This is a genomic window from Streptococcus sp. 2022WUSS037 (assembly GCF_044427225.1).
Classification (GTDB): domain Bacteria; phylum Bacillota; class Bacilli; order Lactobacillales; family Streptococcaceae; genus Streptococcus.
The window spans coordinates 1-57,671 of the sequence record NZ_JAOTGJ010000009.1; the positions used below are offsets into that span (position 1 = coordinate 1).

Sequence of the window (57,671 nt, forward strand, 5' to 3'; positions counted from 1 at the left end):
TCCGTTAGCTGCCGTAAAAAATGATTTTTGGGAACAACAATATCATACAGGGGAGAATAGGAACTAAGATCTAACTGAATTTGATTATCAAGCATAGGAATCACCTCGACTCTAGTATAGCAAAAAAAGCCATCAAGTTGATGACTTTTTCAGTGGGTTCGTATGTTTGCCAACTATTGGTTTGGGAATTTCTTTAGGAGGGCTTTTGATGGCGCGTGCAGTGTCTGCTAGACCGAAACTATTTGATAAGGTCGTTCTGTTTAATTATTTTCCAAGTCTGGTTGAATCGTTTAAGATTTCAATTCCGAAGTTTTTGCATTCTTATGTAGAGAAGGGCTTTCCGAACTTGTTGGAAAAGATAATAGAGAAATACATTTCAAGGCAATTCTTCCTAAACTGGCAAATTGAACATGCTAAATGGGTCTTCGGCGCGGATAACTTGAATGACTTGCTTAGGAAGGCGAGTGAATTTACAGAAGTGACGTTTACAACAGACGGGCTCATATTTTTGTCGGAAGGTGACAATTACTATGATTATCATATGGGGCTAGAATTTTTTAATCAACTACCGAGTAACAACAAGCAACTGGTCGTCTTTCATCGCGATAGTGTCTCCTCATGGCATTGTCAGAACGGAGCCTCCTTCGCGACGAATGACCACATGTTTGATTGGTTGATGAGTAGCAATTTTGATAGCCATGGATGAAAGATAAAGAGAATCAAATTACTAGCTATTTTATCGAGAAACGCTTACAATAGATATATTAAGTGCAAGGGAGATGTTTATGACAACCTTTATTGGAAAACCAGTGACCTTGGTAGGTCCACGATTGCAAGTGGGAGATACTGCCCCTGATTTTGTGCTCATGGCCAATGACTTGAGCCTGAAAAGCCTGAAAGACTTTGGCAAGCAGACCAAGGTCATCAGTGTGGTGCCTTCTATTGACACAGGGATTTGCGATACCCAAACCCGTCGCTTCAATCAGGAACTGGCTGACCGTGACAATACTGTTGTTGTGACTGTCTCAGCAGACCTGCCTTTTGCCCAAAAACGCTGGTGTGGTGCTGCAGGTTTGGAGGATGCCATCACCCTGTCTGATTACTATGACCATGCCTTTGGTAAATCCTACGGTCTGCTCATGCGAGAGTGGAATTTGCTGGCGCGTGCAGTCTTTGTCCTCAATGCCGACAATGAAATCACCTACGTAGAATACCTGGACAATGTCAACGAACATCCCGACTATGAAGCAGCTTTGGAAGCTGTCAAGTAAAAGAATACAAAACGGTGTCTGAACAGGCATCGTTTTTTTAACGCTTAAATTATCCTGCTAGAAATGTATTGTGAAGATAGGTTGTGAAAAGAGGGGATGTTCATGATTTAGGATGAAACGAAGAGATAACATACATATTCTGATATAGATTTTATAAATAATATGCAAATGGATATTTTTATTGTCTTTAAAATTCATAAGTGCTAGAATAGTTGTATAATACGAGTGAGGTAACAACAATGACTATACAACTAGGCTCTAGGTTAAAACAAAAAAGAAAAGAGATGAAATTATCTCAGAAAGAATTGGCAGAAGGTGTATGTAAACAAGGTCAAATTAGTAGAATTGAGAGTGGCGTTTATACTCCTGGCTCTGAATTGCTTTTTGAATTATCAAAAAAACTAAATGTTTCGATGAATTACTTTTTTGAAGACACTGTTTCTGAGCAGGAAGAGGAGTTAGTAGAATTCAAAACAGTTGTACGAAATTTCTTAGTCCATAGAGACTACCAAGGACTACGATATGTTTATGAATTGGAGTCTAATAATAAACATCGTTTATCGGTAGCAAATCAATTATACTTAGAGTGGATAGGTGGATTAGTCGATTTTTATTTTTATGATAAAAAGAAGGAAGCTATATCCAAAATGGAATATCTACTTGAACAATTGGAGAGTTCTAATTTATTTTTTTTACAAGTATCAAATACACTCCTAAATTTTTATTTTGATGTTAATGATGAAGAATTATTTGATGTACAATTTGAAAGACTGACAGAAAAAACGGATAATTTTCAACCGCTCACGATTGAAGAATTGGAATTAAAAATTAAACTTCAATATAACATTTCACGTTACCTATGGCTAAAGAAGGATTACATCCAAGCCATAGCTAGCATCACAAAGGCCATCGAATTTTGTAGGTCACATAGAAGCTATTATTCCTTACCCGATTTATTTTGTTTACTAGGTAATGTCCATGAAGAACTTGGAAATACAGAGAGTGCGAAACAACATTTTCGTCAGGCATATTTTTTATATAAATTGGATGCTAACCGTCAAATGGAATTGAATCTGGAGCGATATATAGAAGAAGACAAAATCTAGGAATCCCAATGACCTAAAGATTGGCAAGAGTTGATAGTAGATAAGTATATATTTAAACGCAGGGAATCAGCCAATTTGCTAACATGATTTTTGCGTTTTTAATTTGCAAAATTCTTTTAATTATATCACCAGAAATACATATTAGAATATAGTTTTAAAAAATACGAATTTTATATTTTATATATAGACAAGATAAGAGAGTTGTGATAAACTATAAATGAAAGGGGTTACAAAATCCTGCCATGAGAAAATTGAAAATGAGAGAAAAAACAAAAATAACAGCTGGTCAAATTTGTCTATACTATTGGTATGGAATCGGTTTCCTTTGCTGGGATTAGTTTACATGGTTCCGTTCACCAAATAATTTAATAACTTGACTGGTCGATAGTTTGTCACTTTTCTATCGACTTTTCTTTTTAGGAGGTTGCTATGGCAAATACATTATTAAATGTTACAGCAGTATCCAAAACTTACGGAAAGCAAAAAGTTCTAGATAATATTAGTTTTGATATTAACTGTGGAGAAATTTGTGGTCTAGTGGGAGAAAATGGTGCTGGCAAAACTACCTTAATCCGAATTCTTGCAGGATTGATTTCGAGTAATTCTGGTGAAATAAGCGGTTTAGAGAGTCAAGCTGTTTCCTGTATTGTAGAGTCACCTGCTCTGTATCCCCATTTATCTGCAGGCGACAATCTTCGTGTTCAAATGATAGGTTTAGGAATTGGGGCGGATATAGATAAAGTCAAAAATCTATTACGTATGGTTGGACTTGAGGGTGTAGATTCTAAGAAAAAAGTGAAAGATTTTTCTCTTGGAATGAAGCAACGTTTGGCAATAGCCTTGGCTATCTGTGATTGGCCCAAACTACTTATATTAGATGAGCCAATAAACGGTCTGGACCCTGTGGGTATTAAGGAAATTCGTGAGATTCTTCTGCTCTTGAAAAATGAATATCGTATGACCATTCTAGTTTCAAGCCATATCTTGTCTGAATTAGACTTAGTCGTTGACAAGTATATCATCATGAGCAAAGGAAAAGTGTTACAAATCATACAAAAAGATGCTCTGAAAAAACTACTTCAAACCAAACGGATTGTTAGAGTGGATAAGGAGCATGAAGCACTTGATGTGTTACTTTCCGAGGGAATTGAGGCGATAGTGACCGAAGAAGGAATTGAGCTTTCAGAAATTGGGAAATCAACTAGCTGGATTATTGATTGTTTACGGAAAAACGAGATTCAAATCGAGGAAATCATTAAATTTCAACCGAGTTTTGAATCCTATTATCTATCTTTGATTACAAGAGAGGAGGTTCCTCATGTTCCATAAAGTGAAATCAGACTTTTATAGGGTATGGAAAGAAAGTAGTTTATTTTTTCCAGTCTCTCTGGTGATTTTTTTAGGAGTACTCTTCGCTTATCTGATGAGAGAAACTGATGGACAAGGAGGTATTACGATTATTTTATCTTCAGTGGCAGGGTTTATCCCTCTATTCTTCTCAAGTGCTTGTAATCTAGTCTGGGGAGAAGAATTTACCAATCGCACCATTAACCATGCAATCATAAAAAGTTCCTCTCGTTTTTCAGTTTACCTTTATAAATTGTTTGAAACCTTGTCCCTGTGTTTTGCATATACGCTTTTACTATTTTTTACAGTAATTGTATGTAGAATTTTTTTGAATGGACAAGTAGATGTGGGTGAATCATTTGACCTGCTTATTAAACAATTGCCATTTCATCTCTGTTTTTCGCTACTGTGTCTGTATATTTTTCAGTATGTAGATAAGATTTATCAAGCCTACCTTATTTATACCATGATTGTCTTGATGTTTGATAATTTAGTTTCGTATGTTACAACAAGTCTTTTGGCAAATGATGTCTTTTCTCATTTCTTTCTATTTAATCAGGTAAAGTTAATCACTAAGCAAACAGAATTTTTTACTCCGTCTAGTCTCATTGCATTGATATTTAGTGTTGTCTATTTATTGAGTTCGTACTTACTTTTTTCTAGTAGGGAGTTTAAATAGTTTAAGGAGGGCACTTGTAATGAAAAAAATAATCCCATTTTTCATTTTAATCATTACTTTTTTAGGAGTTGCGATTTACCTAAGTTTAGAGAGTGACAAAACAGATGTAGAGATTGCTAAGTCTTGGACTGTAACGAGCAAAGAAATTAATACGATTGAAATCTATGGTAGCGAACAACCTTTCGAACTTGAAATTGTGGAGACTGACAATGAAGTGACGATGATTAGTTTGACAGGGAAAATTTCTGAAACAGCAATGTCAACACTTGAGAAGGCAGATATAGGTACAAATGATGCTTATATACCATTGGGTAAAAAGGGTTTTAAGTTAGTTACCGTCGCAAGTGGAAAGAGTAGTTTAAAAGCAAAAATTGAATTGGCAAAAGGTGCTACATTTAAAGAAGTTTATGTTGATACATGGAATGGTACTGTAGATATTACTCTGCCTCGAAGTTACGATGGAGGATATGATGTCAATTTGAATAGTGGGGCAAAGTTACTAGAAGTTCCTGAAGAAGGAGCTAATAAGGCAAGTATCCTCAAAATAGATGCCTATGCCGATGTTAGCATCAGAAAGGGTGATTAAGATGATTACTTATCATAAGGTATTCTAAGTCCTACATCAGGTGAATTATGTTTAAAAGAGAAAACGTTAGGGGCTTTAAAACATACAGATATAACACAATATGTTAGTAGTTACTCAAACGAATATAGATTGTTTGCTGGAACAGTGATGCATAATATGTACTTTGATTTATTTACAAATTCTCATATAAATAAATTTGATTTCAATAGATTTTTAGGATTACACCATAATTATCAAGTAAATTCTCAAGAGAAAAATTTATCTTTGGGTCAGCAACAACGATTATTGATACTGAGAGCCTTGGTCCAAAAAAATAAGCAGGTTTTTGTATTTGATGAGCCAACTAGTAATTTAGATGAGCAATCTAGAAAAGAATTCATACAGATGCTATTAGAATTAAAAGAATCAGGAAAAATAATTTGTATCGTTTCACATGACAAAAATTTACAGTCTATTGCAACAGATACTATATGTCTAAGTAGGTAGTATTTGATTGCATTTGTTCAAATTCATCCAGTTCGATGTAGAATACCTGGACAATGTCAATGAACATCCTGACTATGAAGCAGCTTTGGAGGCTGTTAAATAAAAGAATATTACGGTGCCTGAATAGGCATCGTTTTTTATTTTTTATATTGACTTATAGTGAACTACAAGTGTTATAATGGCATACAGGAGGTGCAGACCATGGACAAACTCGGCTACACGATTGCGGAAGTCAGTCAAAGATACCAGATCAATAGTAATACTCTACGTTATTATGAACGAATTGGCTTACTACCAGATGTTCCAAGAGCAAGCAATGGACATCGCTATTTTACAAAGGAAATCCTGGCTTGGCTGGAGATGATTATCTGTTTGCGTCACTCAGGTGTCAGTATTGAAACGCTGACAGAGTATGCTTCCTTGTTGAAGGAGGGAAATAGTACCGTTAAGGAACGGGAAAACTTGTTGCGGGAGCAGTTGGCAACTCTCTATCAAAAGCAGGCCAACCTCCAACGCTCCATTGACCGTTTGGAGAAAAAAATAGCTTTGTATGAATCAGGTGAAATTGGACAGGGGCTTTCCTACTTTGAGGACTATGCGATTTTATCCGATGAAAAGGACAGTTGGAAGGAGATAGATGTATGAAAATAGATGTATTTGCCCATGTATTGTTGCCCCAGTTTTATCAGAAAATGTTGGCCCTTGATCCAGCCTTGCCTCAAAAAATGCCTTTTTTACAGAATCCTATCCTACAAGATATGGAAAAAAGGCAGGCTCTGCAAGATTCAGCTGTCAAACAGATTATTTCATTTGTCAATGTCAATCCAGAAGATTATCTGGAAGCAGAGCCAGCCTTGGCTTTGGTTCAAGAAGCCAATCAAGAACTCTTGGAAACTGTTCAGACCTACCCAAATCAATTTTTTGCTGGTGTGGCCATGCTGGCCCTGAACAATATTGAGGGAAGTCTGGAAATTTTGGAAGACTTTGTCGCTAAAAATCCTGAAATTGTTGGTGTACAGCTGTTTTCAAGACACCTTGGCCTGTCCGTTGCGGACCAGAGTTTCAGACCAATCTTCGCTAAATGTGAAGAATTAGATATTCCTATCTGGTTGCACCCTGTATTTGACAATCGCAAACCAGATAATAACATTGTTTTTTCATGGGAATACGAGCAGAGTCAGGCCATGCTGCAATTGGTTCAGGCTGGTATCTTCCAAGATTATCCTAATCTGAAAATCATTGTTCACCATGCAGGAGCCTTAGTGCCTTTCTTTAGCGGACGGATACAGTACATTTTGCCAGAAAAACAGGTGGAGGACTTCCGCAAGTTCTATGTGGACACAGCTATTTTGGGCAATCCAAAGGCACTAGAATTGACCCTTGACTATTTCGGCGTGGACCATGTTCTCTTTGGAACAGATGCTCCTTTGGGTATTGCACCTGCAGGGGCTACGCAGGTCATCTCAGACGCTATTGACTCCCTGCCCTTATCTCAAGAGGACAAGCAGGCCATTTACTCTGAAAATATCAAACTATTACTGAAGGAGGCAAAATAGATGAGTACACCAGTTGTTCATTTATTTCAACTAGGAGTTGATGAGAAAAATCGTGATAGTTTTTATCAAGTGGGTGTGAAGAATTTCCAGACCTCCTATGAAGAGGAAGCTGGCACTCTTGCCATGTACGCCAGTTCTTTAAAGGGAAATTCGTTGGAGTACAAAGTTTTTGAGGTTTATGCAGATGAGGAGGCCTACCAAAAGCATCGGAATTCTCCGCACTTTAAAGCTTATGTAGAGCAGGTGGGCTCCAAACTCACCAAGCGGGAAGTCTTTGAAGTAGAAGCCTTGTTTTTGGAGGAAAAACTCCCATCTGGAGTGTGGCTAGGACCAGAACACCATTTCCTAAAATTTGCCCAGGTTCAAGTGGAAGCGGGGAGTGAAAAATCTTTTGAAAGAAGTGTCCTGCTGAATATGCAAACTTCTATAAAAGAAGAAGCAGGTGTTTTAGCCATGTATGCCGCCAAGGACAGCCAGCAATCAAATCGTTATTATTTCTACGAAGTGTATGCTAGTGCGAAAGCCTACGAAGACCACCGATTGACTCCGCATTTTCAACGCTATATTTCAGAAACGCAGGATATCGTGGAAGAAAAAATCTTACAGGACTTAGAAAACAGTATCGCCATCTCGAGAGGGCAACTAGCTTTTTCTAGCTAATTTGTATCCTCTAACTTTCTGTGCTATACTGGTGAAATGAAAAAATTTTAACAGGAGATTCTATGCCCTTTATCAAGCATAAAAAGGTCGAGTTGACCGAATTATTTTATGATTTAGTTTATGTCTATACAATCAGTCAGCTGACGTCGATAATCCACCATGCCCATCAGGGAGTTGTCAGTCCCCAATCCTTTTTTAACTTCTCAGTTGGACTGATTATTTTTATCAATTCTTGGATGGTGCAGACTGTCTTTACAAACCGTTTTGGAAGTAACAGCTTGAGAAATATCATTTTTATGTTTTTGCAGATGATTTGTCTTTTGGTGGCATCAAGTGCAGTTGCAGGAGATTGGCAGACTAGTTTTGTATGGATTTTTCTCCCCATGGCCATTATTTCCTTGCTGCTTCTGGTTCAGTACATTTTAGAATATTTCCAGACTTCAAACGATGCGGATCGGAGTCTGATGAAGCAGTTTTTCTATATCCTCGGTTTGCGGTCGGTCATGCTCTTTCTTTCTTTATTTTTCCCTTATGAGATAGGTATGTGGATTGCCTTGGTTGGTATTCTCTCGACCTGGTTGCTACCTGGATTGCTCAGCGATCCCAACCGTGGCTTTGTTTCGGCTGACTTGAATCCAGTAAATTTTCCACACTTGATGGAGCGCTTGTCGCTCTTAGTGATTATTACTTTTGGCGAGTCCTTGATTGGTATTTCAGAGCATTTCAGTCCAGAGAATTTTTCTTGGGAATCCATTGCGATTTTCATTACTCTGACAAATCTTTTCATGGTCTATATTGTAGAAGTGGACCACCTGCTTGATGTAGAACGGGAAGAAACTGGGATTCGTGCCATTTATAGTCACTACCCCATACTCTTTGGGCTCAGCTTGATAACCATTGCCCTCTCATTTTTTGGAAATGGTGACATGAATGTCCAATACACAGTCTTTTATTTTTACGGTGGCCTAGTCCTCTTTTTGCTCGGACTCCTCCAGCACAATGCCTACAACAAGCAAGGCAGAATCCTAACCAAGCAATTTCAATCTACCCAGCTCCTGCTCATCAGTATTGGCTTTGGAATTAGTCTGCTAATCTTTACTCAGTCATGGAGTTGGTTGATCGTGATCAGCTTGATCGTGACTAGTCTGATGATGATTGGTTTTGTTGGTATGAACCTTGGTCATTCGGCAGAATAAAGAATCCCGCTTCGATCGAAGTGGGATTTCTGTTTACTGACGCTCGATGGTCAGGCTGATTTTGACGATTGGTTTTCCTGGCGTCCGCTTGGTCCACCAGTCTTTGATGTGGAAATAGCTGAGCAGGGCAAGCAGGATTGGGTAGGCAGTTGACCAGACACTGATAAGTGTATGGAGTTTTGAGACCTGAAGTACCAGTGATTCCTTGGTTGCCAAAAGGATGCTCTTATCACGAATGTAGTCTTGGATGCTGTCAAACAAGACCTGCACATCACCAATTTTCGTCAGAGGAGCTTCAGCAACGATGGCCTGAATATCCGTCCCAATCGCCTGAATATCCAGTTCTTGTAGGGATAGGACATTTTTCATAAGTCCAGTCCAGTCGAGAGACTAGTCACCAAACCAAAGACAATCAAGCCGATTGAACTCCAGAACAAGAGACGGTAGCCCCAAAGAATGAGCTTGTTAATCTTGCCATCCATGAGCTTGAAGGCCCTGATGAGCTTGCCAGTCAAGAAGTAGAAGAGAATGATTTCGACTATGCAGATGAGGACCATGACAAGTAGGAGCAGGATTGCCCGTCACACCCATCCCTGGATCAGCTGGTCTTGAATCAGATCGCTGATGTTTTCTAGGTCAAGCTGAAAAAGGCCTTGGATTTACTTGTTAAAAATGGTACGTGAAAGAAGAAAATCAAACAAGAAAGTATTAGGTAGATTGCACTCCAAGTAAATGAAGATAGGGATAATTTTTTCACTCTTCATGCCTTTCTTATGCTAACGTTTGCACACCAAGGCATTGTAACATATGTTCAGTTTGAAGTCTAGTGACTGGCTTGCATTCGGCTTATTTTCGTTTATATCTCTGTAGGAGTTTAGCAGTTGCTAATCGGATAAAGACCAGATAGAAAACGGTCACACCAGCCATTTCTAGCAGGAGTTTCTGCAACTGCTTCCCTACTGTTATGGTAGACTGAGGATTTGTGCCAATCAGAATGGGATAGTGTTCTTGGAAGGTAAATTGGAACTGATGTGCCAATAGAAGCAGCATGAATAGGATGAGGGCATAGATAGCAACTTGTAGCAGAAGAGCAAGTTGGGTCAGGCTAGTGGCATATTGACCAGGGGATAGGCCGTTGATAAAGAGGAGACCACGATGTTTGGAAAGGTCAGACATCAGAAGCCAGACTAAGAGACAGCAGATGACGAGAGGAATCATATAGTTACTAGCTGGAAGAACTTGTAACAAGGTCAGATAAACATCCTTGGGAGCAGTAGGGTAGTGAAAGGTAAGAGTTTGCTCTAGAACTTTTTTATAGACTGTGATACGTTCTGCCAGTTCGCTGTTCGTAAAATGGTTGATATTGTGCCCGTTTGCCTCCCAGTTTTGCATGGTCTGGTAGAGTTCTAACTCCGTTTCCAAGACCTCCTGACTTTTTCCTTGGATATGTTCCTTTTCTAAGTAGGTGGTCGTCAGTTCCAAGAGTTTTTTATAATAATCCATGCTTTCCTGGTCTAAGGCTTGAGCTTCCTTATCGTCAGCATACAAGAAGGTTTCAGCTTCTTTTTTGACTTGTATGATACGGGTTCGATCTTCAAATCGCAGGTTTTCGGCCTCTAGGACATTCCGATAAGATAGTGCAAGTGGGATAAGAGCCACAGCGGTCATGAGGGCTAGAAAAATAGCATTACGTTTCAGTCGTAGAATGAAAAGAGTTAGGGTGTTCATAGTCAGACCTCCCTATTCAAATAGTTCTTTATAGATTTCTTCGGACTGGTGCTCCTGAATGCTAATATCCAAAATTTCCACCTGACAAGTCATGACTTGGTCAAGGTAGAAATGCAGACTGTGAACACTGGTGTCTACCTGAATGCTATCATTGGTCAAAGTCAGTCCCTTCACATGCCCAAGTTTCTGAAAAACTGTCTGATTGTCACTAGTCTGAACGGCATATTGTCGCCCAACCTGTTCCAGTTTCCACTCAATGATTTTTCCCTGTTTTAGAAAAAGCAGTTGGTCGGTTAGTTGGTCCACTTCATTTAATTGATGGGAAGACACGATAATGGTTGAACCATTTTTGGCTAGTTTCTGGAGCAATTTTCTGGTCTGGATGTAGCTAGTCGGGTCCAGTCCGTTCAAGGGTTCATCCAAGAGCATGACCTGGGGCTTGTTCATAATACCGATAGCCAGCAGGAGATGTTGCTTCATTCCCAGGGAATAATTTTTGACAGGGATCTTCACATAATCCCGGATGCCGATTTCTTCAATGACTTCCTCAATCCGCTCTTTGGGTAAACCTTGGATAGTTTGGACCAATCGCAAGTGTTCCAGCCCAGTCAATTCAGGGTAGAGGACACGGTTGTCCTGCAGGTAGGCAAAGGTTTGGTAGACAGTTGGATTATCGTGCTTTTTGCCATTTATTGAAATCTCTCCCGAATCAAAGGATTGCAGGTTGGCAATGCAGTCTAGGAGGGTTGTCTTTCCAGCTCCATTTGGTCCAATCAAGGCCCAGATTCCAGGCTCCACCAGTTCTAGGTTTAGCTGGTCTAGTATTTTCTTTTTCCCGTAGGATTTGCACAAATTGTGAATGGATAGTCGCATGGTTAGACCTCACTTTTTCTTGTCAGGAGATAGAATTGCAGGCAATAGATGAGCAGGTTACTGATGAGAAGAACCGTAAAGACTTTTGGAATGCTATATCCTGTTAATTGATGGTAGATGATAGCACTTCCGTCCGCCAGATTGCCTGCGTTCCATAGGCTAAATGGATTGAAGATATGGGGATAGAAGTTGGCAGAGATGACAAGTCCTAGTGTGACAACCAGTCCAGCCAGTCCATTTTTTAAGACTCTAGCCAAGGTCTGTGCCACTCCCAGCAAAAATAGAAGGTAGAGATAGTGCATGCCACAGGCTAGCAAGATGACCTGGTAAATAGGTTTGATGGTTGTGGTGATAAAACTGTAAGCCAGTCCCCTACTGGTATAGGTGGTGACGGGATAGATCCAGCTACTATTGCCATTTAGTAAAAATGCGATGAGCAAATGGCTCAGATAGAGGGTGAGAAAGAGGGCAGTATAGAGTGTTAGGAAGGCTAGGTATTTATTGGTTGTGATTCGGATTCTAGTCAGCCCTAGGGTCTGTAAAAGGCGAATCTGTCGGCTAGTTCCCTGCTGGTCTTTGATGAAAAAATTGGTGAAAGTTAAGAGAAAGAGAGGAAGGGTGATGACCAGGCCTAGCTGTTTTTGACCCTGCCAGATTTCATGACTGGTTCCTTTTAAGGCCTGCTGGCCCAGGCTCTTGACGATTTCTCTATCTGTTGGTGTTTGGGGATTCTCAAAGGCTGTTAGGTAAAGCTCAGTTGGAAAGGCAGAGGGTATCTCCTTTTCTAACAGATACTTGGACATCAAGAAGGTATTTTCGATGGTTTGTGGGGTAAATTCATAGCTTCGGTAGGAAAGGCTGATATACTGTCCATCCTTCTGATAGTGCTGGATATTTTTCTTATAAAAATAGGTCCAGTCCTCCTGTTTGACCGCCTCAATCTCCTTTTGGTGGTTGGCAATATAGTCTGTAAAGAATGTTTTTTCAGCCTGATAATCTTCTTCGCTGAGAGTTTGATTCTGATACTGTGTTTCCAAATCTTGTATGATATTTTCAAAATTTCGGATAGACTGTTCATAGTGTTGGATGACCTTTAATTTGGCTTGCCGATTGTGGTAGCCTGCTAGAAGGGAACTAGACAGGATAGCAATCAACAAGACCAAGATAGCGACCAAATTTTTCTTGCTACGGAAAAATAGCTTTCCTTCAATTTGAAACATAGATACCTCCAGGGGATAAATGGCGAACGGATAGATGTATAAATGTGTCATTTTCTATCATTATAATATCAATATAGCCATAAATCAAGAAATTACACAAACAACTTGAATATCTTTGTCTAATTTGATATACTAAATTCATCGAAGACAAGGAGGGTCTTTTATGGAAAAGACACAGATTATTCAAGACGTTTTGGCCCTCATTCAAGACTTGAATCGGGCCTTTCAAGCAGATAAAGTTGGAACAGCTGATGAACAACGGTTCCAGCATAATCTGACAGAGACGACACGCATCTTAACGGAGGCCAAGACGGTCACCAATACAGAACTGATTGCGATTGAGAAATTCTACCGTTCGACCAGCTTTTTGGTTGGACTGGGCAATCTGCGGTTGAGTGAGAAAAGCAGGCAGGCTTGGCAGGCCTTTGATCGCTACTACTACCACACTATCAGAGAAGAGTTGAAACTCTATGGTGGCTCTGCTATTGCCCAAGTATAATAGATGATCAGAGAGGGTGAGAATCCCTCTTTTGTGCTATAATAAGTAGTAAGAATACAGTTGTTAGGAAGAGAAGAAGCGAGGTGTGCCATGTCCTACATCCAAGTAAAGAATTCGTCAAAATACTATCAAATGGGGGATGCGACCATTGTGGCAAATGACGGTGTATCCTTTGAGATTGAGCAGGGTGAGCTGGTTATCATTCTTGGCTCATCTGGTGCGGGTAAGTCCACGCTTCTCAATATCCTAGGTGGTATGGACAGCAATGATGAGGGAGAGGTATGGATTGATGGTGTAGATATTGCCAAGCTGTCCAGTCATGAATTGACCAACTACCGACGAGATGATGTTGGCTTTGTCTTCCAGTTTTATAATTTAGTCGCCAACCTGACCGCCAAGGAAAATGTGGAGCTAGCAGCAGAAATTGTCAAGGATGCCTTGGATGCCGAGGAGGTCTTGGAACAGGTCGGACTCGGTCACCGTATCAATAATTTCCCCGCCCAGCTTTCAGGCGGCGAACAACAACGTGTGGCCATTGCCCGTGCCGTTGCCAAAAAGCCTAAAATCCTTCTCTGTGATGAACCGACAGGGGCTTTGGACTACCAAACTGGTAAGCAGGTCTTGCAAATCCTACAAGATATGTCCCGCAAGCAAGGTGCTACGGTGATTATCGTGACCCACAATAGCTCACTGGCTCCCATTGCGGACCGAGTGATTCGGATGCGGGATGCCCGTGTGCACTCTGTAGAGCTGAATGCAAATCCGCAAGATATAGCTAGTCTAGAATATTAGTGGGGGAGCCTATGAAAAAGAAAATCTACTGGAAGGATATGAGGCAATCCCTCCTTTCTTCTAAGGGACGTTTTCTGTCCCTATTTAGCCTGATGATGCTGGGAGCCCTAGCTCTGACAGGTCTAAAAGTGACAGCTCCCAATATGGAACAAACTGCCCAAGCCTATATAGCCAGTCATCGAACGATGGATTTGGCAGTCATTTCTGGTCTGGGTATCAGTCAAAAAGACCTTGATGAAATAGGTGCAATTGACGGAACGGCAGTTGAAGCTGGCTATTTTAAGGATGTGGTTGCTAAGGAAAATCAGACTGCGGTTCGTCTTTTTTCAGCTCCAAAGTCTATTTCCACCTATAAATTGCTAGAAGGGGAATTGCCTAGTCAAAAGGGGCAAATTGCTCTATCTACTTCCTTACAAGCTAGCTATCAAATAGGAGATACATTTCAAGTAACCGAGCCTGACAAGGACGGCACCATCCTGACCCAAACGTCCTTTACAGTTGTTGGTTTCGTAGCTTCGGCGGAAATTTGGGACAATGAAACCATGGGCATGGCCGCAAGTGGAGATGGTCAGTTGACAGGCTATGGAGTTGTTGCGGAGGAAGTTTTTCAATCTGAAGTTTTTACCATTGCCAGAATTGTCTATGATGATCTACAAAATCTGTCATACTACAGTCAGGCCTATCAGGAGAAATTGGACCAACACCAAGAAGATCTAGAAAAGTTATTGGCAGATAATGATGAACAGCGGTTGGAAACCATTCAGGTAGAAGGGCAGACGGAAATTTCCCAAGGAGAAAAAGAAATTGCCCAAGCTCAAAGCCAGCTGGACCAAGCAGCAGAAGACCTGGCGACTGGTCAGGAGCAAGCAGCAAGCGGTCGCAGTGACTTTGCGCGTGGACGGGCTAAGCTTGTTCAGTCGGAAATGGAATTGCGAGCAACTCTTGCCCAATTGTTGCAAACCAAGTTTCAATTGGATGAAAGTAAAAAAGAGCTGGATAGTCGCAAGGCCCAGCTAGACCAGACGGCTTCTTTTTTAGAAGGAAATCAAGAGTCTTTGGACCAAGCGGTTCAGCGTTTAGATGCGGCAAAAGTTGAATTGGATAGGCAAAATGCCCAGCTCAGTCAAACGGCTTCTCAAATTTCAACTGGTCGTGCCAACTGGTACCAAAACCAACAAAATTTAAATCAGCTGATTGCCAATCAAGTTCAAGCTGGCCAAACCTTATCTGACTATCCTGACTTATTGGCTAGACAGGAAGCCTTGGACGCAGAAAAAGCTCGCTTAGATCAACTTGAAGCTGACTATGAGCAAGCCAACCAAGCCTATATCAATAACTATGATTATTACCAATCAAAAGTTGCAGAATATGAAACAAGTCTAGCGGATTATCAGACCTGGGATCAGGAATACCAATCAGCTTTGGCCCGCTATCAAGCAGGTTTGGGTCAGTATGAGCAAGGTCTGGCAGCCTATCAAAAGGGCGTTTCAGATTATGAATGGGGTGTCAGTCAGTTGGAATCTTCTGACTTGAAACTTCAGCAAGAGGAACTCCGCTTGGAGCAGGCTGATGAAGAACTGAAACAGGCTCAAACTCAATTATCAGAAAAACAGGCGGAAGCCAATCAAGAAATTAGTCAGGCCCAAACAGAGATTGCCCAGGCCAAATCCGACTTGAGCAAATTAGAAAAATCTCCCTATCAGATTTACAGTCGGACCAGCCTTCCCGGTGGAGATGGCTACACCACCTATAGCAATGCGACCAAGTCCATTGCAGCAGTAGGCAATGTCTTTCCAGTAGTTCTCTATCTGGTCGCAGCTCTGGTTACCTTTACCACCATGGCCCGATTTGTCGATGAAGAGAGAACCCAGTCAGGACTCTTCAAGGCACTTGGCTATACCAATGGTCAGATTATGGGCAAGTTCATTCTTTATGGACTAGCTGCCGGTCTCCTTGGTACTCTTGTCGGCATACTGATGGGGAATCTTGTCCTATCGCCTATTATTTCAAGCATTATCACCCAGACGACAGTCATCGGGTCTGCCCAGCTTCATTTTTATCCACTTTGGACAGGTCTGGCCCTCTTGCTTTCTCTGATTTCATCCGTCCTCCCAGCTTATCTGGTAGCTCGCAGAGAATTGACAGAGAAGCCAGCCCAGCTCCTGCTTCCAAAACCTCCCGCTGCTGGCTCCAGCATTTGGCTAGAAAAATGGCCAGCCATCTGGTCCCGCTTGAGCTTTACCCACAAGGTGACTGCCCGCAATATCTTTCGTTACAAGCTCCGCATGCTCATGACCATCTTCGGTGTGGCAGGGACAGTCGCCCTCCTCTTTGGCGGTCTTGGCATTCGTTCCTCTATCTCAGGGGTTGTCCAACGGCAGTTTGGGGACTTGAACCATTATGATATGTTGGTAGTGGAAAATAGCAGAGCAGAGGTGAAGGACTTAGACAAATTAACAGACTTTCTTCATTCAAACCAAGTTCGGCAATCCTTGCCAGTGGCTTTTGAACAACTCCATCAAACAGTGGAGACAAATGGCCAAAGAAAGAATGTATCAATCAGCCTCTTTATTTCAGACCGTCAGGATCTAGGAAATCTAGTCAGTCTTGAAACATCAACTGGTCAGTCTATTCAACTGAGTGGCAGGGGGATTGTCCTAACGGAGAAACTCGCAGCAATCTACGGTGTGACAGTTGGAGACAAGCTATCGCTGACCTTGGAGGATAAGGAAGTTCAGGTCAGGGTTGCTGCTGTGGCGGATATGTATGCTGGACATTTTATCTATATGACCAGAGGCTACTATGAACAAGTGACGGGCAAGCAAAAGACTGCTAATGCCTATCTGATAGAGTTGAAAGATGACCAGACCAGCCATGTTCAAACGATTTCTAGCCAGCTGCTAGCCATGCCAGCGGTCAGAAGTCTGGTGCAAAATACCTCTCTCATGTCCATGCTCACAACCATTGCAGGCTCACTACAGACCATTATGACTATCTTGGTGGTCTTGTCCATCTTGCTTGGTCTAGTTATCCTCTACAACCTAACCATTATCAACATGTCAGAGCGGATTCGAGAACTATCGACCATAAAAGTTCTGGGCTTTCATAATAAGGAAGTGACCCTCTATATTTATCGGGAAACGATTGTCCTTTCCTTGATTGGTATGGGCGTTGGGCTGATTGGCGGAATCTACCTTCACAAGATTCTTCTTGCCATGATTGGTTCGGATAGTATTCGTTTCAATCCCGCAGTCGGTCTGGAAGTTTATGCCATTCCAATTCTAGCCATTATCGGAATTCTAGCCGCCCTCGGTATCTATGTAAATCATCACCTGAGAAAGGTGGATATGTTAGAAGCCCTCAAATCTGTTGAGTAGTGCTTGGTGCACAAAAATCCTAGTTTCGGCTAGGATTTTTTTCTCGGTACAGCTTCTGAAAAATATGCTATAATCTTGTCATGAAAAAAATAAGTGATTTAGGACTAACAGGTCGAAAATTAGTTGGAGAAGGTCTGATTTTAGTCTTCATCGGTCTTGGATTTTTAATTGCTGGTTGGCACTTTTCAGGACTGATTCTTCGATTTGTTCACGCAGGTTTATTCTTTTTGGCTTTATATGAATTAAGCATGATATTTTTCAGAAAGAAGAAATCGAGTGAAAGTGTGCTTGCCCTAGTGGGAAAAGCAGTATTATTTGGTATTTTGGCAAGTATTGATTTGGCTATTCAAATTCCTCTCTATTTTGCAGCTATTTTTATAGGGATTTACCAGCTTTTTACGGCAGTCATTAATTTCATTACTTTTTATCTATATAGAAAAGATGGGGTGCAGCCACGGATTCGTTTTTTGATTGACGGAGTTTGGCTATCCCTGTTAGGCATCGCCTCTCTCTTTGTATCAGGCACACAGCTAGTTGTTCAAACAATTGTCATCGGTGGGTATCTGGTCTTGTACGGACTAACTAATCTGCGTGATGGCTTCTTGTTTGAGGAGGCTATTGAGCAACAAAATCTTAAGCGCCATGTCCGTTTGCCCCTACCATTATTTTTAGCAGCTTTGATTCCTCGTATGACCCTGCAAAAAGTCAATGATTACTTGGCGGATAATAAGGGACAAACAGCTCAATCTATCTATAACCGCCACAAAGAAATTGCGGAGCTTCCAGCATTAGAAGTCTTTGTACACGTTGGAGAAGAAGGGGTCGGAGCAGTTGGGCATGTTGATTTGAGTTACAAAGGGCAGGTCTACGGTTTTGGTTCATACGATGTCCTGTCGGAGCGTTTGGGTGGTGCAATTGGTGACGGAGTTTTGTTTAAAGCTGAGCGTCAGGCCTACATTGATTTTTGTAACCAAGAAGGAATGACTATGTTGGGCTATCAATTGGCATTGAGTTCTGAGCAGGAAAAAGCGGTAGAAACTCGACTAGCTGAAATAGAAGGTTTACTGCTTCCATGGCAACCAAGTGCGGAAAAGGTCTCTAGACGGTCAGACGGCCAGCCGATTGAAATGTATGCCTATCGAATGAAAGAGGCAATTGGGGCAGCACTTTTCAAATTTAAAAAATCAAAATTCAAAACCTACTTTGTCCTCTCAACCAACTGCGTCCTTTTGGCTGATTCAGTAATCGGTCAAGCAGGAACAGATGTCCTAGGCTTGCGCGGTTTCATTGCTCCAGGAACCTACCAATCTTACCTAGATCAAGAATATGAAAAACCACATAGTTTAGTAGTTGCAAAGAACATTTATTATCGAAAAGAGAAATCCTAGTCACTGACTGGGGTTTTCTATTATTCCAGCCCTCCCTAGTCCACTAAAACATACGTTTCATGCTATAATAGAGACATGAAAAAAAATAAATTACTACTTATCGATGGCTCATCGGTAGCCTTCCGTGCCTTCTTTGCACTTTATAATCAAATTGATCGTTTTAAGAGTCCGACAGGTCTTCACACCAATGCTATCTACGGTTTCAATCTCATGTTGGACCACATGATGAAGCGGATTGAGCCGACCCACATTCTTGTGGCTTTTGATGCTGGAAAGACCACTTTCCGCACGGAGATGTATGCAGACTATAAGGCAGGTCGTGCCAAGACTCCAGACGAATTCCGTGAGCAGTTTCCTTTTATCCGTCAGATGTTGGATGCCATGGGAGTCAAGCATTACGAACTGGATCAGTATGAGGCAGATGACATTATCGGTACCTTGGACAAAATGGCAGAGCGGACAGAGATTCCTTTCGATGTAACCATTGTCAGCGGTGATAAGGATTTGATCCAGCTGACTGATGAGAACACCGTAGTCGAAATTTCCAAGAAAGGCGTTGCCGAATTCGAAGAATTTACCCCAGCCTACCTCATGGAAAAAATGGGGATTACCCCTACTCAGTTTATTGACCTCAAGGCCCTCATGGGCGATAAGTCCGATAACATCCCTGGGGTGACCAAAATCGGTGAAAAAACCGGTCTAAAACTCCTGACAGAATTTGGTTCTTTGGATGGTATCTACGAAAACATTGACAGCATGAAGGCTTCTAAGATGAAAGAAAACCTGATTGCTGATAAGGAACAAGCATTTCTTTCTCGAACCCTTGCCACCATTGATACTCAGGCACCAATCGAAATTGGTCTGGATGACATTGTTTATCAAGGTCCTAAGGTGGATGAACTGGGACAATTTTATGATGACATGGGCTTCAAGCAATTAAGGGCTCAGTTGGGAACCAGTGCTGAGGAAGAAGTTTCTGCAGTCGAGTTTCAAGTAGTTACCGACTTGACTGAGGACATGCTGCGCGCAGATCAATTTTTCTATTTTGAAATCTTGGGTGAAAACTACCACCGAGAAGACTTGGTAGGACTAGCTTGGGGAGACAAGGAGCAGATTTATGTCGGAGGGCCTGAGCTACTTGATAGTCCAGTCTTGCGTGACTTTTTAGAAAACCAAACCATAAAAACCTATGATTTTAAGCGTGGAAAAGTTCTTCTCGACCGAAAAGAGATTACGCTACCCCCAGTTACTTTCGATAGCCGTCTAGCCAAATACTTGCTTTCCACCGTTGAGGACAATTCCCTAACAACCATTGCCAACCTCTATGGTCAGACCAGTCTGGTTCCAGATGAGGCAGTTTATGGCAAAGGTGCTAAGTTAGACTTGCCAGAACGCGAGGTCTTTTTCCCACACTTGGCACGTAAGGTTCAGGTTTTGATTGAGACAGAAGAGCCGATGTTGACCAAATTAGAAGAAAATCAGCAATTAGATCTTTTGTTTGACATGGAGTTGCCACTGGCAAATGTTTTAGCCAAGATGGAAATTGCTGGTATTAAAGTGGAAGCTGAGACTCTCAAAACTATGCAATCTGAAAACGAAGTTTTGATTGACCAGTTGACCAAGGAAATCTATGAACTAGCTGGTCAGGAATTTAATATCAATTCGCCTAAGCAGCTTGGGACCATTCTCTTTGAAGATATGGGACTACCATTGGAATATACCAAGAAAACCAAGACAGGCTATTCAACAGCAGTGGATGTCTTAGAACGCTTAGCACCAATTGCACCAGTTGTTTCAAAAATCTTGGAATACCGTCAGATTACCAAGCTTCAATCAACTTATGTAGTCGGCTTGCAGGATGCCATTTTAGAAGATGGTAAGATCCATACCCGCTATGTACAGGATTTGACCCAGACAGGTCGCCTATCTTCGACCGACCCTAACTTGCAGAATATTCCTGTTCGTCTAGAACAAGGGCGCTTGATTCGTAAGGCATTTGTGCCATCGCTTGAAAATAGTGTCCTTTTGGCATCGGACTATTCACAGATTGAATTGCGCGTCTTGGCTCATATTTCTCAGGACCAGCATTTGATTGAGGCCTTCCAGCAAGGTGCAGATATTCACACTTCGACAGCTATGCGGGTCTTCGGTATCGAAAAAGCTGAGGATGTGACAGCAAATGACCGTCGGAATGCCAAGGCTGTAAACTTCGGTGTCGTCTATGGTATTTCAGATTTCGGTCTATCCAATAACTTGGGGATTACACGTAAGGAAGCTAAAGCCTATATCGATACCTATTTTGAACGCTTCCCAGGAATTAAGAATTACATGGAAACCATTGTTCGTGAGGCACGTGATAAGGGTTATGTAGAGACGATTTACAAACGCCGTCGTGAATTACCAGATATAAACTCTCGCAATTTCAATGTCCGTAATTTTGCGGAACGAACAGCCATCAACTCACCAATTCAAGGTTCGGCTGCAGATATTCTCAAAGTAGCCATGATTAATCTTGACAAGGCTTTGACTGAAGCAGGTCTTGCGACACGTATGTTATTGCAAGTACACGATGAGATTGTCTTGGAAGTACCGAAAGCAGAATTGGAAACGGTAAAAAAACTAGTAAAAGAAACCATGGAATCGGCGATTAGCCTGTCTGTACCATTGATTGCGGATGAAAATGATGGACAGACTTGGTATGAAGCCAAATAGAAAGGAATGACATGAAGAAAACCTTAGTATGTATTGGATTATGTAGCTTGCTATTAGCAGGATGTGGAGAAAAGACAGAAAATAAGGGAACTGACCCTTCTGGAGCTGATTTTTCAACACAATTGCCGATCTTAAAAGAAAAACAGGACACCACCAACGAAACCATGAATGTTCTTGCCAATGCACCTCTTGTGGTGGTTAATGCCAATCCACCAGCAGACGAGACGCAAAAAGGCCACAAGATTTATGCGGCCAATAATGGTGTTGCTGAAAAAGATGAAAATGGGAATATCAAGGAATATTTCCGTTATTATGATGTGCCATCTACTTGGACAATTAATGCAGAAAATACTCAGGATGAGACAGTCGCTGCAGTCTATGATGTTAAAGAAGGTTCCAGCAATTACATGGTCCAACTCTATAATATCAATGCTTTTAATCAGTCTCCATTGGAAGACGGTCGCAATATGACGCCGGAGGAATTAGAAGCACGGATGCTTGAAACAAATCATTCTTTCAGTGAAAAGACGGTTGTCACAATCAATGGTCAGGAATGGCAGGTTGGGCGACAGTTATTAACAGATCAAAAATTAGCTCGTCTGACTTTTTATCGGATGGAATCAACAGCTGCTTATGATGACTCCGTGGTTGTGGGTTCGATCTATTATTCCTTAGATCCAGGAACCGATAAAGATCGGACCAACCTTAAAAAGGTTATCGGGCAAGTTAAAGATGTCGTATACCAAATTGCTAAAAAATAATTAAGGTAGACAAGCTATAATCAGTAACGAGTTAAAATTGACAAGATTGTGTTATAGCACACCTTATTCATTAAACTTTTATTGATTCTAACATTTAATATACATTCAAGGAGGTCTCTATGTCTTATTCCTTCCAAAATCCTAGTCAGGACACTATCTTTGACTATTTGAAAAATGCTAAGACTATTGCGGTGGTCGGTTTGTCTAGTCGAGAAGAGACAGCAGCCTACCGTGTTTCCAAGCTCATGCAGGAAGCGGGCTATAAAATTATTCCAGTTAATCCCAAGGCTGCTGGTGGGACTATTTTAGGCGAGTTGGTCTATAGTAGTCTAGCAGAGATTGACCAACCTATTGATATTGTAGATGTTTTCCGTAGAAGTGAATTTTTACCAGAGGTAGCACAGGAATTTATCCAGTCGAACGCCAAAGTTTTCTGGGCTCAACTTGGTTTAGAAAGTCAAGAAGCAGAAAAACTGTTGCGTCAGGCAGGTCGTAACGATATTGTCATGAATAAATGTATCAAGATTGAATATCTTGAAATGAAAGAACAATACTAATAAGTCGGGTTATATTTATCCGACTTTTTTTTATCGAAAAAGCAGCTCAATGAACCATTGAACTGCTGGATGACTCTAAGTGAGGAACGCTTAGAATTGGAACAAATTACTACACATGGCGTAAAAATAGAAAGGAAGAAATCTGCTCCAATACCAAGCAGGCTAAAATAGTCCTTTGTCGCTCCTCAGTCATAGTATAACACAATCCAACTGTTTGTACCAATTATTACTATATTTTTTTCTTAAATATCAACATAAAAAGCGTGTATAAAAATAAGAGCATATATCGCTCTTATTTTTATACGTAACTCATTTTCTTAGCCTGATCATCTAAAATGTCTTCATGGAAGTGCATTTGGGCAGCATAGTGATACGGCCATACATATAAACCAGCCAGGCCAAATGTAATAATGACAAGAAGGAACCAGCCAATGAAGGATAAATCAAGTGTAAAGCGTTTAAACTTGTAACCTTTCATCAACTTTCGACTAGACCGAATGATTGAAAAGGCACTTGTATATTCTTCGCGTTCCAATTGTTCAAACAAGATATATTCTATCTGTGAGTAAGCATAGATTTGTGGAATATAGAGAGCCAACCCTAAAAGCATAAGTAGGATACCTCCCATGGCCATTAGCCCCAGTATGGCAAGGATTTCCATAGGAAGCGCATTAGGATCCAAGGTTTGACTGGATGCAGCTATAATCGTAATCATCGTTCCAGCACCGATAAGTAGACCGATACCAAGGTAAAACAGGAGTCCCCAAAGGAAGAGCAAGAAACTTTTTAAAATGTAGGTTCGAAAGATTTTCCAGAAATCTTTATGATTGAAAATCATCAACGCATCTTTAAATGATGTGGAAGTTTTTACCCCTTTGATAAGATGAAATATAGTGCATATAATGGATAAGTGCAGTAGTCCTAATAGCAATCCGTAAAATATTGGAAACAAGGAGGTAGAAATAAGGTAGCTAGGACTAGCAAGTTCCTCAGCCGACACTCCAGCAAGGCTATTGCGAGAGAAAGAAATTAACTGAACGATAACAGAAATAGTGACGGGGATGACGGCCACTTGATAGATATCAGGTGTCTCGTTTAGTGTTTGGCGAGCCCGCTCACGTATATTAGAAATTGTAAACATCTACATAACCTCCTTACCCAACATTGTAACATAATTCTAGATGACAAGCTAGGCTTTTTTTGATAGACTGGAAGGTGCTGTGGTAATTTGTCAGTTTGTTGTGATGTGCCTATCTATTTACTATTAAATAAGTAGAAGACAAGGTAAATATCGCTGAAATAAGCGAGAACATTTAAGACATTCTGATGGATTAGACCATGCAAGATTAAGAAAATGTATTCACAGTAAAGTGCTTTTATGTATGATATGAAAGAGCTGAACTGTGAATCCAGAACTAATATCCTAGGACTGTTTTTCCTAGCGGGAGGTAAATAAAACATGACAGATGTTCCAATCAAGTATCGCTTGATTAAGAAAGAAAAGCACACAGGTGCACGTTTGGGCGAAATCATTACCCCACACGGGACCTTTCCAACCCCCATGTTTATGCCAGTTGGAACTCAGGCAACGGTAAAAACCATGTCGCCTGAAGAATTGAAGGCGATGGGTTCAGGCATTATCCTATCTAATACCTATCATTTGTGGCTTCGTCCAGGTGACGAATTGGTGGCGCGTGCAGGTGGTTTGCACAAATTTATGAATTGGGATCAACCGATTCTGACTGACTCAGGTGGCTTTCAGGTTTATTCCTTGGCGGATAGTCGCAATATCTCAGAAGAAGGTGTTACATTTAAAAACCATCTCAATGGTAGTAAGATGTTCCTGTCACCTGAAAAAGCTATCTCTATTCAGAACAATCTTGGCTCGGACATTATGATGAGCTTTGATGAGTGTCCGCAGTTCTACCAGCCTTATGACTATGTAAAAAAATCCATCGAAAGAACAAGTCGTTGGGCAGAACGTGGTCTCAAGGCTCACCGCCGTCCGCATGACCAAGGTTTATTTGGTATTGTACAAGGTGCTGGTTTTGAAGATCTTCGTCGCCAATCAGCCCATGATTTGGTTAGCATGGATTTTCCAGGATACTCTATTGGAGGATTGGCTGTTGGTGAAACACACGATGAAATGAATGCTGTACTGGACTTCACGACCCCTCTTTTACCGGAGAATAAACCACGCTATCTCATGGGCGTTGGAGCACCAGATAGCTTGATTGATGGCGTAATTCGTGGGGTCGATATGTTTGACTGCGTACTGCCAACTCGTATCGCCCGTAACGGTACCTGCATGACCAGTCAAGGACGTCTTGTGGTGAAAAATGCTCAGTTCGCTGAGGACTTTACACCGTTAGATCCAGAGTGCGATTGCTACACATGTAAAAACTATACACGTGCGTATCTCCGCCATTTACTTAAGGCCGACGAGACGTTCGGTATTCGTTTGACAAGTTATCACAACCTCTACTTCTTGATTAATTTGATGAAAAATGTCCGTCAAGCAATCATGGATGACAACCTTTTGGAATTCCGTCAAGACTTTATGGAAAAATATGGTTACGGTAAAAACGGTAGAAATTTCTAAACAAAATGACCTCCTACAAAATCGTAGGAGGCTTGTTTTTTACCCTTCAAAATACAGTAATTCTTTTGGTGTTTTTGTAAAGACTTCAAAGCCATTTTTGGTAACGTAACCACAATCCTCGATACGAACACCAACTTTTCCAGGGATGTAAATACCTGGCTCTACCGAGAAACACATACCTTCTTCGATGACTAAATCATTGCCTTCCATAATCGATGGGAACTCGTGGACACTCATTCCCAAACCGTGACCGAGTCGGTGGTTGAAGTACTCGCCATAACCTGCTTTTGCAATCACAGAGCGAGCGGCATAGTCAATTTCACTAGCGGTCACACCAGGCTTGATCATATTAACTGCAGCCATATGAGCTTCCAAAGTCAGATTGTAAATATCTTTTTTAAACTGATCAGGTTTACCGACAGCGACAGTCCGTGTCATATCGGACGTGTAGCCCAGAGTTTCAACACCAAGGTCGAACAATAGCAGAGCGTTATTTTCGATTTTGTTTGTTCCGGGGATTCCGTGAGGGTTTGCGGCATTATCGCCTGTTAAGACCATAGTATCAAAGCTCATCTTGGAAATGCCTTGTTTTTTCATCTCAAATTCAATCTGAGCGATAATGTCTGTTTCTGTCACATCAAGAGAAATGTTGTCAAAGCCAACCTGCATAGCCTTGTCCGCAAACTCACCTGCCACCAACATCTTTTCAATCTCGTCACGGGACTTAATCAATTTCATGGTATTGATAAGCGGAGTGATGTCAGAAAAAGGCTGATTGAAGATTGATTGGAGTCCATGGTATCGAGTTAGATTGAGGTTATCAAATTCAGCTCCGATAGCAGAGAAAGTCTTCTGAGGTAATTTGTTTTTGATAATCTGCCATGGATTTTCTGAGTCCATATAGCCGGCTACAGGAAAGTCAACAGTCGCAACCGCACGCTCTACATCCAAGGCAGGGAGAAAGAGTAGTGAGTCGTGGTCAGGCATAACAAAGAGCATCATGTGGCGCTCATGAGGATCGCTATGATAGCCAGTCAGATAATAGATGCTAACTGGATCAGAGAAGATGGCCAGGTCCATTTTGTTGGCTTCTAAGTAGGATTTAACATGATGTAATTTTGACATAGTGGAGCCCTTTCTAGCTTGTAGTGGTAAAAAAAGTGAAAATTTCGTTTATTATATAGACTATTGTTTCAAAAAATGAAAAAAATTGCAAGTATTATCAAAAAAATGGCGTTTTTCTCTTGAAAGTGGTTTCAAAAAGTGATACACTATACTTGAGTGAAAGCGTAATTTTCATAGAAATAGAATAATATTGAAAGGGAGTACATAACGTATGTTAAACACTGACGATACGGTAACGATTTATGACGTTGCCCGTGAAGCTGGTGTCTCGATGGCAACTGTTTCGCGTGTTGTAAACGGAAATAAGAACGTAAAGGAAAATACTCGCAAAAAAGTATTAGAAGTTATTGATCGTTTGGATTATCGTCCGAATGCTGTTGCCCGAGGGTTAGCTAGCAAGAAGACGACTACTGTGGGGGTTGTGATTCCAAACATTGCTAATGCTTACTTTGCTACTTTAGCTAAAGGGATTGATGATATTGCCGATATGTATAAGTACAATATCGTCCTTGCCAACAGCGATGAAAATGATGAGAAGGAGATTAACGTAGTCAATACACTCTTCTCTAAGCAGGTAGATGGTATCATTTTCATGGGCTATCATTTGACAGACAAGATTCGTGCGGAGTTTTCACGCTCACGTACACCGATTGTTTTAGCTGGTACCGTGGATTTGGAGCACCAATTACCTAGTGTCAATATTGACTATGCTGCAGCTAGTGTTGATGCAGTCAATCTGTTAGCTAAGAACAACAAGAAAATTGCCTTTGTATCAGGGCCGCTTGTAGATGACATCAATGGTAAAGTTCGTTTTGCAGGCTACAAACAAGGCTTGAAGGACAACGGAATAGAGTTTAACGAAGGATTGGTTTTTGAATCTAAGTATAAATACGAGGAAGGATACGCTCTAGCAGAACGTATTTTGAATGCTGGAGCAACTGCAGCTTATGTTGCAGAAGATGAGATTGCTGCCGGTCTATTGAATGGTGTCAGTGATATGGGCATCAAGGTTCCAGAAGACTTTGAAATCATTACAAGTGATGATTCCCTAGTGACTAAGTTTACCCGTCCAAACCTGACCTCTATCAATCAGCCGCTGTACGATATTGGTGCAATTGCTATGCGCATGCTCACCAAAATCATGCATAAGGAAGAGTTGGAAAACCGTGAGGTAGTTCTTAACCACGGAATCAAAGTACGGAAATCAACTAAGTGATGAGTATAGAAGTAGCTTGATAAGATATCTTGTTACTCCGCACCCTCACTCTATCAAACACTTTAGTCATTTAGTTTGTCTTTTATTGCTTCGACGAGCGAGGAAACATTTCCAACCTAGAACAGCCTTGTAGCTATTGAGGCGAACTTGCTTCGCCCTATCTCCAGCCTTCAAAGGTTCCCTGAACCTTTGAAGCGAGTACTAAAAGCAAACTAAACGGCTATACTAACCGAAAACTAAAAGATTATAAGAAATAAATATAAGCCCTCGCTAGATTAAGCTTAGCGAGGGCTTTGTGGTTGAGTTTAAGCCTGTCACACTCTGTAAGTTGTGCGAGATGTTGGTGCGAATCTAGAGAAGCAGTACTGGGCTTGTTCTCATCCTTTAGAACTGTGTCAGTTAGGTGATTATTGTAATTTACGTTTACGTGTAAACAATGTAATTGCAAGCCCGATAATACCACTTGTCAATAACCATAAACTTCCTTTCTCACCAGTTACTGGTATGTTTTTTATGTAATCATATATTTAGGATTATCTTCTTTAGTATTGGCTTTAATTGATACAAAATTCGTGTAGAATACAGTTTAAAATATCAAAAAATGTAAAAAAGGGCTATAATGGTATTATGAAAGTACTATTGTATTTAGAAGGTAAAACTGTTTTAGAGAAATCAGGAATTGGCCGGGCACTTCAACACCAGATGGAAGCGCTAGATATGGCAGGCATTCCTTATACAACAGACCTGCTGGGAGATTATGATGTCATTCATATCAATACCTATGGTCCACGCTCCTGGTTATTGCTACATGCAGCCAAACGGAGTGGAAAAAAGGTAATCATGCATGGACATTCCACGAAGGAAGATTTTCAAAATTCCTTTATCGGTTCGAATACCCTAGCTCCTTTTGTAGGGAAATATCTAGCAAGCATGTACCAAAAGGCAGACTTTGTTATCACTCCTTCAGAGTATTCAAAAAAACTTATCCAGTCTTACGGTGTGACAACGCCGATTATAGCCGTTTCGAATGGTATTGATTTAGATAAATATAAGAAGGATGAACGTAAGGAAGCGATCTTTCGAGAGTATTTTAAAATTGAAGAAGGTCAGCCAGTTGTTGTCTGTGCAGGACTTTACTTCCGACGTAAAGGAATTGAAGACTTTGTCAAGGTAGCCGAAAAGATGCCACATGTCCGCTTCATTTGGCTCGGTTCCATCAATAAGTGGTTGATTCCTTCCTATATTCGTAAGATTGTAGAGGGAGACCATCCAGCGAATGTCGAGTTTCCAGGTTATTTTAAAGGTGCTGTTTTTCAAGGTGCAATGAGCGGAGCGGATGCCTTTTTCTTCCCATCGTATGAGGAAACAGAAGGGATTGTTGTTCTAGAGGCCTTAGCAAGTCATCAGCACGTTGTTTTAAGGGATATTCCAGTTTACGATGGTTGGATTGACGAAAACGTTGCCGAATTGGGACATACAGTGGATGATTTTGTCGATTCTATTCAGAAAATCTTAGACAAGCAGGTTGATAAACGTGAGGCGGGCTACCAGGTTGCGGTTAGTCGCTCGATTGACAATGTTTCCCACCAATTGGTGGATGCCTATCGACAAGTATTGGAGATGTAAATGCGGATTGGATTGTTTACGGATACCTATTTTCCACAGGTTTCAGGAGTCGCGACTTCGATTCGGACTCTTAAGACAGAGTTGGAGAAATTGGGACATACGGTATTTATTTTTACGACGACAGATGAGGATGTGAATCGCTACGAAGATTGGGACATTATCCGAATTCCTAGCGTACCTTTTTTTGCCTTTAAAGATCGTCGAGTGGCCTACGCAGGTTTTACAGATGCCTTAAAAATTGCAAGTCGCTATAAACTAGATATTATTCATACTCATACAGAATTTTCTTTGGGGATTTTGGGGAAAATGATTGCCAAGGAACTTGATATTCCGGTGGTACATACTTATCACACCCAGTATGAAGACTACGTACACTATATTGCCAAGGGGAGGATTATTCGTCCCGGGATGGTTAAATATTTAGTACGGGCATTTTTAAAAGATTTGGATGGGGTAATTTGCCCTAGTGAGATTGTTGAAGATCTTTTAATGAGTTACAACGTTCCGATTTCTAAACGAGTCATTCCAACAGGAATTGACTTGGCAAAGTTTGATAGACCAGAAATTGGCAAGGATGAAACAGATGAGTTGCGAGAACAACTAGGAATTGCTAGTGATGAAACGATGTTGTTAAGTCTGTCTAGGATTTCTCACGAGAAGAATATCCAAGCAATCGTTCAGGCAATGCCAAAAATTTTGCAGGAAAATCCAAAGGTGAAGCTGGTCATTGTCGGAGGTGGACCTTATACAGATGATCTTCAGGAAATGATAGCGGAGCTTAATCTAGATGAACACGTCCAGTTGACGGGAATGATTGCTCCAAGTGATACAGCGCTTTATTATAAAGCTGCGGATTTCTTTATTTCTGCTTCGACCAGTGAAACACAGGGACTAACTTTCTTAGAAAGCTTAGCTTCTGGAACTCCTATTTTGGCACATAGCAATCCCTACTTAAAAAACGTTATAACAGATAAGATGTTTGGGACACTCTTCATTCGAGAACAGGAGTTGGCAGATGCCGTCGTTGAGGCAATTATTGCTACACCACCAATGAATCCGTATGTGCTTGATAAGAAGCTCTATGAGATTTCTTCTACGAATTTTGGGCGCAAGGTTTTTGAATATTATCTAGATTTGAAGATTTCGTATGATTTTAGAAAAGAACATACTAATCAAGATAGCGTAGCAGAAGCTTTGATCAAAGAGGCTATTTACCTACCGCAAAAAGTAGTAGTTAAATCAACAGACACAACAGCAAAAATATTGAAAAAATCAGTCGAACAAGTAAAATCAATTCGGAATTTTTTTGACTGATTGGGTACAGGTTCTTAGGATGAGTGAAGAGATTACCTCAGTAGTTCCATCTTCCATTTGCTAGTCAACAGGAGGTTTCTTATGGATAAAAAGATGAAAATAGGCTTGGTCCAAGCTGTGATTGTCTTATTCTTTTACGTCGGTGTCTATGGTCTTGCTTCTTTTTTGGACCCTTATCTTGCTAAGACCTTGATTGTGAATAGCATTCTTTTTTATACTCCACTAGGATTATTTAGTTTAGGTTTGGTTGATGGTTATGGTCGTGGACTTTCAATAAGGGTTCCTGCCTTAGCTATTCTTCTCTTTCCTCTTACGATTTTTAGTTTTGGAGAGTGGATATGGCTCTATCAGGTCATCTATAGCCTAAGTGCAGTAGTAGGTATGCTCTTTGGCGCTCTGCTATGCCACAGAAAAAATAGGGTAAAGGCATGAAGAACTCCTGTTTTTAGAAAGCCTACCTTCATTTTAGAACCTCACTTCTCTTTCGAATTTCGAATGTATTCTATCTTCGAAAGCGAGCTACTATGCCTGTTTGGTTGTCATTTTTGTGAAAATATTTTGAAAAATGCATGTAACTGAAAAAAGACAAACATGCATTTTCTTTCTGTCTAGGTCGTGTGATTTTGCGACCATCTGTGTTGCAACATTCCTTAGATTCTAGTATAATGGTGCGTGAAACCAGAAGTCGACAGATAGCTATTCAGTCGGTCTTTTATTGCTTTGACGTGTGAAGATTTCCAGTGGAGTTTTCATTGAGTATCAGTTTACCAACGTCCAAGCTAAAAGACCAGGAACCGTTAGCTAATTGCGACTCTAACCAGTGAGATAGGTTTGCTGTACTTGTAAGAGGATTCTATATCATATCCCATGTATACCGTAGAGGGAACAACAAGATTTTTGAAACTGGGGAAGGGGGAATGCACAATCTAACAAAAAGGTGTGCGAATTGTCAGTCAGTAGTTGGTATTATTGCGATTCAATCGCTATACTGAGATTTGGCATAGATTTTGAGAATAGGTACTGGTGGTATAAAGGTAAAATTGAACTCTGTAATCTTTTTAATACTGGATTAGAGAGATTTTTTAATATGTGTATTATAGTCCTACAGTTTTACTTTAATAGTTTAACCAAGTGCTAGCTCAACTGCCAACCATCTTTCATCCAAGGTGGACTACTGAAACAAACTGACCACTTAATCAAAATCAGACTAGCTTTCGCAGAGGAAAGTTGGGATGGCTCGCACGCAATTCCTTTCTTTTCTCTAAATGCACGTGAGGTCGAAAATGTTTGCTTTTGATTTTTCTATAAAATATTAAGGAAGTATTATATGAAACAAAATTCTGGACAGACCGTCCATCGCTTTTCTTTGAGAAAAACATCGTTTGGACTAGTATCTGCTACCATTGCTAGTCTTTTCATGCTGTTTTCATTTTCTTTAGAAAGACAGGTATTTGCTGAAGATAGTGCCAAAACAGTGCATTATCGCTATGTTGCAGAAGATGAATTAACAGCGTCAGAAAAGCAATTAATCGTAAATGAATTACCGAAATTAGTAGAAGAAAGTGACAATACCTATTACTTGATTTATAAGCCAAAGCAGTCAGTATCGGGAGGAATTTTGCCCGCTACCGGTGATGAATGGTTGGGGCAAGTAACAGGAGCACTTGTTGGAGCCGGGTTGCTGATTTTGGCTATCCGTAAAGGTCGTAAGGGGAAAAAAGAGTTTGCGGGATTGTTCATTTTAGGGGCAACAGGCTCATTGTTCTTAGCACCCCCTGCCTTTTCTTTAACCAATCAAACCTTGGCTCGCTTTAATCAGGAATTATCTATCAGTGTAGGTGAACAATTGCCAGAACCGATTGCTATTGAGGGCTATAGATATATTGGTTACATAAAGGAAGGCAAGAGTGATGAAATAGCAAAACCGATTCATCCTAACTCTGAGTTACCGGGTACAGACAATGCTGTCAATCCGACTAAACCAAGTTTGGCAGTTGAGCATGTAGATAGTGTTCAAACTGAACCCGTCGCCTATGAGATCCAAGAGGTTCCCAATAGCGAACTCCTAGCAGGTGAGACCGTTGTCAGCCAAGAAGGCGTAGATGGCGTACGTACCATTGTCACCCGTAGCTATACTGTTGATGGTCAGGTTGTTAAGACTGAGGAAATTTCGAATGAAATTACTACGGATCCAAGACCAAAGATTGTCCAAGTCGGTACTAAGGTTGTAGAGGAAGTCGCAAAGGATGCCCCAAGTCACGAACTGCCAAGCCTAGATATTGTGGAAAGTGATACGACCCGTACCGAATCCGTCGCTTATGATACCCTTGAAATCCCTAATACCGAACTCTTAGCAGGTGAGACGGTTGTCAGCCAAGAAGGCGTTGAGGGCGAGCGTACCATTGTCACCCGTAGCTATACTGTCGATGGTCAGGTTATTAAGACCGAGGAAATTTCGAACACGATAACGACCCCAGCCACTCCAAAAATCGTTCAAGTCGGTACTAAGGTTGTAGAGGAAGTTCCCAAGGATGCCCCAAGCCATGAACTGCCAAGCCTAGATATTGTGGAAAGTGATACAAGCTATACTGAACCTGTCGCCTATGATACCCTTGAAATCCCTAATAACGAACTCCTAGCAGGTGAGACCGTTGTCAGCCAAGAAGGCGTAGAGGGCGAGCGTACCATTGTCACCCGTAGCTATACTGTCGATGGTCAGGTTGTTAAGACCGAGGAAATTTCGAACACGATAACGACCCCAGCTACTCCAAAAATCGTTCAAGTCGGTACTAAGGTTGTAGAGGAAGTTCCCAAGGATGCTCCAAGCCATGAACTGCCAAGCCTAGATATTGTAGAACGTGACACGACCCGTACCGAACCCGTCGCCTATGAAACCCAAGAAGTTCCGAACAGCGAACTCCTAGCAGGTGAGACGGTTGTCAGCCAAGAAGGCGTAGATGGCGTACGTACCATTGTCACCCGCAGCTATATTGTTGATGGTCAGGTTGTTAAGACCGAGGAAATTTCGAATGAAATTACTACGGATCCAAGACCAAAGATTGTCCAAGTCGGTACTAAGGTCGTAGAAGAAGTTCCCAAGGATGCCCCAAGTCTTGAACTGCCAAGTCTAGATATTGTAGAACGTGACACGACCCGTACCGAACCCGTCGCCTATGAAACCCAAGAAGTTCCGAATAGCGAACTCCTAGCAGGTGAGACGGTTGTCAGCCAAGAAGGCGTAGATGGCGTACGTACCATTGTCACCCGCAGCTATATTATTGATGGTAAGGTTGTTGAGACCAAAGAAATTTCGAATGAAATTACTACAGATCCAAGACCAAAGATTGTCCAAGTCGGTACTAAGGTAAAAGAAATACCAACAATTACAATCACTTCTATTACAAAAGATGAAAATGCAAAATCGGCAGAGGCTAGTTTTGAATTATCAGATAGGACTCAATCATACATTTCAGCGGTTGCTCAGCTCTATCAGGGAGACCAGCTTGTAAGAGAAATTCAAATTGCAGATGTGACTGCACCTCTCGCATTGACAGGTTTGGATTACTATACAGACTATACTCTAAAAACAATTGTTACCTATAACGTGGGCAAGGGTCCAGAGACAAAACTGCAAGAAAGTACACAAGATTTCCGCTTGGATTATAAGAAGATTGAAATTAAGGATATCGACCAAGTGGAGTTATATGGTCTTGACAATGGTCATTATCGTCGGCAATTGTCATTAACTAGCCAATCGGTCAATTTGGACAACTACTTTGTAAAAATCAAATCAGATCGTTTCAAAGAATTACTTCTTCCAATCTCTAAAATTGAAGAAGTAGAGATAGATGGTCAAACCAAGTTTAAATTGACTGTCGAAACTGATGAACTGGTTCAGGACACAGGAAACCAATACAATAAAAATCATAGTTTTTATGTGGACAAACGAGTAGAAAGCCAGAACGGTGTATACACTTCTTTCAAAGAATTGTTAACAGCAATAGAAAACGACCCAGCAGGAACCTACACACTTGGTGCAGATATGACTGCTGACGAAGTTGACTTAGCTACAGATGCCCTCTCTTATGTTACATCTACCTTTACAGGTCGTTTGAATGGTGCTCATAATGGCAAATCGTACGCTATCTATAACCTTATTCAGCCACTATTTAATATCATCAAAAATGCTACGGTTGAGAATGTAGACTTGATTGACGTTGCGATTACTTCTAAGTCAGAAAAAGTTGGTGCACTTGCTAAAACAGCGACTGGAAGTCAGATAACGAACGTTTCAGTAGAGGGCAGCATTTCAGCTCCTACAAGTATCGGAGGACTTGTCTATCTCGCAAATGGTGCAACCAAGATTACGAATAGTTCCTTTAAAGGTCAGCTTGTAGCAATAGGAACCAATTCAGGTGGTTCTAATATTGGTGGAATCGTAGGTTGGGCACAGGACAACCATACTACGCTCAGTCAAGTACAAGCTGATGTAGCTATAACTCTCTCTGCTAAGAATAACAACTACCGAGCAGGAGCTTTAGTAGGACATGTCCAAAATAGTGCTCGTTTGCAAGATGGAGTAGCCAAGGGAACAATTGTAAACTTGACAACAGCTGGTCAGGTCGGCGGAGTAGTTGGCTCAACCTGGAGTTCTGGATTTGTAAATAATGTTGTCAGCACTGTGCAAGTAACCAATGGTAAGCGAGTTCATGGAGATACCGCCTATGGTTCGGCCCCTATTACCAATACATTTGTTACTGGTTCGGCTAGCGGTGCTGCAGATAAGTGGAGTACCGAAATTTCAGAAACGGAGGCGGCAAGTAAAATTGCAGCTATGGGAATTACTGCTACGGTAGCAGATAGTCTGAACAACCAAGCTAAGAATTTGTATAGTGTGGACTATAGCTCGTTAGATAAAGCAAATCCTGAACGTGCTATTGCTTATGCTAACATGGAGAAATTACTACCATTCTACAACAAGGAATATATTGTTTACCAAGCTAACAAGATGGTCTTGACAGACAAACTAGCTAAAACTAGATTGTTAGATGTTATTCCAATGGTAGATAATACTATTGTGACGGATCCAAACAGTCAAAAGCAGGCTATCAACCGTATTATGCTCCATTATGCTGATAATACAATTGATTATTTAGATGTTGCTTTCAAGGAAGATTTTGTAAATAGCCATGTATCTGACTATACAATTGTAGGAACGGATTTACTCTATACTCCAGAAACATTCTTATCAAACTACGATGGAATGGTACATCGCCTTACAAATGATATTTCGAGTTTAGTATTTAACTCTGATAAAGTGAAAGCGGTGTTGGGCATTGTAGAGCCTACAACACCACCAACAGAAAACGAGTTGAAGAACTGGGCATCGGATTTGGGAGTTCCATCAACTACTGAACAAAAACCATTGTGGGCACTGTATTTGGAAGATAGTTTCAATAGTGTACGTGATAATCTTGCGGAAGATTTACGGAAAGTGTTGGCTTCTGATAAAGCTATCAATAGCCTAGGTGCATCGGTTGAGAATTATCTAGTTCAGAAGATTTCTCAAAATAAAGAAGCATTGGTGCTGGGTCTTGCATATCTGAAACGTTGGTATAATATTGATTTCGGCGATTTAAATACTCGAGATTTGACAGTCTTTAAACAGGATTTCTTTGGCAATCAAGCGACCTCTACATTAGATGTTATTATTGCTTTGGGTAATTCAGGTTATGATAATCTTCGTCCAAAGAATAACGTTCAGACCTATGCTAACTCTTTACAGTTGGCAAAAGGAAAAGCTACTCTATTTGATTATCTTTCAAGTTATCGCCAATTGTTTGTACCAAACAAAACAAATAATGAATGGTTGAAAGATACAAGTAAGGCCTATATTGTAGAAATGGCTTCAAATGTTGAAGAGGCTGCTAAGAAGCAAGCACAAGCGACACCGGATAGTCGCTACGCACTAGGAGTCTACGATCGCATCACCAAGGCGAGCTGGGGACATCAAAACATGCTCTTACCTCTTCTGACTCTCCCAGATGAAAGTATGTATATCATTTCTACCATATCAACACTATCGTTTGGGGCTTACGATCGTTACTTGTATGATTCTGCATCAAATGGTATGAAATTTGAAGAGTATATGCATCAGATTGTTGATAGAGCAGCTGTTTGGCAACGAGATCATTTTGATTATTGGTATAGCATTTTGACAGAGGAATCACGTGAAAAACTATTCCAGTCAGTCTTGAACTATGATGGATTTAATTTCCGTGACTCAGCAAGCCAGGCTACTTGGAAGAGTCTTCAAAATACGGAGCGTTCTTCTATTGCTAATTTCTTTGGTCCAGTAGGTAAATGGTATGCAGCGAATGGATCAGGTGCGTATGCAACAGGCTCATTGACGCATTTTGTTGTTGATAGAATGCTCGATCAATATGGCACTTCCGTCTTTACTCACGAAATGGTTCATAACTTTGATGGAGGAATTTATTTCGAAGGAAATGGTCGTCGTCAAGGTTTAGGTGCGGAACTATTTGCCCTTGGTCTTTTACAAGCTCCAAATGGTAATCAGGCACGTTCGTTAGGAATTAATACTGTTTACTCTGGAAATGAAGACTCGATGACTCGCTATCATGCTGCTAACCCTGCACAGCGTTATAAAAATGTAGCAGATTTGAATACCTACGTTCACAATATGTTTGACGTTATCTATTTGCTAGACTATTTAGAAGCGAAGTCTGTTTTGAAACAAAGTGATACAGTCAAGCAGAAATGGTATAGGGTTATTGATAATTACTATATCAAGGATAAAGAAAAGAACACGCATGCAGGAAATACAATCCGTCAATTGACAACTGAGGAAGCCGCGAAACTGACAACCATCGATGATTTGGTTGACAACAGCATTATCAACCGTCGCGAATATTGGGACACGAATACTGGCTTAGCTCGTAATGGTTATTATACGGTTAGTCTCTTTTCTCCAGTTTATTCTGCTTTATCTAATCCAAATGGTTCTCCAGGAGACTTCATGTTCCGTCGGATGGCCTATGAATTGATGGCAGAAAAAGGTTACGTAGAAGGATTCATTCCTTATGTATCTAACCAACTTGGTAAAGAAGCGGAAGCAGCTGGGGAAATTGTGTATGATAGTTGGTTTGGACGAAATGTTGGTCTCATCACTGACAACAGAGTCTTTAAGCACATTTTTAAAGATGAGTATGCTGATTGGGCAACATTTAAGAAAGCTATGTACCAAAATCGTATTGATCAACTTGACAACTTGGTTGACTTCACAATGACCTACGAATTGGATAAGCCAAACTCAACAAAACAAGTTACGATTAGCTCCTTTGCAGATTTAGAAAAGCTTATGGATGAAGCTGTGGCTCAAGATATGAAGAGCATTGATATCGTACTTGCTCACAATGAGTCAAGTTGGGTCAATGTCCTCAAACAACGGATTTATAATGCTCTTTTGAGAAATACGGATGATTTCAGAACTTCTATTTTTAAATAGTATAGTCTTTTAGTTGACTTTTATTACTTTGATGACTGAAAACCTCCTCAGGAGCTTTTCAGCCATCAAATCAAGTCAACAAGGGCTGAGTTTGATTTCAGAAGAGTATTAAAGTAGACATAGTTGATTTGGTTTGATGCAGTGAAGAAATGAACCAAGGGTATGTTATGCATAAAAAATCCTTGAAAAATCAGAAAAACCTGCTATAATAGTGCGTAGAGACTTATCAATTCTAGGAAATCTTTGAGAGAGTGTGCGGTTGGTGCAAGCACATAGAGGATAGGATTGACACTACTCGGTATGATTTTATGCAAACATAAAAGGGTGGTTCCCTTATCGCCAATTTGAGGTAGTCAGGCTTTTTAGCGTGACTGCGAATGAAGGTGGAACCACGTTACGACGTCCTTTTGCGAGGGCGTCGTATTTTCTTTTTTGACCAAACAAGGAGATGAAGTTGACCAGCATTCCACAAGAAACGATTGACCGTTGTCTAGCCATTCGCAAGGCTTACAGAGAGTTGGAGATCAAGCACCACGACAAAGAGTGGTCTATTGAGGAGTGAAACAGTCTGGGGATAGACTGTTTCAGCTCAACAACTTAAAATAAAGACTTGTTGACCAATGATATTGGCAACATGAACCGCCTGATTATGACCAAGCAGGGTCGTTACTATGATGAAACGCCCTATACCTTGGAGCATAAACTGGCTGAAAATATCTGGTGGTTGATCGAATTAGCCGACCGCCTGGATATTGATATTCAAAAAGAAATGGAAACCTTTTTAACTCAGAAAGAAGAGTTATTTGGGATTAAAAAATAAATAAGAGGAGATACTTATGATTCATATTACTTTCCCAGATGGTGCTGTTCGTGAGTACCAAGCTGGTGTGACAACTGTTGAAATTGCGGAGAGCATCAGCAAGTCTTTGGCGAAAAAGGCTCTTGCTGGTAAGTTTAATGGTAAATTGATTGACACCACTCGTGCCATCGAAGAGGACGGTACGCTTGAAATCGTAACGCCTGACCATGAGGATGCCTTGGACATCTTGCGTCACTCAGCTGCCCACTTGTTTGCTCAAGCGGCTCGTCGTCTTTTCCCAGACATCAAGTTGGGGGTTGGTCCAGCTATTCAGGACGGTTTCTACTATGACACGGACAATGCGGCTGGTCAGATTTCAAATGAAGACCTGCCACGCATTCAGGAAGAAATGATGAAGATTGTCAAGGAAAACTTCCCTTCAGAACGCCGTGAGGTGACCAAGGAAGAAGCTCTTGAAATCTTCAAAAATGATCCATACAAGTTGGAATTGATTCACGAGCACTCTGATGACGAGGGTGGTTTGACCATTTATACTCAGGGAGAATACGTTGACCTCTGCCGTGGCCCACACGTTCCGTCAACAGGCCGTATCCAGATTTTTGAATTGCTCAATGTAGCTGGTGCATACTGGCGTGGTAAGAGCGAAAATCCAATGATGCAACGGGTTTATGGTACAGCTTGGTTTGACAAGAAAGACCTCAAGGCTTACCTTCAAATGCGTGAAGAAGCCAAAGAACGTGACCACCGTAAACTTGGTAAGGAATTGGATCTTTTCATGATCAGCCAAGAAGTTGGTCAAGGTTTGCCATTCTGGTTGCCAAACGGTGCAACTATCCGTCGTACCTTGGAGCGTTACATCACAGACAAGGAATTGGCTTCAGGCTACCAGCATGTTTACACGCCGCCATTGGCTTCGGTTGAGCTTTATAAGACCTCAGGTCACTGGGAGCATTATTCAGAAGATATGTTCCCAACTATGGACATGGGCGATGGTGAGGAGTTTGTTCTACGTCCGATGAACTGTCCGCACCACATTCAAGTTTATAAAAACCATGTGCGTTCTTACCGTGAATTGCCTGTTCGTATTGCGGAGCTTGGTATGATGCACCGCTATGAAAAATCAGGTGCATTGACTGGTTTGCAGCGTGTACGTGAGATGACTCTCAACGACGGTCATATTTTCGTGACACCTGAGCAAATCCAGGAAGAGTTTAAAAAAGCTCTCCAGTTGATTATCGATGTGTACGCAGATTTCAACCTAAACGACTACCGTTTCCGCCTGTCTTATCGTGACCCAGAGGACAAAGAGAAGTACTATGACAACGATGAGATGTGGGAAAATGCCCAGCGTATGTTGAAGGGGGCCATGGATGAAATGGGCGTGGACTACTTTGAAGCAGAGGGTGAAGCAGCCTTCTACGGTCCGAAGTTGGATATTCAGGTTAAGACTGCCCTTGGAAATGAGGAAACGTTGTCAACTATTCAGTTGGACTTCCTCTTGCCAGAACGATTTGGTTTGACCTATATTGGTGCTGACGGTGAGGAGCACCGCCCAGTTATGATTCACCGCGGTGTTATCTCAACTATGGAACGCTTCACTGCCATCTTGATTGAAACCTACAAGGGTGCCTTCCCAACTTGGTTGGCTCCAACCCAAGTGACTATGATTCCAATCTCTGTGGAAGCTCACTTGGACTACGCTTGGAAGGTTGCCAAAGAATTGCAAGACCGTGGTGTTCGTGTACACGTGGATGAGCGGAACGAGAAGATGCAGTACAAGATTCGTCAGAGCCAGACCAGCAAGATTCCATACCAACTCATCGTCGGTGACAAGGAAATGGAAGATAATGCAGTCAACGTCCGTCGCTACGGAAGCAAGGCAACGCAAACTCAGTCTGTATCAGAATTTGTGGACCATATTTTAGCAGATATTGCTCGCAAGTCACGTCCAGCTGAAGCTGAATAAGAATGATAAAGTAAGAAGTCTGAAAGGGCTTCTTTTTTGACAGCAAAAATCCCAACCAATTGGCTGGGAGGTTAGGTAGTACTCAATGAAAATCAAACTCAGGCTAGGCGACGCAGATGCAGATAGAACTGAAGTTCATCAAATCAAGTCAACAACGGCTGAGTTTGATTTTCGAAGAGTATTATTCAATACTGCTCGCCCAAGACTTCGCCACATAACGTGACAGACTTGAAATGGCAAAGTTGATGCTAAAGTAAATCAAGGCGACCATGATGTAGAGGGCAAAGACTTGCTCTGCTTCAAAGTAACGTCCCATAAGGATTTGACTGGCCCCGAAAAGCTCTTGAAGAGCGATAACGGAGTAGAGGAAACTAGTGTCCTTGATGACCGTTACAATCTGCGAGATAATAGCCGGTAACATCTTACGAATGGCCTGTGGCATGATGATATAAACCATGATTTGTACTGGGGTAAAACCCTGTGACAAGCCAGCTTCGGTCTGGCCCGGTCCGATGGCGTTGAGACCACCACGGATAATCTCGGCCATGGCTGCCGTGGTGAAAATAGTAAAAGCAGTAATACCAGCAGGCGTTGACTTCATTTGGAAGACTAAGAAGACAGTGAAAATCCACAGCAAGTTTGGCACATTACGCACAAATTCGATATAGATGGTTGCAATCCACTTGAAAATTGGATTTTTACCGTTGCGCATGATAGCTAGAATCATTCCGAATAGAATGGACAAGATTACCGAAATGCTTGAGATATAGAGGGTTAACTTCAAACCACTCCACAAGAGTTGGAAGGTTGAAGGTTTGAGTAATTCTAAAACATAATTCATCGTTCAACCTCCTATTAGTGTGAAAAAGCTGACTTATTTTTTTCTTCAATGCGGCGACCCCAGCTTGCAACAGGGAAGCACATGATGAAGTAAAGGAAAGCAGCACCAGCAAAGGCTGGGATGTAGTTGGCATTCATGGCAGACCAAGATTTTGTCATAAACATAATATCAGCTCCAGAAATGATGGCAACAGTAGCCGTATTCTTAATCAAGTTTACTACTTGGTTGGTCAATGGCGGCAGAATCGTCGGAATGGCCTGTGGTAAAATGATGATCCGCATGGTTTCAGCCTGAGTAAATCCCTGTGAAAGTGCGGCTTCAGTTTGCCCAGTCGGCACTGCCTCAATCCCTGCACGAATGACCTCTGCGATATAGGCACCGTGATAGAGTCCGACGCAGATAACAGCTGTCCAGTAGATGGACGGCATGAGAACATAATTTGAAATCAGTGGAAGTCCATAATAAACAATCATGAACTGAACCAAAAGCGGTGTGTTTTGATAGTATTCAACATAGACACGTGCGATGATTTTTAAAACTTTATTTTTACTTGAAGAGAGACTACCAAAGACAATTCCTAAAAACATGGCCATGATAAAGGCTCCGACAGAAATGGCTAAGGTAAAGAGAAAGCCTTGGAAAAAGGTTGGAAAATCATTGAAGTAACTGACCCAATTTTCCCAAGCGTAAGGACTAGTTGTTAAAACTGTCATATTGTTTCACCTTTCTATTCGTCAGTTTCTGTTACTGGTTCTAGACCATTGGCATCGTAGATGGCTTGAAGACTACCATCAGCTGTCCATTCTTCAACCAGACTATTTAAGTAGTTGTTAAGGTCTTTGTTAGATAATTTAGTAACAATTCCATAGTCAGAAGCTGAGAAGCTAAAGTCCATGAGTTCAGATTTTGAGCCAATGTAACCGGATAGAATGGATTGGTCTACAGAGAAGGCATCGGTTCTATGTGCTCTAAGGGATACGGAAAGTTCTGGATAAGAACCAAGTTCAGCAAAGTTTACTGAAATACCATACTTGTCTGCCAATTCAGAGATGAGGGTGCGTGTAATGGAACCTTGAGCTACACCGATTGTCTTTCCATCCAGGTCGGTAAATGTCTTAATTCCACTATCCTTATTAACCAAAAAGCCGACAGCATCAGTGTAGTATGGAGTTGTGAAATTGTAGAGCAACTTGCGTTCTTCGGTTATGGTGAAGGTTGCGATGACCATATCCACTTGACCGTTATCAAGAAGTGGTCCGCGAGTTTGTGCCGTAACGGGAGTAAATTCGATATCCACCCCTAACTCGTCTGCGATTTTGCGAGCAATGTCAATCTCCATTCCTTCAAATTCACCAGAATCTGGGTTCTTGTAGCCAAAGTTTGGGACGTCCTGTTTCACTCCGACGCGGAGCACGCCCCTATCGATGATAGCTTGAACCTGATCACTATTGGTGATGGCTGCGGGTGTTTCAGTTTGAGCTACTGGTTGTTTTGCAAAAACGAGAAGAATAAGTCCGAAGACTAATAATCTAATTGCAAAGAAAATATTGATTTTTTTCTTATCCATAGACTACCTCCTAGAGTTTTACCTTATCAGATTCATGGTTGATAATCTTACTGAGGAATTGTTGGGCACGAGGTTCGGTTGGATTGTCAAAGAATCCATTGACATCTGTCGTGTCAACTAGAACTTCGCCTTCAGCCATAAAGATGATGCGATCAGCTACTTCACGGGCAAAGCCCATTTCGTGTGTCACAACAATCATATTCATCCCGTCTCGTGCCAATTTTTGCATAACTGCAAGTACATCACCGATAGTTTCTGGGTCCAAGGCAGATGTTGGTTCATCGAAGAGTAGAAGCTCAGGTTTCATAGCTAAGCCGCGAGCGATGGCCACACGTTGTTTTTGTCCACCGGATAACATTGCTGGGTAAGAATCTTTTCTATCCCATAGGTTTACAAATTCAAGGTATTTTTGAGCTGTTTTCTCCGCCGTCGCCTTGTCAATTCCCAAAACTTTCGTAGGTGCTAAGGTAACATTTTCTAACACAGTATTGTGTGGGTAGAGGTTGAAGTGTTGGAAGACCATGCCGACTTCTTTTCGGAGGGCAACTAATTCTTTGATAGAAGTAGAAGAGATATCGTGACCGTTAACTACAAGTTTTCCATTATCAATTGATTCTAAACCATTAATAGTACGGATAAGAGTTGATTTACCAGAACCGGAAGGTCCAAGGAGAACAACAACCTGTCCAGGTTCGAATTCCAAGTTGATATTGCGTAGGGCGTGGTAGTCGCCATAGTATTTGTTGACATCTTTAAATTCTACTAAAGCCATGAGATTCTCCTTGTGTAAAGTTTTCTAACGTATGAATATAGTAGCACTGTAGATTAGGAATGTCAAGTAAATTCTGACAATTTAACATATCCAATGTTATATTTTGTGACATAGTCGTGTTGGTTGGTTCTTAAAAATGAAATTTTTAAGTAAGTTTGTTATAATAGAAGAAATAAAAAAGAGGTATTTTTTAATAATGAAGAAAATATTAATTGTAGATGATGAGAAACCTATCTCAGATATTATTAAATTTAATATGACCCGCGAAGGTTATGAAGTAGTGACTGCTTTTGATGGTCGTGAGGCCTTGGAAGTATTTGAAGCTGAATTTCCCGATATTGTGATTTTAGATTTGATGTTGCCAGAACTAGATGGTTTAGAAGTTGCACGAATTATTCGTAAAACTAGTAATGTACCGATTTTGATGCTTTCTGCCAAGGACAGTGAGTTTGACAAGGTTATCGGACTTGAAATCGGTGCAGATGACTATGTGACCAAACCGTTTTCAAATCGTGAATTGCAGGCGCGTGTAAAAGCTTTATTGCGTCGTAGCGAGCTGTCTGAAACGCAAATGGCTGTTGATAGCTCAGGAACCCCAGATTTAGTAATTGGTGATTTGACTATCTTGCCGGATGCATTTGTTGCTAAGAAGCATGGTAAGGAGTTAGAGTTAACTCATCGTGAATTTGAGTTGTTGCACCATCTTGCACAGCATTTAGGTCAGGTGATGACGCGAGAGCATCTATTGGAAACAGTTTGGGGATATGATTACTTTGGAGATGTTCGAACAGTTGACGTGACAGTTCGTCGCTTGAGGGAGAAGATTGAAGACACACCAAGTCGTCCAGAATATATTTTGACACGTCGTGGTGTTGGTTATTATATTAAAGGAAATGATTAATCAATTACGTTATTTAATAACTACAGTAGAGTTTTGGTTTGCAGTCATATTAGTTGGTTTTGTGATTGCGCTTTCGATTCTTTTGATTGAGAATTATCGGGATACACGACAAATTAAACAGCTTAATCAAAAGGTCAAGGCTTTAATTGAGGGGAATTATGCAGATGTTTTAGACATGCGGGGGAGTCCAGAAATCACTGATATGGCTAATTCTCTGAATGATTTATCTGAAGTCATTCGCCTGACACATGATAGTTTGGAGCAAGAAAAGACACGGCTGACTTCAATTCTTTCTTACATGAGTGATGGGGTAATCGCTACGGACAGGGTTGGTCGAATTATCATGGTTAATGATATGGCTCAGAAGCAATTAGGGTTGACGAATAAGCAACAAGATAAGCTAAATCTTTTGGATGTTTTAGATTTATCGGAAAAATATACCTTACGGGATTTGTTGGCTCAGACTCCTGAAATTGTCTTGGAACATACGAATGAGAATGAAGAGTTTCTTACCCTTCGTGCCAATTTTGCAACCATTCGGAGCGAAAGTGGTCTAATTTCAGGCTTGGTGGTCGTCTTACACGATATGACAGAACAGGCAAAGGAAGAGAGGGAACGTCGTCTCTTTGTTTCCAATGTCAGCCATGAATTGCGTACACCTTTGACATCGGTCAAATCCTATTTAGAAGCCCTGGATGAGGGGGCGCTGACGGAATCAGTTGCACCAAGTTTTGTCAAAGTATCCCTTGATGAAACCAATCGTATGATGCGGATGATTACCGATTTATTAAGTTTGTCAAGGATTGATAATCAAGTCGGTGAAATGGATGTTGAATTGATTAACTTTACAGCCTTTGTGACCTTTATTCTCAACCGTTTTGATCAGATGAAGCATTCTGATTCTGATAAAGTTTATACCATTGTTCGTGATTATCAAATAAGTCCAATCTGGGTAGAAATTGATACAGATAAGCTGACCCAAGTTTTAGATAATATCTTAAACAATGCCATCAAGTATTCACCTGACGGTGGAACTATTACCTTTAGTATGAAAACAACAGATAGTCAGTTGATTGTTTCAATTTCGGATGAGGGCTTGGGCATTCCAAAGGCTGATTTACCAAAGATTTTCGACCGATTCTATCGTGTAGATAAGGCTCGTTCGCGTGCCCAGGGTGGTACTGGTCTAGGTTTGGCCATTGCCAAAGAAATTGTCAAGCAACACAAGGGATTCATTTGGGCCAAGAGTGAGTATGGTCATGGGTCAACGTTTACGATTGTTCTACCGTACAGTAAGGATATTACTATGGATGAGTGGGATGATTCGGATGAGGAAGAATAGGAGAATATGATCGGAAAAGGATTTAACTACAGTATTTTGGCATCGGGATCTAGTGGAAACTGTTTCTATTTGGAAACAGATAAGAAGAAGATCTTGGTAGACGCCGGCCTATCAGGAAAAAAGATTACCAGCCTTTTGGCAGAAATTGACCGCAAGCCAGAAGATATCGATGCAATTCTAGTGACACACGAGCACAGTGACCATATTCATGGTATCGGTGTTCTGGCACGTAAATATGGTATGGATATTTATGCTAACGAATTGACTTGGCAGGCAATGGAAAGCAAATTGGGTAAGATTGATCAGGCTCAAAAACATATTTTTGAATTGGGGGCTATGAAGACTTTTGGTGACCTAGATATTGAGTCGTTTGGTGTCAGTCATGATGCGGCCTGTCCTCAATTTTATCGTTTTATGAAGGACGATAAGTCCTTTGTTATGTTAACGGATACTGGCTATGTCAGCGATCGAATGGCAGGGATTGTAGCCAATGCAGATGCCTATTTGATTGAGTCTAATCATGATGTTGAAATCTTGCGTGCGGGTTCTTACTCTTGGAACCTCAAGCAACGGATTTTGTCTGATAAGGGGCACCTTTGTAATGAGGATGGTGCTGATGCCATGATTCGGTCACTAGGAAATCGGACTAAAAAGATTTACCTTGGGCATTTATCAAAGGAAAACAATATCAAGGAATTGGCTCACATGACCATGGTTAATCAGTTGGTGCAGGCTGATTTAGGAGTTGGAGTGGATTTCCAAGTCTATGATACATCGCCAGATACAGCGACTGCCTTGACCAAGATTTGACAAATTCATTTAACTTGTTTAGAATAAATATATAAAATACGTGAGGTGAAGTTACATGAATAATTAAGCTACTTATTAGTCGTTCTTAAAACTTGTAGTGAGGTCATATGAACCGACTACACAAGGGATAAGACTGCTCATAAGGGCTTACTATTCGTGTGACTTTTTCCATAGGGAAAGGTCATGTTTTGCATGGCTTTTTTCTTGTTCATTGAGCAGAATAGGGGCCCTTTTTGTGAAGAAAAGAGGTCTATATGGAAGTAATGAAATGTATTCAATTAGAGAAGGAAATTGCAGGGCGTGGATTGTTTACAATCCAGCAGTTGAGTCTTCAAGCTGGTCAAAAGGTTGGTTTGGTTGGAAATAACGGAGTTGGCAAGTCTACTTTTTTGAAAATCTTACTAGGACTGGATAGGGATTTTGCCGGTCAGATTGAGGTAAAAGCAGACTGGGCTTATGTACCCCAGTTACAGGAAAGGAGCTTGCTTTCTGGAGGGGAACAGGTTTGGAAGTCTATTCAAGAGTCTTTTGCCCAAAGACCGCAGTTGTTAATTATGGATGAACCGACAGCTAACCTAGACCAAGAACACCAGGAAAAGCTGATCAAACAAATCAAACGCTACCGTGGCAGTCTACTGGTTGTCAGTCATGATCGACATTTTCTCAATCAAATAGCCAGTCACATTTGGCATTTGGAAGAAGGAAAGATAGAGGTTTATCCTGGGAATTACGAGGCATTTGTAGAAAGCCGCCGAGCTAAGCGAGAAGGACAGCAGGAGGCTTATGAAGCCTATCAGAAAAAAGTCGCTCAACTGAAAAAGGCCCAGCAAGAGCGTCAGGCAAAGGCTCAGAAGATGGGGAAGAGAAAGAAAGGTGTTTCATCGTCTGAGTGGAAGGTCAATGCTTTGATGGGTTCCTATGACAGTCAAGCCAAGGCAATGGCAAAGTCTGCCAAGCATTTGGAAAAACGGATGGAGCGTTTGGACAAGGTTCAACAACCCAGAAAGGAAGCGTGGGTAAAGATGGAAGCGAAAGGTGCCTTGGATACTGGTCTTCACAGTCTCTTTCGCTTGCAGGCTGGACAGCTCTGGATTGGGGAAAAGTATTTATTTGATTTTCCTCAGATAGTGATGACGTTTGGGGAGAAGTTAGCCTTAGTGGGGGCGAATGGTTCTGGAAAGACTAGTTTTGTCCAAAAATTATTAAGGAAAGAATTAGCAGGCTATTATAATCCTAAGGTAAAAATTGCTTATTTTGCACAGGATTTGATAAACCTTGATGAAGAAAAGACTGCTTTGGAAAATATTAGTTGTACCTCTCTTCAAGATAAGATGACGATTCTCAATTTATTAGGTATGTTAGGACTTTCTTACGATAAGGCTCAGCAGAAGGTAGCAAATCTGTCTGGTGGTGAGCGTGTGCGTCTCTCCTTAGCTAAGGTATTGTTGGCGGATGCAAATCTTTTGATATTAGATGAACCGACAAATTTTCTAGATATGGCAGCTATTGAGGCTTTGGAAACATTCTTGAAAGAATATGAAGGAAGTGTCCTCCTGATTTCCCATGATCAGCGGTTTGTTGAGAGTGTTGTGCATAGAAAGTGGCTGGTCGAGAATTGTCAGCTTGTTCAACGTTTATAGAGAAAATATTATTTGAATCGACAGTTGGGTCTAAAAAATATTTTTTGCCTGTGGTATAATAAGAAGGATATTTCTAGAATGAGGTCTTTGAAGTGAAAAAAAGAAAGAACAAGCCTTTGGAACACGATGGAAATTTTATTTCCCTTCGTTTAAATATTTTATTTTCTATCGTGATTTTTCTTTTCCTAGTTTTGATATTGCGTCTGGCAGACATGCAGATCATCAATCATGATTTTTATAGTAATAAGCTGTCTACTGCCAGTCAGAAAATCATCAGCAATGGCTCTATCCGTGGGCAGATTTACGATGCACAGGGAAAACCTTTGGTTGAAAACGAGATTCAGCAGGTTGTCTCCTTCACACGTTCCAACAAGATGTCTGCTCAGGAAATGAAAGAAGTAGCTAATAAACTCTTGCAGTGGGTCAATGTGTCGGACGTAACAATTACTCAACGTGATAAGGCAGACTATTATTTGGCGGATGAAGAAGTTTATCGTCAGGTAGTCGAGGCCTTGCCAGAAGATAAAAAATACGATTCTGATGGCAACTACCTGAGTGAATCGACAATTTATTCTAATGCGGTTGATAGTATCCCTGCTGAAGCATTACAATATTCTGAGCAAGACAGCAAGGCGATTGAGCTATTTAAGCAGATGAATGGAGCTACTTACTTCTCTACTGTTAATTTGGTAACAGATACTCTAACTGCTGAACAGGTTGCTCATATCGTAGCCAATGAAAGTCAACTTCCAGGCATTTCAACGACTAACAACTGGCAACGGACGATTTTACCAACTTCCCTCAGCTCTATTATTGGTACAGTAACGAGTGAACAGGCTGGTTTGCCTGCTGAAGATGCGGAATACTATCTCTCCAAGGGCTACTCATCAAATGACCGTGTGGGAACTGCCTACCTCGAGAAACAATATGAAGAAGTCTTGCAAGGTCAACGTGAGAAAAAACAAATCAACCTAGATCGAAATGGCAATGTCGAAAGTATTGAGACAATCCAAGAAGGACAGCAGGGAAATAATATTAAACTGACTATTGATTTAGCCTTTCAAGATGGTGTCAATGCTATTTTGAAAAAATACTTTGAAAGTGAGCTGGCTACTGGTAGTGCACTTTACTCGGAAGGAGTTTATGCAGTCGCATTGGAACCTTCAACAGGTGCGGTGCTTGCCATGTCTGGATACAGTCATGAAAAAGGAGCAGGTAGCATAACAGAAGATGCCCTTGGTACTATTACAAGTGTTTTCACACCAGGTTCCATCGTCAAAGGAGCGACAATCAGCTCTGGTTGGGAAAATGGAGTTATCAGTGGCAATCAAGTGCAGTTAGACGAACCAATCTATTTTGCAGGTTCAGCACCAATTACATCTTGGTATGGGGCCTATGGTAGTTTTAATATTGATGCGACAGAGGCTCTAGAATATTCTTCTAACGTCTACATGGTTAAGATTGCCTTAGGACTACTTGGTCAGACCTATTCAGCTAACATGTATTTGAATGATGGCGATACATTGACAAATGCCATGACTAAGCTTCGTTCGACTTTTGCAGAGTATGGTTTAGGTGCGTCAACAGGTATTGACCTTCCACTCGAATCTACAGGATTTTTACCAGAAGAGTATTCGACAGCCAACTTTATTACCAACGCTTTTGGACAGTTTGATAACTATACACCGATGCAGATGGCACAGTATGCAGCGACCATTGCGAATAATGGAACACGGATTTCTCCACACCTCGTTGAGGGAATTTATGGGAATAATGCCCAAGGTGGTTTGGGAGAATTAATTGAAACCGTATCTGGTAAGGAGATGAATCAGGTTAATATTTCCGCTGAAGATATGTCTCTTCTTCGTCAAGGTTTCTACCAAGTTGTCAATGGTAGTGGGCGCTTTAATACAGGTAGTGCTATCGGTCGTGGTGCGGCTGTGACCATCAGTGCCAAGACTGGTACAGCCGAAACCTATACAACGACAGCTTCTGGGGATGTGGTTACTGCGGTCAATACCAACGTTGTTGCTTATGCACCTAGTGATAATCCTCAAATTGCGGTAGCAGTTGTCCTACCAAATTTGACCAATCAAAGTTCAACAACTACTAAGACAATTACTCAAGAAATTATCAATTTATATCAATCACTTCACCCAATGAACTAAGGAGGCTTATGCTTTACCCTACACCTATTGCTAAGTTAATTGATAGTTATTCTAAATTGCCAGGTATCGGTATAAAAACGGCTACCCGTTTAGCTTTTTATACTATTGGCATGGAGGATGATGTCGTTAATGAATTTGCGAAAAATTTATTGGCAGCCAAGCGAGACCTATCTTATTGCTCTATTTGTGGTAATTTGACAGATCAGGACCCCTGTGCCATTTGCCAGGACTCAACCCGAGACCAATCTACTATTTTGATTGTAGAGGATAGTCGAGATGTTACAGCTTTGGAAAATATTCAAGAATACCACGGTCTTTATCATGTCTTGCATGGCTTGATTTCTCCCATGAATGGTATCGGACCAGATGATATTAATTTGAAAACCCTTCTCACTCGCCTGATGGACAATGAGGTTACAGAAGTTATTGTGGCGACCAATGCAACAGCAGATGGAGAGGCTACATCTATGTATATCTCACGTGTCCTCAAACCTGCGGGAATCAAAGTAACCCGACTAGCTCGTGGCTTAGCGGTAGGCAGTGATATTGAATATGCAGATGAAGTGACCCTGTTGAGGGCTATTGAAAATCGTACAGAGCTATAGCAGTTCTGTAGTTAGAGACGTTCCTAATTTTAAGATAGGATAGATATGATTTGTTAAATTATGCTATACTAAGAGTAATAGCGTTGGTACAGGAAGGAGAATATATGTCAAAAGAAACCTTGATTTTACTATATGGTGGGCGTTCTGCAGAGCGTGAGGTGTCTGTTCTGTCTGCCGAAAGCGTCATGCGTGCCATCAACTATGATAAATTTTTTGTCAAAACCTATTTCATTAGCCAGACAGGTGACTTTGTAAAGACGCAAGAGTTTTCTCAAACACCGTCTGCCGATGAAAAACTCATGACAAACGCGACGATTGTTGAAGAGCAAAAAATCCGTCCGAGCGATATTTATGAAGAAAAGGCGGTTGTTTTCCCTGTTCTTCATGGCCCAATGGGAGAAGACGGATCTATTCAAGGCTTCTTGGAAGTGCTTCGTATGCCGTATGTTGGTACCAATATCTTGTCTTCCAGCGTTGCCATGGACAAGATTACAACTAAGCGTATTTTGGAATCAGCAGGAATTTCTCAAGTACCTTATGTGGCCGTTATAGAGGGTGAAAATATCGACGATAAGATTGCAGAGATTGAAGGAAAATTGACTTATCCAGTCTTTGTAAAACCAGCTAATATGGGGTCAAGCGTCGGTATCTCAAAAGCCGAGGATTTAGCTGGCTTGCGTAAGGCGCTTGATTTGGCCTTCAAGTATGACAGCCGTGTCCTCGTTGAGCAGGGGGTTAATGCGCGTGAGATTGAGGTTGGTCTTTTGGGAAATGCTGACGTGAAAACGACACTTCCTGGCGAAGTAGTCAAAGACGTTGCCTTTTATGACTACGATGCCAAATACATCGACAACAAGATTACTATGGAAATCCCAGCTAAGATTGATGAGTCTATCATGGACACCATGCGGGACAATGCTGCCAAGGCCTTTCGTGCTATCGGTGGTTGTGGTCTCTCTCGCTGTGATTTCTTCCTGACAGAAGACGGAGACATCTTCCTCAATGAGCTCAACACCATGCCAGGATTTACCCAGTGGTCCATGTATCCACTCCTTTGGGATAATATGGGCTTGGCTTACCCAGACTTGATTGAAGAGCTTGTTCGTTTGGCCAAGGAAATGTTTGAAAAACGTGAAAGTCATTTGATTTAATGAAAAAGATTGGAAAATTTCCAATCTTTTTCTAGTTCACATTCTTGCAAAGGTTTGCAAAAAAGAATAGAATGGTTTCAAATATGTGGAGGTGTTTATGTATCAAACGACAGTAAAAGGGGAAGGTCTGTTTCAGGCAGTTTCTCAAGGTTATGGTGAACTGGTTCGTACCTTTGGGGTGACTGAGAAGGGGGAAACTCCAGTTAGTTTGGTCAATATAGGATTGGCTGCCTGTGTCACCATGTGTGTGCAGGGCTACTATGCAAGCCAAGAAGGCAATAAAACCATGCCTGTTCAGGTTTCTTCTCAGCTGGAAGATAGACAATTCGAAGTGTCTATCCGATTGGCTGAAAAAGTTTCGGAAGAAAAGCAGGCTGCCATCTTAGCCTATGTGGAGCAGAAATGCAAGGTAAAAGCGCTCTTGAGTGACGACATCAGCTATCACATTGAGTTTGACCTGTTAGATGAGGCTGAACTTTCATCCACACGAGCTAAAAAGTGATATAATAGAGAGAGCAAAAGCTCTTTTTTAGTTTATCGTCATTTAGTTTATCTTTTATTACGTCGTTAACTCACCTTGCCTAACTTCAGTTATGCCTGCGGCTCGTTGCTTAGTACTAAAAATAAATTAAAAGACTATATTGGAGAAAACAATGAAATTAACCCTACACGAAGTCGCTCAGGTCTTGGGCGCAAAAAATGATATTAGTCTTTATCCCGATAGAGCCCTTAACAAGGTGGAGTTCGACAGTCGCCTGATTACAGAAGGGGATCTTTTTGTTCCCCTCAAAGGTGCGCGTGATGGTCATGACTTCATTCCTGTTGCTTTTGAAAATGGCTGCGCAGTAACCCTGTCTGAAGTCAGCCTTGATGTTCCTCACATTCTAGTAAATGATTGCTTGGCTGCGCTTCAACAATTAGCGGCCTATTACCTAGAGAAAACAGGGGTAGAAGTCATTGCTGTGACAGGCTCAAACGGTAAAACGACCACCAAGGACATGATTCACGATATTCTAGCGACGACTTACAAGACTTACAAGACACAAGGCAACTACAACAACGAAATCGGTCTGCCCTACACCGTCCTCCATATGCCAGATGATACAGAAAAACTGGTCTTGGAGATGGGGCAGGACCACCTAGGCGACATTCACCTCTTGTCTGAAATCGCCAAGCCAAGCCTGTCTGTCATTACCCTTTTTGGTGAAGCGCATCTGGAATTTTTCGGCTCACGCGAAGAGATTGCCAAAGGAAAATTACAGATTGCGGACGGAATGACAGCTGGTAGTAAGCTTCTGATCCCAGCAGATCCGATTGCGGATAAGCTCTTGCCGAGCCATGTAGACCTCATTCGCTTCGGTGAGCAGGCTGATTTGCAGGTGACCAGTCTGGTCGAGTCAAAAGATAGCCTGACCTTCACCGTCAATTTTATGGACGGCGACATTTTCCTCCCAGTAACGGGTAAGTACAATGCCACCAATGCCATGGTAGCAAGCTACGTAGGTAAGACCTTGGGTGTGCCTGATGAGGCCATCAAGTCAGCCCTAGCCAGTCTTAACTTGACCCGCAACCGCACCGAGTGGAAGAAGGCAGCAAACGGAGCAGATATTCTCAGCGATGTCTACAACGCCAACCCAACGGCCATGCGATTGATTTTGGAAACCTTCTCTAGCATTCCTGCAAACGAAGGCGGCAAGAAAATCGCCGTTTTAGCAGATATGAAAGAACTGGGGAGCCAGTCCGTTGATCTCCACAATCAGATGATTTTGAGCCTGTCGCCTGATGTGCTAGACACCGTCATTTTCTACGGTCAGGATATTGAAGGTCTGGCCCAGTTGGCTAGTCAGATGTTCCCGATTGGAAAAGTCTATTTCTTTAGGAAAAATGCAGAGCAGGATCAATTTGAAGATTTGGTGAAACAAGTCAAGGAAGTTCTTGGCGGCCAAGACCAAATCCTCTTTAAAGGCTCTAATTCCATGAATCTTGGGAAAGTGGTTGAAGAAATAGAAAAGTAGAGAGGCAAGACCTCTCTTTTTCAGCAAGTCTTGTCAAAACATCGAAAAGTTGATATACTAACTTTTTGGGAAAGAGAGGAATTTAATAAGATGAGTGATTTTTTTAGCAATCAGATTTCTGAAGCACCGAACCTGAACGTATTGGAACACCTGTTTCTCATGATTATTTGGTTTTTCATGCTCCATCTTTGTTTTCGTTGTTATCAAAAAAGATGGTTTCATATTGTTTTTTGGTGGCTTCAATTTATACAGATTGTCTCCCTTTATACTTGGTATATCGTAGCTGATTTTCCTCTTTCAGAGAGTCTTCCTTTTTATCATTGTCGCTTGGCCATGCTCTTTATTCTTTGGGCGAAGCCCGGACCTTTGAAACGTTATTTTGCCTATCTCGGTCTTTTTGGATCGCTTTCAGCCTTTATTCATCCAGTATTTGACCCATTTGCATTTCCACATCTGACCTTCTTTACTTTTGTTATTGGTCACTATGCCTTGACGGTTAATTGTATGTTGTACCTATTATCTGATTTAGAAGGGGAGATGTTGAAGGGAAAAGAGGTAGTGAAATATACGCTTATTATGAATATGCTGATTCTAGGAGTAGCTCTTTTAACTGGCGGAAATTATGGATTTTTGAGACAGACACCTTTAGTGAACAGTACCAATCTTCCTTTGAATTTCTTCTTGGTAACCTGCCTACTCTGTTTCTCTATTTTGAGTATACAAGTTATGTTAATTGCCTATTTGAAAAAAGAAAGCAAACAAATGAATTCGCAGATATTGAAAAAATAAGGGAGCGGGAAAGAACTCGACTGGTCAAAAAGAGTTCGTCTTCCCGCCCCCGCACAGTTGATTAGGTCAGATTTGGAGTGTAAAACACGAACAAATCTGCCAATCAACCACTGCGCTGAGATGTTGACACGAACCCTGAGAAGCGAGGTTGGTCTTTTTGACCAGCCTCTTATTTTTAGTTTTTAAATGCGCCTTGTTTGTAGCTAACCCAGAAAAAGACAGGGATAAAAATGAGCATTAATCCAGAATAGATTGGCAATGTGTGACTGTTTAAGGGGTGGATTTCAATCAGACCATGTAGGAAATGGGAGCTGATGAAGAAACCGAAAACGGAATAAATAATAAGAGCAAGTCGAGTTTTTGTCAGAGGCAAACAGGCACGAATGACAGCCAGTAGACCTGTTGAACCAAGAACATAATAAGAGAGGGTTTGCATGTCATGCAAGTTTAAGTATCCAAAGACTTGCATTAAATGGAAAATAAGGACACTGAGAACAACCATGAGAGCATTTGGTAGGGCTAAGAGAAGAGATTTTCTGAGAAAATGTTTTTCTACGGGGCGGATATTTCGTTCAAAAGTTAGGATAAAAGGAGGAAAACCTTCAACAAATTGACCAATGAGGGTCATTTGTATCTGAATAAATGGGAAAACTAACAAATATTCTGCTTTACCTAGAGTGATACTAGCGATACAGATAAGGCCAAGTAAGAAAGAGTAAATTGTTTTGATAAGAAAGATGGGCGCAATGTGGGAGATGTTATTAACAACGCGTCGTCCCTCAAAGAGAATCTCAGGAATATCTCGAAATTCAGAATCTAGGAGGACTAGATTAGCGATTTGTCTAGTAGCGGGATCGCCTTCTGCCATAACAATGGAACAATCAGCTTCGTGTAGTGCAAGAATATCATTGACCCCGTCACCGGTCATTGCAGTAGTATGTCCCTGTGCTTTGAGGGTTTGGATGAGCAATTTTTTCTGATGTGGGGATACGCGACCGAAAATGGCGGTTGTTTCAGCTCTGGCAATTAGTTCTTCGTCGTCAACTTTGGAACAATCGATATAGCTATCGTAGTCAGCAAATCCAGCTTCCTTAGCAATGTGTGAGACAGTCACAGGATTGTCACCAGAGATTATTTTTAGTGTCACTTCTTGCGAGCGAAGATAGGCTAGTGTTTCTGCGGCGTCTTCTCGGATTGGGTCGGCAATTTCTAATAGAGCTAGAGGTTCAATATTCTCAGGTAGCTGATTTTGAGAAGAAGGAAGGGACTGTTGGCTAAGCGCAAGAATCAGGACACGGGAACCACGAGCTTGTGCCTCAGAAACAGAAGGAGGATTTTGTGTTAGCAACATTTCTGGTGCCCCTAGAAAAATGCGACCAATGTTTTCTATTGTCATTGCTCCCCATTTTCTATCACTAGAAAATGGAATGATGTGACTAGCTTTATAGTGGTGCTCTAAATCACCATATTCTTTTCGAATGGCCTGAGCTGTCGAATTAGTATCCTCACTTGTCTGGATATAGGTAGCGAGTATCTGTTGGATAGTGTCAAGTGAATAATGGTTGGTTAAGGGGAGCAGGTTTTCGACGGTCATTTTTCCCTGAGTAATCGTTCCGGTCTTATCCAAACAAAGAACATCAACTCGGGCAAGTGTTTCGACGGAATACATTTCTTGTACGAGGACATTTTTCATTCCAAGTTTGATAACGGCAGTTAAGAGAGAAGTGATGGTTAGCAGAGCAATTCCCTTTGGTAACATACCTAGTAGGGCAGTAGAGCTGGTAATAACTGAGTCTTTTAAGGGAAGAAGTTTGATGAAAAAGGCTTCTAGAAAAAGAGCGAGTCCGAATGGAATGATAATTTTTCCTGTAAATTTAGCAATTTTATCCATATTGTAAAGAATACGAGAGACGATAGGTTTGTGAGTTTTCGCCTCAAGCATGAGCTTATTGGCATAGTTTTCTGCGCCAACATGGATGACTGTTGCATAAATCTGTCCGCTAACTAGATAGCTACCAGACAATAATTCAGCTCCAGTATTTTTCACAATCAAGTCGCTTTCACCAGTTAACATGGCCT

General features: G+C 41.2%; 47 protein-coding genes and 2 pseudogenes (1 of these 49 running past the window's edge). 36 read left to right on the forward strand and 13 right to left on the reverse strand.

Features of this window, described 5'->3' with window-relative positions:
• The first annotated feature begins 208 nt into the window (after positions 1-208).
• The 11 genes from ODU55_RS05080 to ODU55_RS05130 all read left to right on the forward strand — a co-directional run bounded on the left by ODU55_RS05080 (position 209) and on the right by ODU55_RS05130 (position 8,887).
• A complete protein-coding gene (locus tag ODU55_RS05080) occupies positions 209-706 on the forward strand; it encodes a hypothetical protein (RefSeq protein ID WP_398582105.1) in 498 nt (165 codons plus the stop codon).
• A gap of 79 nt (positions 707-785) precedes the next feature.
• On the forward strand, positions 786-1,271 hold the full coding sequence (tpx, locus tag ODU55_RS05085) for a thiol peroxidase (RefSeq protein WP_105121833.1): 486 nt from the start codon (positions 786-788) through the stop codon (positions 1,269-1,271).
• Between the two features lie 239 nt (positions 1,272-1,510).
• Positions 1,511-2,377: a helix-turn-helix domain-containing protein gene (locus tag ODU55_RS05090; protein ID WP_398582106.1), complete on the forward strand. Its 867-nt coding sequence runs from the start codon at positions 1,511-1,513 to the stop codon at positions 2,375-2,377.
• A gap of 429 nt (positions 2,378-2,806) precedes the next feature.
• Complete coding sequence (locus tag ODU55_RS05095; protein ID WP_398582107.1) at positions 2,807-3,706, forward strand: ATP-binding cassette domain-containing protein; 900 nt, start codon at positions 2,807-2,809, stop codon at positions 3,704-3,706.
• Positions 3,696-4,403, forward strand: a complete 708-nt coding sequence (locus ODU55_RS05100; RefSeq protein WP_398582108.1) for a hypothetical protein — start codon at positions 3,696-3,698, stop codon at positions 4,401-4,403. Before ODU55_RS05095 ends, ODU55_RS05100 begins: the two co-directional genes overlap by 11 nt.
• A gap of 19 nt (positions 4,404-4,422) precedes the next feature.
• Positions 4,423-4,989, forward strand: coding sequence for a hypothetical protein (locus ODU55_RS05105; RefSeq protein ID WP_398582109.1), 567 nt, complete (start codon positions 4,423-4,425; stop codon positions 4,987-4,989).
• A 21-nt stretch (positions 4,990-5,010) separates the two neighbouring features.
• Positions 5,011-5,475 (forward strand): ATP-binding cassette domain-containing protein, encoded by a 465-nt coding sequence (locus tag ODU55_RS05110; RefSeq protein ID WP_398582152.1) that lies wholly within the window; start codon positions 5,011-5,013, stop codon positions 5,473-5,475.
• A gap of 201 nt (positions 5,476-5,676) precedes the next feature.
• A complete protein-coding gene (locus tag ODU55_RS05115; RefSeq protein ID WP_398582110.1) occupies positions 5,677-6,120 on the forward strand; it encodes a MerR family transcriptional regulator in 444 nt (147 codons plus the stop codon).
• The gene (locus ODU55_RS05120) at positions 6,117-7,031 is read left to right on the forward strand and encodes an amidohydrolase family protein (protein ID WP_398582111.1); all 915 of its coding nucleotides are present in this window, start codon (positions 6,117-6,119) and stop codon (positions 7,029-7,031) included. Before ODU55_RS05115 ends, ODU55_RS05120 begins: the two co-directional genes overlap by 4 nt.
• A complete protein-coding gene (locus tag ODU55_RS05125) occupies positions 7,032-7,691 on the forward strand; it encodes a putative quinol monooxygenase (RefSeq protein WP_398582112.1) in 660 nt (219 codons plus the stop codon).
• A gap of 62 nt (positions 7,692-7,753) precedes the next feature.
• Positions 7,754-8,887, forward strand: a complete 1,134-nt coding sequence (locus ODU55_RS05130; RefSeq protein ID WP_398582113.1) for a low temperature requirement protein A — start codon at positions 7,754-7,756, stop codon at positions 8,885-8,887.
• A 33-nt stretch (positions 8,888-8,920) separates the two neighbouring features.
• On the opposite strand, the gene ODU55_RS05135 is transcribed toward ODU55_RS05130, so the two are convergent.
• From ODU55_RS05135 to ODU55_RS05155, 5 genes are all read right to left on the reverse strand, one after another.
• Positions 8,921-9,256 carry a hypothetical protein gene (locus ODU55_RS05135; RefSeq protein WP_398582114.1) on the reverse strand — a complete coding sequence of 112 codons (336 nt, stop codon included), beginning with the start codon at positions 9,254-9,256 and terminating at the stop codon, positions 8,921-8,923.
• Positions 9,253-9,444: a hypothetical protein gene (locus ODU55_RS05140; RefSeq protein ID WP_398582115.1), complete on the reverse strand. Its 192-nt coding sequence runs from the start codon at positions 9,442-9,444 to the stop codon at positions 9,253-9,255. Before ODU55_RS05140 ends, ODU55_RS05135 begins: the two co-directional genes overlap by 4 nt.
• A gap of 289 nt (positions 9,445-9,733) precedes the next feature.
• Positions 9,734-10,615 (reverse strand): hypothetical protein, encoded by an 882-nt coding sequence (locus ODU55_RS05145; RefSeq protein WP_398582116.1) that lies wholly within the window; start codon positions 10,613-10,615, stop codon positions 9,734-9,736.
• 12 nt (positions 10,616-10,627) lie between these two features.
• Entirely contained in the window at positions 10,628-11,488 is an 861-nt protein-coding gene (locus ODU55_RS05150) for an ABC transporter ATP-binding protein (RefSeq protein WP_398582117.1), read from the reverse strand.
• 2 nt (positions 11,489-11,490) lie between these two features.
• A complete protein-coding gene (locus ODU55_RS05155; RefSeq protein ID WP_398582118.1) occupies positions 11,491-12,708 on the reverse strand; it encodes a hypothetical protein in 1,218 nt (405 codons plus the stop codon).
• A gap of 163 nt (positions 12,709-12,871) precedes the next feature.
• Between ODU55_RS05155 and ODU55_RS05160 the strand changes: the two genes are divergently transcribed.
• The 7 genes from ODU55_RS05160 (at position 12,872) to ODU55_RS05190 (ending at position 22,794) form a co-directional block, all read left to right on the forward strand.
• The gene (locus tag ODU55_RS05160) at positions 12,872-13,207 is read left to right on the forward strand and encodes a helicase BlpT (RefSeq protein ID WP_398582119.1); all 336 of its coding nucleotides are present in this window, start codon (positions 12,872-12,874) and stop codon (positions 13,205-13,207) included.
• Between the two features lie 90 nt (positions 13,208-13,297).
• The gene (locus ODU55_RS05165; protein ID WP_172028152.1) at positions 13,298-13,999 is read left to right on the forward strand and encodes an ABC transporter ATP-binding protein; all 702 of its coding nucleotides are present in this window, start codon (positions 13,298-13,300) and stop codon (positions 13,997-13,999) included.
• 11 nt (positions 14,000-14,010) lie between these two features.
• A complete protein-coding gene (locus ODU55_RS05170) occupies positions 14,011-17,376 on the forward strand; it encodes an FtsX-like permease family protein (protein ID WP_398582120.1) in 3,366 nt (1,121 codons plus the stop codon).
• Positions 17,377-17,456: 80 nt separating this feature from the next.
• On the forward strand, positions 17,457-18,764 hold the full coding sequence (locus ODU55_RS05175; protein ID WP_398582121.1) for a hypothetical protein: 1,308 nt from the start codon (positions 17,457-17,459) through the stop codon (positions 18,762-18,764).
• Positions 18,765-18,839: 75 nt separating this feature from the next.
• A complete protein-coding gene (gene polA, locus ODU55_RS05180) occupies positions 18,840-21,476 on the forward strand; it encodes a DNA polymerase I (protein WP_398582122.1) in 2,637 nt (878 codons plus the stop codon).
• A gap of 11 nt (positions 21,477-21,487) precedes the next feature.
• Positions 21,488-22,237: a glucose-6-phosphate isomerase gene (locus ODU55_RS05185; RefSeq protein ID WP_398582123.1), complete on the forward strand. Its 750-nt coding sequence runs from the start codon at positions 21,488-21,490 to the stop codon at positions 22,235-22,237.
• 119 nt (positions 22,238-22,356) lie between these two features.
• A complete protein-coding gene (locus ODU55_RS05190) occupies positions 22,357-22,794 on the forward strand; it encodes a CoA-binding protein (protein WP_398582124.1) in 438 nt (145 codons plus the stop codon).
• A 298-nt stretch (positions 22,795-23,092) separates the two neighbouring features.
• Here ODU55_RS05190 and ODU55_RS05195 read toward each other — a convergent pair whose 3' ends face one another.
• Positions 23,093-23,935 carry a DUF975 family protein gene (locus tag ODU55_RS05195; RefSeq protein ID WP_398582125.1) on the reverse strand — a complete coding sequence of 281 codons (843 nt, stop codon included), beginning with the start codon at positions 23,933-23,935 and terminating at the stop codon, positions 23,093-23,095.
• Positions 23,936-24,253: 318 nt separating this feature from the next.
• On the opposite strand from ODU55_RS05195, the gene tgt reads away from it, so the two are divergent.
• Complete coding sequence (gene tgt, locus ODU55_RS05200) at positions 24,254-25,396, forward strand: tRNA guanosine(34) transglycosylase Tgt (RefSeq protein ID WP_044761701.1); 1,143 nt, start codon at positions 24,254-24,256, stop codon at positions 25,394-25,396.
• Positions 25,397-25,435: 39 nt separating this feature from the next.
• On the opposite strand, the gene ODU55_RS05205 is transcribed toward tgt, so the two are convergent.
• Positions 25,436-26,521: a M24 family metallopeptidase gene (locus ODU55_RS05205; protein WP_398582126.1), complete on the reverse strand. Its 1,086-nt coding sequence runs from the start codon at positions 26,519-26,521 to the stop codon at positions 25,436-25,438.
• Between the two features lie 211 nt (positions 26,522-26,732).
• On the opposite strand from ODU55_RS05205, the gene ccpA reads away from it, so the two are divergent.
• Positions 26,733-27,737: a catabolite control protein A gene (gene ccpA, locus ODU55_RS05210; protein ID WP_004298830.1), complete on the forward strand. Its 1,005-nt coding sequence runs from the start codon at positions 26,733-26,735 to the stop codon at positions 27,735-27,737.
• Between the two features lie 407 nt (positions 27,738-28,144).
• On the opposite strand, the pseudogene ODU55_RS05215 reads toward ccpA, so the two are convergent.
• A pseudogene (locus tag ODU55_RS05215) lies at positions 28,145-28,243 on the reverse strand (LPXTG cell wall anchor domain-containing protein); the annotation flags it as partial.
• 121 nt (positions 28,244-28,364) lie between these two features.
• Between ODU55_RS05215 and ODU55_RS05220 the strand changes: the two are divergent.
• The 6 genes and pseudogenes from ODU55_RS05220 (at position 28,365) to thrS (ending at position 40,991) form a co-directional block, all read left to right on the forward strand.
• Positions 28,365-29,363 carry a glycosyltransferase family 4 protein gene (locus tag ODU55_RS05220; protein WP_024383885.1) on the forward strand — a complete coding sequence of 333 codons (999 nt, stop codon included), beginning with the start codon at positions 28,365-28,367 and terminating at the stop codon, positions 29,361-29,363.
• Entirely contained in the window at positions 29,364-30,677 is a 1,314-nt protein-coding gene (locus ODU55_RS05225) for a glycosyltransferase family 4 protein (RefSeq protein ID WP_398582127.1), read from the forward strand.
• Positions 30,678-30,758: 81 nt separating this feature from the next.
• On the forward strand, positions 30,759-31,109 hold the full coding sequence (locus ODU55_RS05230) for a hypothetical protein (protein WP_398582128.1): 351 nt from the start codon (positions 30,759-30,761) through the stop codon (positions 31,107-31,109).
• A gap of 895 nt (positions 31,110-32,004) precedes the next feature.
• Positions 32,005-38,205, forward strand: coding sequence for a ZmpA/ZmpB/ZmpC family metallo-endopeptidase (locus ODU55_RS05235; protein WP_398582129.1), 6,201 nt, complete (start codon positions 32,005-32,007; stop codon positions 38,203-38,205).
• Positions 38,206-38,653: 448 nt separating this feature from the next.
• Positions 38,654-39,025, forward strand: a pseudogene (locus ODU55_RS05240) (MazG-like protein).
• 16 nt (positions 39,026-39,041) lie between these two features.
• The gene (gene thrS / locus ODU55_RS05245; RefSeq protein WP_398582130.1) at positions 39,042-40,991 is read left to right on the forward strand and encodes a threonine--tRNA ligase; all 1,950 of its coding nucleotides are present in this window, start codon (positions 39,042-39,044) and stop codon (positions 40,989-40,991) included.
• A gap of 181 nt (positions 40,992-41,172) precedes the next feature.
• Here the strand turns inward: thrS and ODU55_RS05250 are convergent, their stop codons facing one another.
• The 4 genes from ODU55_RS05250 to ODU55_RS05265 are packed head-to-tail and all read right to left on the reverse strand — an operon-like array spanning position 41,173 to position 44,171.
• Positions 41,173-41,832, reverse strand: a complete 660-nt coding sequence (locus ODU55_RS05250) for an amino acid ABC transporter permease (RefSeq protein ID WP_029171308.1) — start codon at positions 41,830-41,832, stop codon at positions 41,173-41,175.
• 14 nt (positions 41,833-41,846) lie between these two features.
• Positions 41,847-42,545, reverse strand: a complete 699-nt coding sequence (locus tag ODU55_RS05255) for an amino acid ABC transporter permease (protein ID WP_105096633.1) — start codon at positions 42,543-42,545, stop codon at positions 41,847-41,849.
• 14 nt (positions 42,546-42,559) lie between these two features.
• Entirely contained in the window at positions 42,560-43,399 is an 840-nt protein-coding gene (locus ODU55_RS05260) for a transporter substrate-binding domain-containing protein (protein WP_398582131.1), read from the reverse strand.
• A 10-nt stretch (positions 43,400-43,409) separates the two neighbouring features.
• Positions 43,410-44,171, reverse strand: coding sequence for an amino acid ABC transporter ATP-binding protein (locus tag ODU55_RS05265; RefSeq protein WP_398582132.1), 762 nt, complete (start codon positions 44,169-44,171; stop codon positions 43,410-43,412).
• 196 nt (positions 44,172-44,367) lie between these two features.
• Between ODU55_RS05265 and yycF the strand changes: the two genes are divergently transcribed.
• From yycF to ODU55_RS05315, 10 genes are all read left to right on the forward strand, one after another.
• On the forward strand, positions 44,368-45,072 hold the full coding sequence (yycF, locus tag ODU55_RS05270) for a response regulator YycF (protein WP_398582133.1): 705 nt from the start codon (positions 44,368-44,370) through the stop codon (positions 45,070-45,072).
• Complete coding sequence (vicK, locus tag ODU55_RS05275; RefSeq protein ID WP_398582134.1) at positions 45,065-46,414, forward strand: cell wall metabolism sensor histidine kinase VicK; 1,350 nt, start codon at positions 45,065-45,067, stop codon at positions 46,412-46,414. Before yycF ends, vicK begins: the two co-directional genes overlap by 8 nt.
• A gap of 6 nt (positions 46,415-46,420) precedes the next feature.
• Positions 46,421-47,224, forward strand: a complete 804-nt coding sequence (locus ODU55_RS05280; protein WP_398582135.1) for an MBL fold metallo-hydrolase — start codon at positions 46,421-46,423, stop codon at positions 47,222-47,224.
• A 254-nt stretch (positions 47,225-47,478) separates the two neighbouring features.
• The gene (vga(F), locus tag ODU55_RS05285) at positions 47,479-48,864 is read left to right on the forward strand and encodes an ABC-F type ribosomal protection protein Vga(F) (protein ID WP_398582136.1); all 1,386 of its coding nucleotides are present in this window, start codon (positions 47,479-47,481) and stop codon (positions 48,862-48,864) included.
• Positions 48,865-48,956: 92 nt separating this feature from the next.
• Positions 48,957-51,032: a penicillin-binding protein PBP2B gene (pbp2b, locus tag ODU55_RS05290; protein ID WP_024384903.1), complete on the forward strand. Its 2,076-nt coding sequence runs from the start codon at positions 48,957-48,959 to the stop codon at positions 51,030-51,032.
• Positions 51,033-51,040: 8 nt separating this feature from the next.
• Positions 51,041-51,637: a recombination mediator RecR gene (gene recR, locus ODU55_RS05295; RefSeq protein WP_002935848.1), complete on the forward strand. Its 597-nt coding sequence runs from the start codon at positions 51,041-51,043 to the stop codon at positions 51,635-51,637.
• A 104-nt stretch (positions 51,638-51,741) separates the two neighbouring features.
• Entirely contained in the window at positions 51,742-52,788 is a 1,047-nt protein-coding gene (locus tag ODU55_RS05300; protein WP_398582137.1) for a D-alanine--D-alanine ligase, read from the forward strand.
• Between the two features lie 97 nt (positions 52,789-52,885).
• Positions 52,886-53,290, forward strand: coding sequence for an OsmC family protein (locus ODU55_RS05305; RefSeq protein WP_398582138.1), 405 nt, complete (start codon positions 52,886-52,888; stop codon positions 53,288-53,290).
• Positions 53,291-53,441: 151 nt separating this feature from the next.
• A complete protein-coding gene (gene murF / locus ODU55_RS05310) occupies positions 53,442-54,803 on the forward strand; it encodes a UDP-N-acetylmuramoyl-tripeptide--D-alanyl-D-alanine ligase (protein WP_398582139.1) in 1,362 nt (453 codons plus the stop codon).
• Between the two features lie 159 nt (positions 54,804-54,962).
• The gene (locus tag ODU55_RS05315) at positions 54,963-55,592 is read left to right on the forward strand and encodes a TIGR02206 family membrane protein (RefSeq protein ID WP_398582153.1); all 630 of its coding nucleotides are present in this window, start codon (positions 54,963-54,965) and stop codon (positions 55,590-55,592) included.
• 175 nt (positions 55,593-55,767) lie between these two features.
• Here the strand turns inward: ODU55_RS05315 and ODU55_RS05320 are convergent, their stop codons facing one another.
• Positions 55,768-57,671 carry the 3' portion of a cation-translocating P-type ATPase gene (locus tag ODU55_RS05320; RefSeq protein ID WP_398582140.1) on the reverse strand. Its footprint extends 433 nt past the window's final position, so only the last 1,904 of its 2,337 coding nucleotides appear in the window; its start codon lies off the right edge, out of view; it ends in the stop codon at positions 55,768-55,770.

What these genes read in the sequence shown, in the direction of transcription:
- ODU55_RS05170 (WP_398582120.1), top strand. Translation starts at nt 14,011, where the DNA reads ATGAAAAAGAAAATCTACTGGAAGGATATGAGGCAATCCCTCCTTTCT.
- ODU55_RS05125 (WP_398582112.1), top strand. Translation starts at nt 7,032, where the DNA reads ATGAGTACACCAGTTGTTCATTTATTTCAACTAGGAGTTGATGAGAAA.
- recR (WP_002935848.1), top strand. Translation starts at nt 51,041, where the DNA reads ATGCTTTACCCTACACCTATTGCTAAGTTAATTGATAGTTATTCTAAA.
- tpx (WP_105121833.1), top strand. Translation starts at nt 786, where the DNA reads ATGACAACCTTTATTGGAAAACCAGTGACCTTGGTAGGTCCACGATTG.
- ODU55_RS05260 (WP_398582131.1), bottom strand. Translation starts at nt 43,399, where the DNA reads ATGGATAAGAAAAAAATCAATATTTTCTTTGCAATTAGATTATTAGTC.
- ODU55_RS05315 (WP_398582153.1), top strand. Translation starts at nt 54,963, where the DNA reads ATGATTATTTGGTTTTTCATGCTCCATCTTTGTTTTCGTTGTTATCAA.
- ODU55_RS05220 (WP_024383885.1), top strand. Translation starts at nt 28,365, where the DNA reads ATGAAAGTACTATTGTATTTAGAAGGTAAAACTGTTTTAGAGAAATCA.
- ODU55_RS05305 (WP_398582138.1), top strand. Translation starts at nt 52,886, where the DNA reads ATGTATCAAACGACAGTAAAAGGGGAAGGTCTGTTTCAGGCAGTTTCT.
- ODU55_RS05225 (WP_398582127.1), top strand. Translation starts at nt 29,364, where the DNA reads ATGCGGATTGGATTGTTTACGGATACCTATTTTCCACAGGTTTCAGGA.
- ODU55_RS05080 (WP_398582105.1), top strand. Translation starts at nt 209, where the DNA reads ATGGCGCGTGCAGTGTCTGCTAGACCGAAACTATTTGATAAGGTCGTT.
- ODU55_RS05155 (WP_398582118.1), bottom strand. Translation starts at nt 12,708, where the DNA reads ATGTTTCAAATTGAAGGAAAGCTATTTTTCCGTAGCAAGAAAAATTTG.
- ODU55_RS05235 (WP_398582129.1), top strand. Translation starts at nt 32,005, where the DNA reads ATGAAACAAAATTCTGGACAGACCGTCCATCGCTTTTCTTTGAGAAAA.
- ODU55_RS05140 (WP_398582115.1), bottom strand. Translation starts at nt 9,444, where the DNA reads ATGGTCCTCATCTGCATAGTCGAAATCATTCTCTTCTACTTCTTGACT.
- ODU55_RS05230 (WP_398582128.1), top strand. Translation starts at nt 30,759, where the DNA reads ATGGATAAAAAGATGAAAATAGGCTTGGTCCAAGCTGTGATTGTCTTA.
- ODU55_RS05160 (WP_398582119.1), top strand. Translation starts at nt 12,872, where the DNA reads ATGGAAAAGACACAGATTATTCAAGACGTTTTGGCCCTCATTCAAGAC.
- murF (WP_398582139.1), top strand. Translation starts at nt 53,442, where the DNA reads ATGAAATTAACCCTACACGAAGTCGCTCAGGTCTTGGGCGCAAAAAAT.
- ODU55_RS05135 (WP_398582114.1), bottom strand. Translation starts at nt 9,256, where the DNA reads ATGAAAAATGTCCTATCCCTACAAGAACTGGATATTCAGGCGATTGGG.
- ODU55_RS05105 (WP_398582109.1), top strand. Translation starts at nt 4,423, where the DNA reads ATGAAAAAAATAATCCCATTTTTCATTTTAATCATTACTTTTTTAGGA.
- thrS (WP_398582130.1), top strand. Translation starts at nt 39,042, where the DNA reads ATGATTCATATTACTTTCCCAGATGGTGCTGTTCGTGAGTACCAAGCT.
- vicK (WP_398582134.1), top strand. Translation starts at nt 45,065, where the DNA reads ATGATTAATCAATTACGTTATTTAATAACTACAGTAGAGTTTTGGTTT.
- ODU55_RS05130 (WP_398582113.1), top strand. Translation starts at nt 7,754, where the DNA reads ATGCCCTTTATCAAGCATAAAAAGGTCGAGTTGACCGAATTATTTTAT.
- polA (WP_398582122.1), top strand. Translation starts at nt 18,840, where the DNA reads ATGAAAAAAAATAAATTACTACTTATCGATGGCTCATCGGTAGCCTTC.
- ODU55_RS05300 (WP_398582137.1), top strand. Translation starts at nt 51,742, where the DNA reads ATGTCAAAAGAAACCTTGATTTTACTATATGGTGGGCGTTCTGCAGAG.
- ODU55_RS05195 (WP_398582125.1), bottom strand. Translation starts at nt 23,935, where the DNA reads ATGTTTACAATTTCTAATATACGTGAGCGGGCTCGCCAAACACTAAAC.
- ODU55_RS05150 (WP_398582117.1), bottom strand. Translation starts at nt 11,488, where the DNA reads ATGCGACTATCCATTCACAATTTGTGCAAATCCTACGGGAAAAAGAAA.
- ODU55_RS05185 (WP_398582123.1), top strand. Translation starts at nt 21,488, where the DNA reads ATGAAGAAAACCTTAGTATGTATTGGATTATGTAGCTTGCTATTAGCA.
- ODU55_RS05255 (WP_105096633.1), bottom strand. Translation starts at nt 42,545, where the DNA reads ATGACAGTTTTAACAACTAGTCCTTACGCTTGGGAAAATTGGGTCAGT.
- ODU55_RS05280 (WP_398582135.1), top strand. Translation starts at nt 46,421, where the DNA reads ATGATCGGAAAAGGATTTAACTACAGTATTTTGGCATCGGGATCTAGT.
- yycF (WP_398582133.1), top strand. Translation starts at nt 44,368, where the DNA reads ATGAAGAAAATATTAATTGTAGATGATGAGAAACCTATCTCAGATATT.
- ODU55_RS05090 (WP_398582106.1), top strand. Translation starts at nt 1,511, where the DNA reads ATGACTATACAACTAGGCTCTAGGTTAAAACAAAAAAGAAAAGAGATG.
- ODU55_RS05145 (WP_398582116.1), bottom strand. Translation starts at nt 10,615, where the DNA reads ATGAACACCCTAACTCTTTTCATTCTACGACTGAAACGTAATGCTATT.
- tgt (WP_044761701.1), top strand. Translation starts at nt 24,254, where the DNA reads ATGACAGATGTTCCAATCAAGTATCGCTTGATTAAGAAAGAAAAGCAC.
- ODU55_RS05120 (WP_398582111.1), top strand. Translation starts at nt 6,117, where the DNA reads ATGAAAATAGATGTATTTGCCCATGTATTGTTGCCCCAGTTTTATCAG.
- ODU55_RS05100 (WP_398582108.1), top strand. Translation starts at nt 3,696, where the DNA reads ATGTTCCATAAAGTGAAATCAGACTTTTATAGGGTATGGAAAGAAAGT.
- ODU55_RS05175 (WP_398582121.1), top strand. Translation starts at nt 17,457, where the DNA reads ATGAAAAAAATAAGTGATTTAGGACTAACAGGTCGAAAATTAGTTGGA.
- ODU55_RS05250 (WP_029171308.1), bottom strand. Translation starts at nt 41,832, where the DNA reads ATGAATTATGTTTTAGAATTACTCAAACCTTCAACCTTCCAACTCTTG.
- ODU55_RS05095 (WP_398582107.1), top strand. Translation starts at nt 2,807, where the DNA reads ATGGCAAATACATTATTAAATGTTACAGCAGTATCCAAAACTTACGGA.
- ODU55_RS05190 (WP_398582124.1), top strand. Translation starts at nt 22,357, where the DNA reads ATGTCTTATTCCTTCCAAAATCCTAGTCAGGACACTATCTTTGACTAT.
- ccpA (WP_004298830.1), top strand. Translation starts at nt 26,733, where the DNA reads ATGTTAAACACTGACGATACGGTAACGATTTATGACGTTGCCCGTGAA.
- ODU55_RS05265 (WP_398582132.1), bottom strand. Translation starts at nt 44,171, where the DNA reads ATGGCTTTAGTAGAATTTAAAGATGTCAACAAATACTATGGCGACTAC.
- ODU55_RS05115 (WP_398582110.1), top strand. Translation starts at nt 5,677, where the DNA reads ATGGACAAACTCGGCTACACGATTGCGGAAGTCAGTCAAAGATACCAG.
- ODU55_RS05205 (WP_398582126.1), bottom strand. Translation starts at nt 26,521, where the DNA reads ATGTCAAAATTACATCATGTTAAATCCTACTTAGAAGCCAACAAAATG.
- ODU55_RS05165 (WP_172028152.1), top strand. Translation starts at nt 13,298, where the DNA reads ATGTCCTACATCCAAGTAAAGAATTCGTCAAAATACTATCAAATGGGG.